A 56,794-nucleotide genomic window follows, 5' to 3' on the forward strand; every position below is an offset into this window, starting at 1 on the left:
AGAGCCTGGCGGCGGACAACCTGGTGACCCTGACGGCGACAGCGACCGACAAGGACGGCGACAGCGCCCACGCCACCCTCAACATCGGCCTGAACCTGAACTTCAAGGACGACGGTCCCAGCGTCAGCACAACCGGCACCGAGCCGACGCTGACAGTGGACGAGACCGTGCTGGCGACCAATGCAACGGCCAACTTCGCGGCCAACTTCAGCCCGGTCTTCGGCGCCGACGGTGCCGGTGCCAGCGGGCTGAGCTATGCACTGGGCGTGGTGGTGGGTGCCTCGGGGCTGGTGGACACGGCCACCAACGAGGCGGTGAACCTGTCGCTGGTGGGCGGCGTGGTCCAAGGCCGCACGGCGACGACCAACGTCCTGGTGTTCACGGTCAGCGTGGCGGCCAATGGTGATGTCACGCTCGACCAGATCCGGGCCGTGGTGCATCCCGATGCGACCAACCCCGATGATTCCAAGAGCCTGGCGGCGGACAACCTGGTGACCCTGACGGCGACAGCGACCGACAAGGACGGCGACAGCGCCCATGCCACCCTCAACATCGGCCTGAACCTGAACTTCAAGGACGATGGACCTTCTGTATCCACGAACCTGCTCGTCAAGCTGGACGATGACGCGCTCCCGGGCGGCAATGCCGGTGGCACGGGCGACGACGTCGATGCAGCCAACACCAGCGGCACGCTGAGTCACAGCTTCGGCGCCGACGGCGCTGGCTCGATCGCCTATCTGACCACGGGCGCGCCTTCGGGCTTCAGCTACGTGGCCGGCGCTGGCAGCAGCTTGCTGGTCAAGCAGGGCACCACGACCGTGCTGACGCTGACGCTCAACACCAGCACCGGCGCTTACGTTGTGACGCAAAACGCGCCCATCCAGCACGCCGCCGGACTCGATGAGAACAACCAGGCCTTCACGATCAACTACAAGGTCACCGACGGCGACGGCGACACAGCCAACGGCATACTGAACATCGGCGTGAACGACGACACGCCGACGATTCTCCAGAAGTCCGACCTCGTCTACGCCAATACCAGCAACCCGACACCCGGCGGAACCGGTCTCTTTGACTATTCAATTGGTGCGGATGCCCGACTCACGTTCAGTGCGTCGAACTCCGATTTCTCTGCCATCACACTCACCGGTACGGTTGGCTCCACGGCCATCGGCAGCCCCACCGTCACCTGGTTCTCGGAGAATGCGACCACTGCAGTCTTCAATATCCAGTTCAACTATCAACCAGATCCGGCGTCCGCCACCACCACGGCGGCAACGGGTACGCTCACCTTCGACAAGGTGCACGACTCCTACTCCGTCGCGCTGGCACAGCCCATCGCAGGTTTCAGTACCTTGACGACGAGCCAGGCCTTGGGTTTCACGGGCTATACCGCGGGGACCAGCACGGTGGACCACACGCAGCCCGATGTGTCGGTTGCCCAGCTGAGCAACGACTTCTTCGTGCAGTTCACGGGAGTCAGTGAGCCGGGCGGCGGAACAGGCGCCAACAACCTGCAGGCGGTCGGGGTAAATGCCGGCACCAGCTTTGCCAACGGTGAACTGTTCACCCAGGCAGCCACCTGGGTGAGCGTGTCGAATCTGGCCAATGGTGTGGCAGGCGATACCATTCAGCAAGGGGAGGTACTGGATCTGGACTTCTTCAAGACCAATCCGGCGGGCTTTACCAGCCTGCAACCTACCACGCAAGCCAGTGGCATGTTCCTCAAGTTCGACGGTATCGGTAGCGAGGATCTGGTGCTTGTTCTCAAGCTGGTGGATCCCGATGACCAGAGCAGAACCACCAAAGCCATCAACATCGACAACAGCGACATCATCAAGTCCGGCGGCACCATTCCCACGGGCTATCACATCACGCTCGACAACAACGATGGAGCGGTGATCATCGAAAGCAATGATTTCAATACCGGCACCCAGAACTACTTGATCGAGGGTGCGCAACTTCTGGTCTCGACGGAAGGCGTGACCGGAACTGCGATCAACCTCAATCCCGTCACGGGAGCATCAGGCGGGAGCAGCACGTTCCAGGAGTTTCAGGGAACGCCCGGAACAGCCAATCCCGAGGCAGCAACCAGCGATAACGACGTCATCAAGATCTCGGATATCGGGTTCGTCACGGGCAGTAGCGCCACGCTGAACACCAACCTGAACTTCAATGTTGCGGTGGTGGATGCGGACGGCGATGCGACCGGTAGCCAGACGCTGGGGGTTAACATCGTTGGCGGCGCAAGCCTGAACCCGACTTCGGGCGCCGACACGTTCACCTTTGCCAACGCGGATGCCAGCGGCTTGCTGGCGGCAGTGATGTACAACATCACCAGCGGCTTTGCGACCGGCACGGACAAGCTGGACTTTTCAACAGCAGGTTCCGTGACCAACTACGCTGAAAACCTGGTTGCTGCGGCCTCGGTATCCGCCCTTGTCACAGCCGCAGACACGGCTCTCAACGGGACGGTGCAGTACTACTTCGGCGTAGTGGGCTCCGACGGTTACCTGGCGACGGATACCGACGGAAACGGTGTTACCAGCATAGTCAAACTGGCAGGGGTCACTGACATGGCGTTCACTGACATTGTCTGAGTGTCATTTCCGACGAGTGCGCTGAGCGCATCTCAAAAGCAAGCCCCCCCCGCAAAGCAGCGCTTTGCGGGGGGGCTTTTTCCAGCAACCATCAGTCAGTGCCGCGCCGGCATTGAGATTGACACGGGCCTCGCACGCTGGGCTGCGACCGCCTTGGATGGCGGCAAGCCATGGGTTGAAAGCCCTCGACACATGTCGAGCGCGATGACCGGTCGCCGGCAGTGGCATGACAGAGTCGACGGTGACGGTGGTCATGACGGGCTCAGAGCGTTGCTGATGAGACATCTTGAGCGTGTGCCCAGTTCTCTGCACGCTGGCAACCAGGGGTCGATCAACGCGGCGTGCATGCCGGTCAGGTATTGGAAGTCGGCGGCGCAATCCACTTGCACCAGCGCGGTCAATCCCGTACGCTGGCTCGACATCCACACGCAACGCTTGTGCCCTTTCGGGCCGCCGGGCCGGTCTTACGGGCGCGCAAAGGAGTCCAGCCATGCCAAACCGATCGAGCGGCCTCGCGGCCGAAATGCAATCCGTGCGAACGCTGGCGCTCGTTGGCGCCGCGGCCGCGGGCAAGAGCTCGCTCGCCGAGGCCTTGTTGTACAAGGCGGGGGCCATCGGAGCGTGCGGCAGCATCGAGCGCGGCAGCACCGTCAGCGACCACGACCCGCTGGAGCGCCGCATGCAGCACTCGCTCAATGCATCGGTGATGCACCTCACGCATGCCGGCACGCGCATCCACTTGATCGACACGCCCGGCGGCCCCGACTTCCTCGGCCAGAGCATGCCGGCACTGGAGGCGGTCGAGACGGCAGCGGTGGTCATCAATGCCGCCACCGGCATCGAGCCGATGACGGTGCGCATGATGGCGTACGCCGCCTCGCGCCGCCTCGCCCGCATGATCATCGTCACCAAGACCGACGCGCAGGGCGTCTCGCTGACGGGCCTGTTGGCCGACATCCAGGCGACCTTCGGCCGCGAATGCCTGCCGCTGAACCTGCCCGACAGGGTCGGCAAGCGGGTCGTGGACTGCTTCTTCAACCGTTTCGGGCAGACTGACTTCGGCCCCGTCGAAGCGGCGCACCGCGCGCTGGTGGAGCAGGTAGTCGAGGTCGACGCGGCCTTCGTCGACCGCTACCTCGAAGACGGCGATATGGATCCGGCCGAGCTGCACGCGCCGCTCGAGCAGGCACTGCGCGAAGGTCACCTGATCCCGGTGTGCTTCGTCTCCTCGCGCAGCGGCGCCGGCGTGGCCGAGCTGCTGGATGTGATCGTCAAGCTCCTGCCCAATCCGACCGAGGCCAACCCGCCGAACTTCATCGTTGGCGAGGGCGCACAGGCCAAGCCCATGGAAGCCAAGCCTGACCCGACGCTGCATGTGCTGGCGCATGTGTTCAAGGTCACGATCGACCCCTATGTCGGCAAGATGGGCATCTTTCGCGTGCACCAGGGCACGGTCACACGCGACAGCCAGCTCTACATCGGCGACGGCCGCAAGCCCTTCAAGGTGGGGCATTTGTTCATGCTCCAGGGCAAGGACCATGTCGAGGTGTCGCACGCGGTGCCGGGCGACATCGTGGCGGTGGCCAAGGTCGACGAGATCCATTTCGATGCCGTGCTGCACGATGCGGAGGAAGACAGCCATGTGTATCTCGCGCCGCTGGCGTTTCCGGTACCGGTGTACGGCCTGGCCGTGGAGCCCAAGCGCCATGGCGACGAGCAGCGCGCCTGGGAGATCCTCGGCAAGCTCGCGGCCGAAGACCCGTGCTTGCGCCTCGAGCACGTGGCCGCGACCAATGAGACGGTTCTTTACGGGCTTGGCGAGCTGCACCTGCGCATCGTGCTCGAACGCCTGCACGAGGTGTACCGCTTCGAGGTCCAGACGCGGCCACCGCGCATCGCCTACCGCGAGACCGTGACCGCGCCGGCCAAGGGCCACCACCGCCACAAGAAGCAGAGCGGCGGCGCCGGCCAGTTCGCCGAAGTCTTCCTGCGCATCGAGCCGCTCGCGCGCGGCGCGGGCTTCGAGTTCGCCGACGAAGTCAGGGGCGGCACGATCCCGGGCCAGTTCATCCCCGCCATCGAGAAAGGCGTGCGCGAGGTGCTGGCGTGCGGCGCGATCGCCGGCTACCCCGTGGTCGATGTGCGCGTCGTGGTGTACGACGGCAAGCACCACAGCGTGGACAGCAAGGACATCGCCTTTGCGACCGCCGGCCGCAGGGCCTTCATGGCGGCGATTCGCGAGGCCCGGCCGGCCGTGCTCGAGCCTATCGTCCAGATCGAGATCGCCGTGCCCGAGCATTCCGTTGGCGACGTCACGAGTGACCTGTCGTTGCGGCGCGGGCTGGTCACCGGCACATCGGGCCTGGGGGCCGGCACGGTGGCCATCGGCGGGCAGGTGCCCGAGGCTGAGATGGCCAACTACCAGTCGCGGCTCAATGCGATGACCAGCGGCCAGGGCCGCTACACCATCGCGTTGTCGCACTACGAAGCCGTGCCGCCGGCCGTCCAGCAGACACTGACGGAGCAGTACCAGGTGCGCGAAGACGACTAGGAAAAGCGCAGCGCCATTCGACCTGTGTGCCCACGGCAGCTGGTTGCTGAGCGACCCCGCTGTTCTTTGCTTTCTCTCTCGCAGCGACCCGAAGATGAGGCCGACGCGATCTTGCTGGACAGGCTGGCCGCTCAGGCAAGCCTGTCGCTTTGCTTGCACACGCGCGACTTGGGCGTACCGTGAGATCAACGATTGCGATCACCCTGATTCTTGTGGTGAATGTTCGATGCGCAGCGGTAGACCAGGCCAGCAGGCCTGGCGTGCTGGGCTTGGGCGGGACGCAGCGCCGTATCAGAACTTGTATCCGAGCCGCACGACGTAATCGACGGGATTGAGCTTCAGGCGCGTGGTCGACGTGGTTCCGGTGCCAACGAAGGTAGCGTTAGTCTTCAGCGGAATGTAGGAAACCGAGGCGTTGATCGACAGCCGCTCGTTGATGTTATAGATCAGCCCGGCGTTGTACACCGGGGCCCAGGAGGAGCTGAGCGAAACGGATGTGCCGGCCAGCCGCCCGACCAGCGGATCCGACGGGTTGATTTTCACATCCCTGAAGCTCGCATGCGTGACGCCCAGGCCCAGGTAGGGGCGCACTGTGTCCCCCGGTGTGTAGAACAGGTACTTGGCCACCAGCGCCGGAGTCAGTTCCTTGACGCTGACCGCGCGGGGGTGGTTGCCGGAGCGCAACTGCACGTCGACGTCCAGCCGGGGCGGCACGCCCAGCGTCAGTTCGGCCGCGACATGGTCCGTGAACATATGCAGCACGCTCAGCGATACGGTCGCGACGGGATCAATGCTCGCCGTCGCACCCGCCGTCGCCGCATTGAATGCCGGCGCTGCGGGCCCAGTAGAGGTCACGGGCCCCAAGGACTCCCGCGGTGCAATCACTGCAACGCCAAGCCCCAGGATGGTGTCGCCGGCCTTCTGCGCGAATGCACCGGGCGAAGCCAGCAGCAGTGCACTGCAGGCCACAAGACTTCGGGTGAGTATCTGCATGATGTCTCTCCTTTTTTCAACTGCGAGTCGCAGCTGCCACATTGCCAAGCTGTGAACAGGCTCGGATCCGCTGAGGTGAGTTACGTCCGGAACTGCATCTCTGATGCGGGCCGCCGCGCAAGAACTATAAGCAGAAGTTCTGCGCGCCAACTCTAGCAGGCGCGAGCGTTTTTTACGAGTGCATTCGTTTCGCGCAGGCATGGGATGGCGCCAACTGCGGATCTTGCCGAAGATCTCTTGCTGATCTGGACGAGACTGTCGGCGCGTGAGCGCCCGGACATAGTAGAGCCTATTCAAGGTCTGCAATGCGGCGCTGGGCCGAACTGGCACTCCCGGCCAGGAGCAGCCGCCCAGCAGTAGCGCAGCAGCCATGGCGGTATCCGGGCCCGCGCACGACTGGCTCGCGCGGGAGACCCCGAAGGACAGTACGGGCAGGATGCAAGGATGGACGCCGCCCAGATAGGTGAGGCAAACAGCAACCTGGCTGTTTTTCCTGGCGACTCGCAGCTCAGGCTGGCTTCGGCGAGAAGCTTAACGACAGGCCGTTCATGCAGTAGCGCAGTCCTGTCGGAGGTGGCCCGTCTTCGAAGACGTGACCTAGGTGACCACCGCAGCGCCGACAGTGGGCTTCGGTACGCACCATGCCGTAGCTTCGGTCCTTGCGGGTAGCGACAGCATTGTCTAACGGTTTCCAGAAACTGGGCCAGCCGGTGCCGCTGTCGAACTTGGTGGTGGATGAGAACAACGGCAGCGCACAACCTGCGCAGGAGAAGGTCCCAGAGCGATGTTCCTTGTTAAGCGGGCTGCTGCCTGGAGGCTCCGTACCCTCCTGGCGCAGCACGACATATTGCTGCGGGCTGAGCCGCGCCCGCCACTGCGCGTCGGAATAGCTGACCTCGAAGGTCTCGGCCGCTGCTGCGGCTCGGCGGTGGAACATCCCAGCGGAGAGCGCGGCGGCGGAGCTTGCTGCGCACAGGATCAGGTGGCGTCGGGTTGTCATTGCATCGGCTTTCTTGATTCAGTGCCAATCAGCTTACGAAGTTGCGATCGCTAAGTCCTCACGGAAAGTTAAATGAGTTGTGATAACTCCTGGTTCTCAATTTGCGCACCAATTGAAATAATGACCGAGGTATTGAAATCGATGGTGTTCTAGAGAGTTCCGAGCAGGTCGAGGTCTAAGAGCTTGATGGCGGCCATGCGGGCATCGGCCAGCCAGCGGGCGGTCATCTCGCCGAAATTCTTGGCGGCGGCGAGCCGGCGTTTCTCGCACGCCATGGCAAGAAAAATGCCGACCGGGCCATAGCGGCCAATCGTGAGGGTTTAACGGCGGCCGTTGAGACGGTCGTCATATAGCGGGTCTGAATCGGGCTTCAGTTCCTACCGCCAAACCGCTGCGCTGGCCGGCGATAGGAACCGATAGTCCTCGCGACGTAAATCTTTTTAAATCAACGACTTACGACGATTTTTCAATAGCTGGCGATAGTCCCTGAAAGACCCGCTTTCACTCCCACTCGATCGTCGCTGGTGGCTTGGTCGACACATCGTAGGTCACGCGGTTGATGCCGCGGACTTCGTTGATGATCCGGCCGGACACCTTCTTCAGCAGCGCGTAGGGCAGCTCGGCCCAGTCGGCGGTCATGAAGTCGCTGGTCTGCACGGCACGCAAGGCCACGACGTAGTCGTAGGTGCGGCCGTCGCCCATCACGCCCACGCTCTTGACGGGCAGGAAGACGGTGAAGGCCTGGCTGGTCAGCTCGTACCAGTTCTTGCCCGTGGCGGGGTCGACGAAGTTGTAGAGCTCTTCGATGAAGATGGCATCGGCGCGACGCAGCAGGTCGGCGTATTCCTTCTTCACTTCACCCAGAATGCGCACGCCCAGGCCTGGGCCGGGGAAAGGATGGCGGTAGACCATGTTGCGCGGCAGGCCCAGGGCCACGCCCAGTTCGCGGACTTCGTCCTTGAACAGGTCGCGCAGGGGTTCGAGCAGCTTCAGACCCAGCTGTTCCGGCAGGCCGCCCACGTTGTGGTGGCTCTTGATGACCACGGCCTTCTTGCTCTTGGCGCCGCCCGACTCGATCACGTCGGGGTAGATGGTGCCCTGGGCCAGGAAAGTCGCGCCCTTGCTGCCGGCGTTCGCGGCCTTGAGCTTGCTGGCTTCGGCCTTGAACACGTCGACAAACAGGCGGCCGATGATCTTGCGCTTTTGCTCGGGCTCGGACACGCCGGCCAGCTCGCCCAGGAACAGATCGGAAGCCTGCACGCGCACCACCTTGGCGTGCAGCTTGCCTTCGAACATCTCCATGACCATGTCGCCCTCGTTCAGGCGCAGCAGACCGTGATCCACGAACACGCAGGTCAGCTGGTCGCCGATGGCGCGGTGGATCAGGGCCGCGGCCACAGACGAATCCACTCCGCCCGACAGACCCAGGATGACTTCTTCATCGCCGACCTGCTCGCGGATCTTGGCCACGGCTTCTTCGATGTAGTCGCCCATGATCCAGTCCGGCGCGGCGCCACAGATCTCGCGCACGAAGCGGTTGAGCATGGCCTGGCCCTGCACGGTGTGCGTGACTTCGGGGTGGAACTGCACGGCGTAGAAGCGGCGCACTTCGTCGGCCATGCCGGCGATGGGGCAGGACGGCGTGGAGCACATCACCTTGAAGCCTTCAGGCAGCTCGGTGACCTTGTCGCCATGGCTCATCCAGACCTTGAGCATGCCGTGGCCTTCGTCCGTGACGAAGTCTTCGATGCCCTTGAGCAGTTCGGTCTGGCCGTGGGCGCGGACTTCGGCGTAGCCGAATTCGCGGCTGTTCGAGCCTTCGACCTTGCCGCCCAGTTGGGTAGCCATGGTCTGCATGCCGTAGCAGATGCCCAGCACGGGGATGCCCAGTTCGAACACGGCGTCAGGCGCGCGGTCATCGACTTCGTAGACGCTGGCGTGGCTGCCCGAAAGAATCACACCCTTGAGCTTGCCGTCGGCGGCGAACTCACGCACCCAATCGCTGCTCACATCGCAAGGATGGACTTCGCAGTAGACATGGGCTTCGCGCACGCGGCGGGCAATCAGCTGGGTGACTTGGGAGCCGAAGTCGAGGATGAGGATCTTGTCGTGTTGCATGGTCTGGAAAATGGCAAGGCCCGACCAACCTGCTCGCGCAGCGGATCGGGCCATGGGATGGCGATGGACCGATTTTAGTCGGCGCGGTAGTTTGGCGCTTCCTTGGTGATTTGCACGTCATGGACGTGGCTTTCACGGATGCCGGCCGTTGTGATCTCGACGAATTCAGCCTGGTTGTTCATCTGCTCGATGCTGGAGCAACCGCAGTAGCCCATTGCAGCGCGCACGCCACCGGCCATCTGATAGACGATGGAGACCATGGAGCCCTTGTAGGGAACGCGGCCTTCGATGCCTTCAGGAACCAGCTTGTCGGCGTTCGGGTTGCCCGTCGACGATTCCTGGAAGTAGCGGTCGGCCGAGCCTTGCTGCATCGCGCCGATCGAGCCCATGCCGCGGTAGCTCTTGTACGAGCGGCCCTGGTACAGGATCACTTCGCCAGGTGCTTCTTCGGTGCCGGCGAACATGCCGCCCATCATGATGGTCGATGCGCCAGCGGCCAGCGCCTTGGCGATGTCGCCCGAGAAACGCACGCCGCCGTCGGCAATCAGTGGCACACCCGTGCCCAGCAGGGCCGTGGCCACGCTGTCGATGGCCATGATCTGGGGCACGCCCACACCAGCGACGATGCGCGTGGTGCAGATCGAACCTGGGCCGATACCGACCTTGACCGCATCGGCACCGGCTTCGACCAGGGCCAGCGCTGCCGCGCCCGTGGCGATGTTGCCGCCGACGACGTCGACTTGGGGGTAGTTCTGCTTGACCCAGCGCACGCGCTCGATCACGCCCTGGCTGTGGCCGTGGGCGGTGTCGACGATGATGGCGTCCACGCCGGCCTTGACCAGCAGTTCCACGCGCTCTTCAGTACCAGCACCCACGCCCACGGCAGCGCCCACGCGCAGTCGGCCGGCTGCATCGCGCGCGGCGTTGGGGAAGGTGGTCTGCTTGTTGATGTCCTTGACGGTGATCAGGCCCTTGAGCTCGAAATCATCGTTGACGACCAGAATGCGTTCGAGCTTGTGCTTGTTGAGCAGCGCCTTGGCTTCGGCGGGCGTGGTGCCGGCCTTTTCGTTGACGGTGATCAGCTTTTCGCGCGGCGTCATGATCTGGCTGACCTTGACGTCGTAGCGCGTTTCGAAACGCACATCGCGGCTGGTGACGATGCCGACAACCTTGCCGCCATCGCAGACCGGGAAACCGGAGATGCCGAGGTTTTCCGACAGCTGCAGCACTTGCAGCACCGTGTGTTCAGGGGTGATGACCACGGGGTCGATCACGACGCCGGATTCGTGGCGCTTGACCTTGTTCACTTCGGCAGCCTGTTCCTGGGCCGTCATGTTCTTGTGGATGATGCCGATACCACCCTCTTGCGCAATGGCGATCGCCAGGCGCGCTTCCGTCACGGTATCCATTGCGGCGGACACCAGGGGAATGTTCAGGGAGATGTTGCGAGAAAAACGTGTCGCAAGTGACGTGTCCTTGGGCAGGACCTGGGAGTAAGCGGGTACCAACAACACATCGTCGAAGGTCAGTGCTTTTCCAAGAAGGCGCATGTGAAAGCTCCAAAAAAACGATTGTACCTGCGCGCAGTATCCTTACAGGAATGGGCAGGTTTTTGCATCGGGGCGTCCCCAGGGCCAAAAACACCGCCACAGGCGACAACAAGCCTCGGAAAGTGGGCGATTTCCACCCTGACGCTCTTGGCAGGCCTGGCGGGAAGTGCGAAGATTCCCCAATGGGACGGAGTCAACCTGGCCTCTAGGACGCCCCCTCCCCCCTCGACTTCCATCGCCCTACTTTCATCTGCCGCCATGAATCTCCCAATGCTTGTCCTGCTGTGCGCCAGCAGTGTTTTCTCCGCCAGCGCCCATGCGCAATGGCAATGGGTGGATGAGCAAGGACGCAAGGTATTCAGCGATCGCCCACCGCCATCACAGGTGCCGGTGGAGCGTATTCAAAAGCGCCCGGCCGGTGCCCATGGCAAGACCACCGCCCTGCCCGCCACCCATCCGACTCCTGAGCTGGCCAGCAGCCAGCCCGCAGGTCGCAGCTCCGGCGTCGACAAGGACTTGCAGGCCAGGAAAACGGCCGAACAGGCGGAGCAGGCCCAACGCGAAAAAGCGAAAGAACAGGAGCAAGAGCGAAAACTGGCCCGTACGCGCCAGGACAACTGCGCCCGTGCACAGGCCGCGCAGACGGCGCTGAACGACGGCAGGCTGATGGCTCACACCAATACCGAAGGTGAACGCGGCTTCATGGATGACGCCACGCGTGAAGCCGAACGCCAGCGCGCCCAGGCGACCATCGCCAGCGATTGCGGACCGGCTAGCGCAACCACGCCTCGATAACCCGAGTCAGCCACCCATGGCGCTTGTACCGCCGCCCCAGCAAGGGGGCAGCGAGGAAGGGCCGCCCCGCACCAAGGCTGCCGTCCCCCTCCACCATAGGATGAGAGGGGGAAGCCGCGTCGGCGGCTCAGGGGGTGCTTCTTCTCAGTAACCGGCTTTTCCGCCAGGCCGCTGGCGTGCGAACAGGCCCGTGCCGCGCGCGCCCTGGCGCGCAAAGCGCTCGCGCCGCGCGACCTTGGGATCGACCAGCAAGGGACGGTACAACTCCACGCGGTCACCGTCGCGCAGCAGTTGGCTGCGTTCGGCACGCCGCCCCCAGATGCCCGCCGGCCAGGCGCTGGTCTCCAGCCCCACGGCCCGCAGCGCATCCAGCAGGCAAGCGCCTGGAGGCAGGCGCACAGCCCATTCCTGCGCCTGGCCCGCCTGGGCAGAGAACACCACCTCCACGCACAGCATGTCCGGGGTGGCCACGGTGGCCTCAACCATAGACCTGTTCCGCGCGCTTGATGAACGCATCGACCATGGAGCCCGCAATGCGGTCAAACACCGGACCGACCAGCGCTGCCAGCGCCACATTGTCAAACCCGTAGCTCAGCTGCAACTCCACCTTGCAGGCACGCTGCGAGCCGTCACCCACGGGATGGAAAAACCAGTCGCCTTCGAGCTTGGAGAACGGCCCCTTGACCAGGCGAATGGTCACGCGGCGGCCTTCTTCGTGGGTGTTGCGGGTGACAAAGGATTTGCGCAGACCGCCCAGCGACATGCCCACTTCAGCCGTCATCCCCTGAGCATCTCGCTCCAGCACCCGCGCCTGGTCGCACCAGGGCAGGAAATCGGGGTAATGATCCACATCCGTCACCAGGGCATACATTTCTTCGGGGCTGTACCAGATGAGGACGGATTTATTGACTGTTTTCATGAAAAAAGGGGCCTGAGTACCGGGTGCTGCTAAGGCCATCGCGGCAATGGCGGCCGGAGGAAACTAAAATTGCTGCAGCGAGACGACAATCCGTATTGTAGGGAGAGCTTTTATTTCCTGGATTGCACCGCATTTAACTCATACATGGCCAAACAAACTGACTCCCCCTCCCGCATTGCAGACAACAAGAAAGCGGCTTACAACTACTTCTTCGAGGAACGCCACGAGGCGGGCATGGTGCTGCACGGCTGGGAAGTCAAGGCCCTGCGCGCCGGCAAAGTACAACTGACCGACGGCTACGTCGTCATCAAGGACGGCGAGCTCTACCTGATCGGCTGTCAGATCAACCCGCTGCGCACCGCCTCAACCCACGTCAACCCCGATGCCGCCCGCACCAAGAAGCTGCTGCTGCACAAGGAAGAGATCAGGCGATTGATCGGCAAGGTCGAGCAAAAGGGCTACACCCTGGTGCCGCTGAACCTGCACTGGAAAAACGGGCTGGTGAAAGCCGAAATCGCCCTGGCCAAGGGCAAGGGCGAGCACGACAAGCGCGACACCATCAAGGACCGCGAAGGCAAGCGCGAAGTGGAACGCGCAATGAAGGGCCGCAACCGCTAAGCCCGTCACCTGCCGGGGCCGCCTGTGGCAGCCACCGGCAGTGATCGCTCAGTCCGCCAGTGTGCACAGAGGGTGGGCGTGCGCGGGCCAGGGGCTCACGAAGAACGCCTGCCACTGCGCGTCCTGCACTTCTTCAATGCGGGCCGGGTTCCAGCGGGGCGCATGGTCCTTGTCGACGGCCAGCGCGCGAATGCCTTCCAGCGTCTCGCTCTGGCCGGGGCGCAGATAAAAACAGTGGCGCACCATGTCACGCTCCATGCGCAGATCATCGGCCAGGCCCATGCCGCGCGCCTGACGCACCTGCTCCAGCACCACATGCAGCATCAGTGGCGAACGCTTGCGCAGCAGCGCGGCCGTGGCCTGCGCCCAGTCGCTGGCGCTCTCTTCCAGCGCAGCGACAATGGCCCGCACCGAAGGCAAGGCGAAGTACTGGTCGATCTCGGCCTGCTGCTTGGCGAAATGCGCCTCGGCCGTGCCCATCTGGCCATCAACCCACTTCTGCACAGCCGCACTGTCGGCAAAATTCTGGCTGCTCAACGCTTCCCACAACGACGCCAGCTGCGCTGACGGCACATAGCCGTCGGCCAGGCCCAGGGCGATGGCATCGCCCGCGCCAATGGTCTCGCCCGTCAAGGCCAGCCATTCGCCGGTACGGCCCGGGCAACGGCTCAGGAAGTGGCCGCCGCCCACGTCGGGGAACAGACCGATCGCCGTCTCGGGCATGGCCATCTTCGTGCGCTCGGTCACGATGCGCGCGCTCGCGCCCTGGCTGATGCCCATGCCGCCGCCCATGACGATGCCGTCCATGAAAGCGATATAGGGCTTGGGGTAATGGTGAATCAGGTGGTTGAGCGCGTACTCTTCGGTGAAGAAGTCCTCGAGCTGCGGGTTGCCCGTACTGCCAGCCTGGTGCAGGAAACGGATGTCACCGCCCGCGCACAGCGCGCCGAACACGCCCTCCTTGTTGCTGCCACGCAATGCCACCGCCAATACCTGGGGGTCGTTCTGCCACTGCAGCAGCGTGGCCATCAGATCACGCACCATCTCCAGCGACAGCGCATTGAGCGCGCGCGGACGGTTGAGGGTGATACAGCCTATGCGACCGCGAACTTCGGTCAGGACTAGCGCATTTGTCTCCGTCATGGTTTTTTCCTCTGGTCAACCGGATGATTCAGCGCAGCCATCAAACTGCGCAGCCAACTTTCAACCATAACCGAGACCGCCCGCCGCGCCCTGTCACAGACGCAAAAAAAAGCCCCCACGCTTGCTCGCTTCGCGTAGCAGCTGCCCCCCAAGGGGATGTTTTTCGCCTTGGGGCGGCCCGGCGGCAACAAAAAAAGCCGCACAAGGCGGCTTTTTTTGGGCAGCTGCAGTGCAATGCACCGCGGCCACGACGTCGATCTCAGCGGTTACGCTTGCGATCGCCTTCCTTCAGGAAGCGCTTGCGCACTCGCACGCTCTTGGGCGTGATTTCGACCAGCTCATCGTCCTCGATGAATTCCACAGCGTATTCCAGCGACAGGTCGATGGGAGGCGTGATCTTGATCGCGTCTTCCTTGCCGGACACACGGAAGTTGGTCAGCTGCTTGGTACGCGTGGCGTTGACCACCAGGTCGTTGTCACGGCTGTGAATGCCGATGATCATGCCTTCGTACACCGGATCGTTCGCCTTGACGAACATACGGCCGCGGTCATCGAGCTTGCCCAGGGCGTAGGTGAAGATTTCACCGTCGTCCATGGAGATCAGCACACCGTTCTTGCGGCCGCCGATGTCGCCACGATGGGGTTCATAGCTGTCGAAGATGTTGGCGATCAGGCCCGAACCACGTGTCAAGTTCAGGAATTCGTTGGTGAAGCCAATCAGGCCACGCGCAGGAATACGGTACTCCAGACGGACGCGACCGCGGCCATCGGATTCCATATTGACCAGGTCGCCCTTGCGCTCGCCCATGGCTTGCATCACGCCGCCCTGGTGGGTTTCTTCCACGTCGGCCGTCACCAGCTCGATAGGCTCGCACTTGACGCCGTCGATCTCGCGGAACACCACGCGTGGCTTGGACACTGCCAGCTCGTAGCCTTCGCGGCGCATTTCTTCGAGCAAGATGGTCAGGTGCAATTCACCACGACCCGAGACTTCGAAGATACCTTCTTCGTCCGTTTCCTTGACGCGCAGGGCCACGTTGGAACGCAGTTCCTTTTGCAGGCGGTCCCAGATCTGGCGGCTGGTCACGAACTTGCCTTCACGACCCGCCAGAGGCGAGTTGTTCACGCAGAAGTTCATGGTCAAGGTCGGTTCATCGATCTTGAGCATTGGCAGCGGGTTGGGGTTGATCGGGTCGGTGAGGGTTTCACCAATGCCCAGATTTTCCATACCGTTGACCAGCACGATGTCGCTGGGGCCGGCTTCGGTGACTTGCACGCGATCGATACCCTGGAACTTCTGGATCTGGTTGATACGGCCCTTGTAGCTCTTGCCATCGGGACCGGCCATGACCAGCACTTCCTGACCGGCCTTGACGGTACCGGCAGTGATGCGGCCCACGCCGATACGGCCCACGAAGGTCGAGTAGTCCAGCGCCGAGATCTGCATTTGCAGAGGAGCTGTTGCATCGCCTTGGATCGAGGGGACGTGGTTCAGGATGGTGTTGAACAGGGCCGACATGTCGGGACCCCACTGCTCACCAGGAACGCCTTCTTCCAGCGCCGACCAGCCGTTGATACCCGAGGCATACACCACGGGGAAGTCCAGCTGTTCATCGGTAGCGCCGAGCTTGTCGAACAGGTCGAAAGCGGCATTGACCACGTAGTCGGGACGCGCACCGGGCTTGTCCACCTTGTTGACCACGACGATGGGCTTGAGGCCCAGGGCCAAGGCCTTCTTGGTCACGAAACGCGTCTGGGGCATGGGGCCCTCTTGCGCGTCGATCAACAGCACCACGCCGTCGACCATCGACAGTGCGCGCTCGACTTCACCGCCGAAGTCGGCGTGACCGGGCGTGTCGAGAATGTTGATGTGGGTGCCTTCCCAGCTGACGGCACAGTTCTTGGCCAGGATGGTAATGCCGCGCTCGCGCTCGATGGCATTGTTGTCCATGACGGTGTCAACCACCTTCTCATGTTCGGCGAAAGTACCGGACTGGCGCAGCAGCTGATCGACCATGGTGGTTTTACCGTGGTCAACGTGCGCGATGATGGCGATGTTGCGGATTTGTGTACTCATAAAGTTTCCAAAATGCCGCGGTCTGTTGGGCGCGGCGTGCCTTCCAAAATTTGTTGAATTTCCAGGGGGCTCAGCAGGCGGTCGGGAATCAGCTCCCCGCCCAGCACATGGCCTACTCCCAATAATGCGTGCGGCTGCACGCCATAGACGGCCACTGCCGTCGCATCCGGCCAGTCGCCCCGCCGGCGCATTCCAGACAGAAAACGTCCGGCATCGTACTCGGTCAGCGTGACTGGCGTGTGTTCATGCAGCAACATTTGCGGTGGCTGCACATGCAGCAGACGCTGCTCTTCGTCCATGGCCTCCAGCGCCTCGAGAGTGACGCAGCCTTCCAGTCCCAAGCCGCCCGTATCGGTGCGACGCAGAAACCGGAGGTGGGCACCACAGCCCAGGGCTTCCCCGATATCCTCACCCAAGGTGCGGATATAAGTGCCTTTGCTGCAGGTGACCACCAGCTTGACGGCCGCGCAGCCATCCGCGTCTTCCGTCAGGCTGACGTCCAGCGCATGGATAGTGACCGCACGCGCAGGGCGTTCGATCTCAATGCCTTCGCGCGCATACTCGTACAGCGCTTTGCCGTCCTTTTTGAGCGCGCTATGCATGGGCGGCACCTGCAAGATAGGACCGCTGAACTGACGGGCCACGGCCTGCAGACGCTCGGGCGTCATCGCCGCCAGGTCGACCGGCCTTTCGCGCACCACTTCGCCTTCCGCATCCGCGGTCGTCGTGGTCGCGCCAAGCCGGGCAATGGCGATATAGGTCTTGGCCGCTTCCAGTTGCAGCTGACTGAACTTGGTGGCAGCACCAAAGCACAGCGGCAATACGCCGCTGGCCAAGGGATCCAGGGTACCGGTATGACCGGCTTTTTCCGCGCGCAACAACCACTTTACTTTCTGCAAAGCGTCATTGCTGGAAAACCCCAGCGGTTTATCGAGCAGCAACACCCCATGCACAGGGCGCCGCTGCACCCGTGTGCGTGGCGCGTTCATGTCAGTCTTCTTTCGCGCGCGAAGAAACAGCCTTGGCGATCAAGGCATTCATGTCCGATGCACGCTCGGTCGTGCGGTCGTAGACGAAGTGCAATGTCGGCACGGTGTGGATGTGCAGACGCTTGAACAGGCCGCTGCGCAGGAAGCCTGCAGCCTGGTTCAGGCCTTCCAGCGTCTGATCGGGATCGCCCGTCAGAATGCTGAAAAACACTTTGGCGTGGGCATAGTCCGGAGTCACCTCCACCCCTTGCAGGGTGATCATGCCCACCCGGGGGTCTTTCAACTCCCGGGCGATCAGCTCCGACAGATCGCGCTGGATCTGATCGGAGACTTTGAAACTGCGATTCGGCGCAGCGCGTTTTTTTCCAGCCATAAGTTACAGCGTCCGGGCGATTTCCTTGATCTCAAAGACTTCCAGCACGTCACCTTCCTTGATGTCGTTGTAGTTCTTGAGCTTGATACCGCACTCGAAGCCTTCCTTGACTTCCTTGACGTCGTCCTTCAGACGCTTGATCGATTCGATCTCGCCGGTGTAGATCACGATATTGTCGCGCAGCAGGCGGAAGCGTGCATTGCGGGTGACCTGACCGGACGTGATGTACGAACCGGCAATGGTGCCGATCTTCGTCGCCACGAACACGGTGCGGATCTCGGCCATACCGATGATCTCTTCCTTCTGCTCGGGTGCCAGCATGCCGGACATCGCCGCCTTGAGTTCGTCCACAGCATCATAGATGATGTTGTAGTAACGAATTTCAACGTCGTTGTTCTCGGCAGTCTTACGGGCATTCGCATCAGCGCGCACGTTGAAGCCGATCACGAGCGCCTTGGAAGCGATCGCCAGGTTGATGTCCGACTCGCTGATGCCGCCCACGCCGGCATACACCAGTTGCACGCGCACTTCGTCGGTCGACAGCTTGAGCAGCGACTGGCCCAGGGCTTCTTGCGAACCCTGCACGTCGGCCTTGATGATGATGGGCAGGGTTTGCACCTCGCCCGCTGTCATTTCGGCGAACATGTTTTCCAGCTTGGCGGCTTGTTGCTTGGCCAGCTTGGTGTGACGGAACTTGCCGGCACGGAAAGTGGCGATTTCACGGGCGCGGCGTTCGTCGCTCAGCACCATGAATTCATCACCAGCACGCGGCACATCCGACAGACCCTGGATTTCGACCGGAATCGAAGGACCAGCCGTCTTGGTGGACTTGCCGTTTTCGTCGACCATGGCACGCACGCGGCCATAGGTTTGACCAGCCAGAACCACGTCGCCCACCTTGAGCGTACCGGATTGAATCAGCACCGTCGCCACGGGACCACGTCCCTTGTCGAGCTGGGCTTCAATGACCAGACCCTTGGCAGCGGCATCGACCGGCGCCTTGAGTTCCAGCACTTCAGCCTGCAGCAGCACCTGTTCGAGCAGTGCGTCGATGCCCATGCCGGTCTTGGAAGACACGTGCACGAAAGGCGACTCACCGCCGTACTCTTCAGGCACGACTTCCTGCACCACCAGCTCTTGCTTGACGCGCTCGAAGTTGGCATCGGGCTTGTCCGACTTGGTGATGGCCACGACGATAGGAACACCAGCCGCCTTGGCGTGCTTGATGGCTTCCTTGGTCTGAGGCATCACGCCGTCGTCCGCAGCGACCACCAGAATCACGATGTCGGTTGCCTGGGCACCGCGGGCACGCATGGCCGTGAAGGCCTCGTGACCAGGGGTGTCGAGGAAGGACACCATGCCGCGATCGGTCTTCACATGGTAGGCACCAATGTGCTGGGTAATACCACCGGCTTCGCCGCCAGCGACCTTGGTGCGACGGATGTAATCCAGCAGCGAGGTCTTGCCGTGATCGACGTGACCCATCACGGTCACCACAGGTGCGCGTGGCAGGGCTTCTGCGTCCTGCTGCGAGGTTTCCTCGAAAGTGAATGCTTCCGGATCGTCCAGAGCAGCCACCTTGGCGGTGTGACCCATTTCCTCGACCACGATCATGGCCGTATCCTGGTCCAGAGGCTGATTGATGGTGACCATCTGGCCCATCTTCATCAGGATCTTGATCAGTTCGGACGCCTTGACCGACATCTTGTGTGCGAGCTCGGAAACCGTGATGGTTTCTGGCACGTGCACTTCGATCGCACGGAACTCCACCTGCGCATGCTGGTGGTGATCGTTGCGGTCGTTGCCGCCGCCACGACGGCTGCCGCCGCGCGGACCACCGCGCCAGTTGCTGCCACCGCCGCCACGGCTAGGGCCGCTGTCGCCACGGGTCTTGATTTCTTTCTTCTTGCCATCGCCAGCCCAGCTGGAGGACAGCTTGGCGGACTTGACTTCCTTGCCGGCGCCGGCCGCAGGGGCAGCAGCGCCCGTGCGAGCGGTGGTCGAACCCGTGGCAGGCTTGTGCAGCGTGCCCTTCTTGGCGTCGCCCGCAGGCTTGGCCACAACAGCGGGCTTGACCGGCTCTTCAGGCTTCTTGGCCACGAGCACGCGCTTAGGCGCTGCCATCATGGCGCGAATGGCTTCGGCTTCAGCCAAAGCCTTGCGGCGGCGTTCGTCCAGGTCCTTGGCACGGGCGGCTTCTTCAGCAGCGCGCGAGCGCGACTCTTCCTCGGCCTTTTCGCGCGCAGCGGTCTGGGCCGCATTGCGGGCAGCCGTTTCAGCCTTGTATTCGCGCGAGGCTTCAGCCTTCTGCGCGGTCGCCTGGGCAATCTTTGCGGCTTCCTGAGCAGCGTAGGCTACGGCCCGCTCCTCGGCTTCACGCTCCCGGCGTTCGCGCTCTTCGCGCTCACGGCGTTTTTCCACCAGTTCTTCCTCCTGCTGGCTAATCAGCTCCACCTGATGGCGAGCTGCCACTTCGCGCCGCACCAGTTCGTCGGATTCGCGCTCAGTGCCGGTCTGCTCTTCGCTGACCTGTGCTTCGCCTTCGGAACCGGCTTCGCCGCTTTCGTCACGCTTTACGAAAGTGCGCTTCTTGCGCACTTCCACTTGAATAGTGCGGGCCCTGCCAGTGGCATCAGCCTGCTTGATTTCGCTCGTCGACTTTTTCGTCAATGTGATTTTCTTGCGGTCAGCTCCGCCTGTGCCATGGCTGGCTTGCAGGTGCGAGAGCAGTTTCTGTTTATCGGACTCGGTCAACGCATCTGAAGCCGAGGCCTTGGCAACACCGGCAAAGCTCAGTTGTTGCAACAAGGTTTCGGGGGTTTTTTTGAGTTCAGCAGCAAACTCAGCAACAGTGTTACTCGACATATTTGGTTCGTACCTCCCTGACCTTACTCTTGCCCGGTGAACCAGTGTTCACGTGCCTTCATGATCAAAGCTTTCGCTTCGTCGGCAGACTGCCCGGTCAGATCGGTCAGTTCGTCAATGGCCAAATCGGCCAAGTCATCCCGTGTATGGACGCCACCGTCGGCCAGCTTGGCCACCAGCTCAGGCGTCAACCCCTCTAGGTCACGCAGATCTTGCGACACCTTGTCGACACTTTCCTCGCGTGCAATTTCCAACGTGAGCAAGGCATCCTTGGCTCGCGCCCGGAGCTCGTTCACGGTGTCTTCATCGAAGCTTTCGATTTCCAGCATTTCCTGCAGCGGCACATAGGCCACTTCTTCCAGGCTGCCGAAACCTTCTTCGATCAGGATGTCGGCGATTTCTTCGTCGACATCCAAATTCTCCATGAACAGGCGACGTGCGGTATCCGTCTCGTCGGCCTGTTTTTGCGCAGACTCGGCTGCGTCCATGATGTTGATTTTCCAACCCGTGAGGTCAGAGGCCAGACGCACGTTCTGGCCGCCACGACCGATGGCGATGGCGAGGTTTTCCTCGTCAACGACCACGTCCATGGCGTGCTTTTCTTCGTCCACCACGATGGACGACACGTTGGCCGGAGCCAGCGCACCGATCACGAACTGGGCCGGGTCTTCAGACCACAGCACAATGTCCACGCGCTCGCCGGCCAGTTCGTTGGTCACGGCGTTCACGCGGGTGCCTCGCACGCCCACGCAGGTTCCGATAGGATCCACGCGCTTGTCGTGCGAGATCACGGCGATTTTCGCACGGCTGCCTGGATCGCGTGCGCAGCTCTTGATTTCCAGCAAACCTTGCTCGATTTCAGGGACTTCGTTGCGGAACAGTTCCACCATGAACTCGGGCGCTGAGCGCGACAAGATGATGGGGGCGCCGCGCAGGGTCAAGTCCACTTCCATGATCATGGCGCGGACCCGGTCACCGTTGCGCAGGTTTTCCTTGGGGATCATTTCGCTGCGACGCAGGCGTCCTTCGACGCGGCCGCCTTCGACGATGATGTCGCCCTTGTCCATGCGCTTGACGGTGCCGGTGAAGATCTTTTCACCGCGCGCCATGAAGTCGTTGAGCAGCATTTCGCGCTCAGCATCACGGATCTTCTGCAAGATCACCTGCTTGGCAGCCATCGCGCCGATACGGCCGATAGGCACCGACTCGACTTCTTCCTCGATGTGCTCGCCGACTTCAATGTCTGGAACGCGGTCTTGCGCGTCCATCAGCATTTCTTCGGCTTCAGGGTTTTGCAGGCCAGCATCATCGGGCACGACCAACCAGCGACGGAAGGTGTCGTAGTCACCGCTATCACGATCGATGGCCACGCGGATATCCACTTCGCCCTGGTACAGCTTCTTCGTGGCCTGGGCCAAAGCCAATTCCACGGCACCAAAGACCACATCGCGCTCGACGTTCTTCTCGCGCGAAATGGCCTCTACCAACATCAACAATTCGCGATTCATGCGATGACTCTCCTATTTCAATCACTTCAAGGGGCACAGCCGCACCCGCTTTGTCTGAACTATTTGACCTGCAACGGTGCCGCTATGAAGCGGCCTTGTTGGCCCTGCCCTTGAAATCCACCAGAGGCGCAAGACGCGCTTCGCGCAACTCATCCAGCGAAAAACCCAATGCCTGCAAAGGCGCGGGCACACGTTTCTTGCTCACGCGCTGGCCCGGCTTGACCGGCGGCTCATCGCTCCAGACGATTTGCCAGCCACCGGCCTCCGTACGCTCGAGCGTGCCGCGAAATTTCTTGCGATTGGCACTCACCTGCCCTGCGGCCGCCACGCCGATCGGCTCCCTGAGCGTCACGTCGATGACGGCGCCTTCGAAGCGCACGAAATCCTGTTCATGACGCAAAAGCCTATCGATGCCCGGCGAAGAGACTTCCAGGCGCGAATATTCCGCGCCGTCCACCTCCAACGCGAACTGCAGCTGGCGGGTCACCTTTTCACAGTCTTCAACCGTGATGCGCTGCTCCGGCAAGGCCTGCGTTTCAGGCGTCGGTGCCTGCCAAGGCAAATCGATGGTGACGCGCAGCAGTCCACCTGCGGAGCGCTCTATCTCCACCAAGTCATAACCCAGACCTGCTACTGTTTGTTCAACGATTTGCTGTAGTGCCACGTGTATTCAATTCAATCCTGCAAATACAAAAAACCCGATAACCCCCGGAAAACTCATCCGACAGCTTCGAGCTCCAAATGCAACCGACCAAAAAAAACGGGCGGTGTGTACCCGCCCGTTTGGTCGTGAGTTGTGCATTGTAGCCGCAAACCGTTGTCGGGGCTTACAAACTGCACTCAAACGCCCCCCACAATACGCAGCGGACAGATGCTAGGCCAGGCCGGCCGCGAGGATGCGATCACGCAAGGCCTGCGCTGGCGCAGACACTGCCTCGGTCGCTGGCCCGGTCGTCTGCAACGATACCAGAAGGCGCGACAAAATAGGTAACTGCGGCAGCAGCGGGCCGAGAAAGCGCGCGTGCTGGCGGTCGGCAATCAGCAACGATGGAAAGGTCTCGACTTCGAGATCGCCGGCGACATCCTCGCGGTCCTCTACGTCCAGCCACAGAAACCGGGCTTGGGGGTGGCTGGCCGCCAGGGCTTCAAAACCATTTTGATACTGCTGGCATACGCCGCACCACTGCGCGCACAGGCAGACCACCAGCCACTGCCACTGCTCCACGCCCTGCTGGGGCTGCCCGTATTCCAGGGACTGACTTTCCATTCCGACTCCTTAACGCCCAGGCGCGCGCTTCTCGCGCACCCGATAAACCTCCATGGTACCGACTGCTGGCGCCCCATTGCCCCAGGATTGTCTGACAAAAGAACTCACCGCCGCTACCTGCGCGTCGCTGAGCACATGACTGAACGGCGGCATCCCATGGGGCCGCGGGTGGCCCGCCGTGGCCGGTGGATAGCCGCCCTGCAGCACCATCTGCACCACGTTCGTGCCGTCGTGCAAGTTCACCGCCCGGTTGCCGGCCAGCGGGGCAAATGCCCCGGCCCGGCCTTCGCCCTGCTCGCCATGGCATTGCGCGCAGTGCTGGGAGTACAGCTGGGCACCGAGCAGCGCATCGCCGGCCTTGGCCATGGACGCCTTCTGGACCGGCGGGGCCGGCAGCGTGCGCAGATACTGGGCCATGGCCTGCAAGTCCTGCGTCTGCAGGTGCTGGGTGCTGCGAAACACCACTTCCGCCATGGGACCGCTGACCGAAGCGGCGTCAGTCACTCCGGTCTGGAGCAGGCGCACGAATGCGTCCTCCCCTTCCGGCACGCCGCCCAGGGCCGGCGCATACCAGTTCTGCAGCGGAATCATGCCGCCCTGCAGCAGGGCTTCGTCAACGGACGCCCCCCAGATATTGCGCGCCGAATGGCAGGCGGCGCAGTGGCCCAGGCCTTGCACCAGATAGGCCCCGCGGTTCCACTGGGCCGACTCTCCGGCCTGCGGCGACCAGGCTTCGGGCCGGAAATACAACGCCCGCCACACCGCCAGCGCGGCCTGGGTATTGAACGGAAAGCGCAGCGCATGGGGCTTGTTGGGCGCGGCGACCGGGGCCAGGCTTTGCAGATAGGCAAACAGTGCGTCGCTGTCTTTGCGCAACACGCGCGTGTACTGCGGGTAAGGAAACGCCGGGTACAGCAGGCGCCCATCCTGCGACCGGCCGTGATGCAGGGCCCGCCAGAAGGCATCTGGTGTCCAGCGCCCCAAGCCAGTGGCCGCATCGGGCGTGAGATTGGGCGCGTAGACCACGCCGAAAGGCGTGTCCACCGGTCGCCCGCCCGCGTACTGCGCGCCGCCCTGTACCGTATGGCAACCCATGCAGTTGCCGGCCTGGGCCAGGTAGGCGCCTTTTTCCAGCAAGGCGGGCGAGGCAGGCGCCACGACGGCGCCGGGCGCGGCCAACAATTGCGGCGCGGGCGCTTCGCCACGCAGGTTCAGCCAGACCACCGCGGCCGCGCTGGCCAGCACCAGGCCGCCCACCGCCAGCAGCCCGTAAATCCATGGTTTATTGCGCATTACCGTCCCTCCCCGTGCGAAGTCTGCGCCATGCCGGCGCAGGTCAACGGCGCGGGCCGGGGCAATTGCGTTGCCGGCTGGCCGCCGTGCGGCACTGTCTGCGCGGCCAGCCAACCCGCCACCGCGGCCACCTCCGCCACGGAAAGCTTGCGCGCGATGTCGGCCATGCAGTCGGGTGCCTGCGCATGCCGCTGGCCGGTCTGCCAGGCGCCGAGCTGGCTATTGAGATAGTCGCGCGACAAGCCCAGCAGGCCAGGCACCGCCGGCAGCACGCCAGTCATCGCCGCGCCATGACAGGCCACGCAGGCCGGCAGGCCCCGGGCAGCATCCCCGTGCAACACCAGCGCCTGTCCCTGGGCCAGCTCCTGGGCCGAAACCCGGGTCCGGGCCGGCGGCGGGTAAGGCACCTGGCGCTGGGCAAAGTAGCCCGCCATCTCGCGCAGATAGTCATCGCTGAGATAGGCCAGCAAATGGGCCATTTGTGGATGGCTGCGCCGGCCATCGCGGAAGTTCTGCAATTGCTGGAACAGATAGCCCGCGGGCTTGCCGGCCAGCCGGGGGAAGTAGCCGTCAGCCGTTGCCCGCCCCTGGTCGCCGTGGCAGGCGCTGCAGGCCTTCACGCGCCAGGCCATGGAATCGACCGAGTCCCGCGCCCCGCCCTCTTGGGCCCCGCCCTCACGGGCCACGGCAGCCCCCATGGCCGCCACACCGACCAAGGCCAACGCCACCCACTGGCGGCAGGCACTGGCAAAACCGCTGCGCTGAACACCCCCGCTCGCCCCGCCCCACGTAAAACCGGCCATTGCACGCTCACCCTGTCTTGCTTAGAGAAGATCGAATCTACGGTCTGGTGACCCAACCGGGTAGAGGGACTTCGCCTATACCCGCGGGCCTGGGGCGAGCCATCTCAGGGAAAACATGCATGCCTTGCCCCTGTACCGCCGACAAGCCATGCCAGCAACCGCCTACAAGCACGTCCCCGGCCCCTGCGTACATTGGACTGGCCCCCCGCACCCGCCGCAAGCCCGCGGCAGCCCTCAGGGAGTCGTCCATGTTTGCTGCAGCCCTTCTTAGCATCGGTCCACTGCCGCGCAGTTGGCAATTGGCCTTGCGGCTGGTCGGCCTGGGTCTGGTGTGCAGCCTCAGCGCCTGCACCCACCCCATCCCCCAGCGCATACAGGTCATCCAGAACTTTGATGCCGCGCGCTATGCGGGCACCTGGTATGTGCTGGCCCGGATCGATCACCCGGCGGAGCTGGGGCTGATACAGACGGGCGTGCACTACCGCAGCAACTATGACGGCTCACTGTCCATGGTGCAGCGCGGCCTGGATCCCGCCAGCAAGCAATGGAGCAAGCACGAAAGCCTGGCCCTGCCCGCAGGTGCTCCCAGCCAGGGCGCGCTGAAAACAGCCCCCTTGGGTCCGTTCTCCAGCGCCTACAACGTGGTTGCGCTGGACGCCGACTACCGCTGGGCCCTGGTACTGGGTGCGAGCGCCGACCGCGCCTGGGTGCTGTCACGCACGGCCAGTCTGCCGGCGCAGGCCCGGGCCAGCTTGCTGCAACAGGCGCACCGCGCTGGCGTCAACATTGAACAGCTGCTGTGGGTGCCCCAGGAACGCCTGCCCTCGGCCCTGGCGGCGCTTTAACCGGCGCTGGCTCTATACTGGCACCAGCCCTTCAGTCATCGCCATACGCCCGCATCGGAGTGTCACCGCATGGATTACAAGGACTACTACAAAATCCTGGGCGTCGCCAAGGACGCGAGCGCACAGGACATCAAGAAGGCGTACCGGCGCCTGGCCCGCAAGCACCATCCGGATCTGAGCCAGGACAAGGATGCCGCCAAGCGCATGGCCGAGATCAACGAGGCCAATGCGGTGCTGTCCGACCCCGAGAAACGCGCCGCCTACGACCAACTCGGTGCGGCGCCGGCGGGGGGATTCGGCGGGCATGACGGCTTCGAGCCTCCGCCGCACTGGGACGAAGGCCATACTTTTCATGCCAGCCACAGCGGCGACAGCGAAGCCTTCAGCGATTTCTTCGACCAGCTGTTCGGCCAAAGCGCCCACGCCAGGCAGGCCCGCGCCAGCGGCCGGCCACAAGCCGACCGCAAGGGCCGCGACCAGCACGCCGTCATCGAACTGGACCTGCAGGACAGCTACCAGGGCGCGCAACGCTCCCTGCACCTGCGCAGCACTTCACTCGATGCCCACGGCCATCCGGTGGAAAAAACCCGGGAGTTGCATGTCACCATTCCCAAAGGCGTCAAGGAAGGCCAGCTGATACGCCTGGCAGGCCACGGCGGACCGGGAGAAGGGCATGGCCCGGCCGGCGACCTGCTGCTGGAAGTACGTTTCAACCCCGACCCGAGCTGGCATGCCGAAGACAAGGATGTCTATCAGCATGTGGCCATCGCACCCTGGGAAGCCGCGCTGGGCGGACCGATACAGGTGCAGACCCTCGCGGGAACGCTGGAAGTCAACGTGCCTGCGGGCTGGAAGAAAGGCCGCAAGCTGCGTCTGCGTGGCAAAGGCCTTCCGGCCAAATCGCCGGGCGACATGTATCTGCTGCTCGATATTGCCCTGCCGCCCGCTCCCGATGAGGCCAGCCGCAAGGCCTACCAGGCCTTTGCCGAGGCATTCCCCCACTTCGATGCGCGTCACGCCGGAACCTGAGTCAAGGACGATTAAATGACTGCAGCCCCCTCCCCTTTTCTTGCCCCCTGCGAAGTGCTGGATACCGCGGCACTGGACCTGAATCAGCTGGCCCACGCCTGTCAGCAGGACCCTGTCTGGGTCGTGCAGCATGTGCGGGACGAAGTCCTGCGCATCGATGACGGCGACGGAGATGTACGCGCCCAATGGCGCTTCAGCAGCCAGACCCTGGTGCGCGCCAAGCGCATTGCCCACCTGGAAGCAGCTTTCGATGCCGACCCGCAGCTCGCCGCCCTGGCCGCGGACCTGATGGAGGAAGTCATCGCCTTGCGCAAGCAATTGCAGTTTCGCGACGCTGGCTGATCCGTACGGGCGCAAAAAAAGCCCTCGCAAGGGCTTTTTCAAGGGAGCAGCCGCAGCTTAGCCTTGGTGAGGACGCTTGCCGGCGTTCTTCTTCGAACGCGTAGCGACGCCGCGCTCTTGGCTCGAACGCTGACCACGACCGGGCGTAGGCAGGCTGTAGCCATTGGGCAGGGGTGGCTGGGGCGTGAACTTGCGGTCGGCTTCGGTAACGATCTTATTGCCCATGGGACATCCTTCAATGAAAAAAGCGAGTTGAAGCCGCTATTAGGCCACAGCCAGAGGCGTCCAGTCATCTCCCCCAGCCTCCGCGGGTTTCAGAACAGGGCTCCATGCTCCTGCAATAAGCCTCTGTCCGACAGCCGTGTCCCACAAGTCAGGGCATAAGAGGAGCCTATGCACATTCTCTGGACCTATTTGCGTCCCCACGCCAAGCTGGCCTGGCTGGCCCTGCTGCTGGCCGCCATCAGCCAGGTGCTGGCCCTGGTCGACCCCATCATCTTCGGCAAGATCATCGACGGCTACGCCGTCCACCCCGGAGACAAAACCGATGCCGAGCTGATTTCCGGCGTATTGCGCCTGCTGGGCCTGGCCGTGGTGGTGGCCATTGGCTCGCGCCTGGCGCGCGCGCTGCAGGAATATGTGACCCGCCTGGTGGTGCAAAAACTCGGCACGCAGCTGTTCAACGACGGCCTGCGCCAGGTGATGCGCCTGAAATACCAGGAGTTCGCCGAGATGCGCACGGGTGAGACGCTGTCGCTGCTGCAAAAAACCCGCGCCGACAGCGAACGCTTCATCAACACCTTCATCAACACCGTGTTCGCCTCCGTCGTGGGCATCAGCTTTCTGGTCTGGTATTCGGTCACGCGGCACTGGGCACTGGTGCCGGTGTTCCTGATCGGCGTGCTGGTGCTGGGCGGGCTCACCGGCCTGCTGAGCCGCGAAATTCGCCACCAGCAGCGCTCCATCGTGCGCGAAACCAACCGCAATTCAGGCTTCATCACCGAATCCCTGCGCAACATCGAGCTGATCAAGAGCCTGGGGCTGACCTTTCCCGAAGTGCGCCGGCTGCAGGCCCAGACCGAGAAAATCTTTGCGCTGGAAATGCTCAAGGTCAAGCGCATCCGGCTGCTGTCGTTCCTGCAGGGATCGACGCTGAGCCTGCTCAAGCTGGGCATTCTGTTTGCGCTGCTGTGGCTGATTTTTCGCGATGTGCTGAGCACCGGCGAGCTGATCGCCATGCAATTCATTTCGGTGGCCATTTTTGCGCCGCTGCAGGAGCTGGGCAACATCATCCTGGCCTGGCGCGAAGCCGAAGCGTCGCTGCTGAACTTCGACGCCTTGATGAAAAAGCCCGTGGAAAAACGCCCGGCCCACCCCCAGCGCGTCGGGCTGCTGCACGACCTGAGCTTTCGCAACGTGAGCTTTCAGCACCAGGGCGCGAGCGACAAGGCGCTGGACGGTGTGTCGTTCTCGGCAAAACTCGGCGACACCATTGCCTTTGTCGGGCCTTCGGGCTCGGGCAAGTCGACGCTGGTCAAGATGCTGGTCGGGCTCTACACCCCGGAAGAAGGCACCATCCTGTTCAACGGCATTTCGACCCAGCAACTGCGCTACAACGAAGTCCGGCGCCAGATCGGCTTCGTGACCCAGGAAACGCATTTGTTCGCCGGCACGCTGCGCGAGAACATGCTGTTCGTCAAACCCGATGCGACCGACCAGGACATCATGACCGCGCTGGAGCAGGCCTCCTGCCTGCATTTGCTGGAGCGCTCACCGCTGGGCCTGGACACGCCCATAGGCGAGTCGGGCGTGCGCCTGTCGGGCGGAGAAAAGCAGCGCCTGTCGATTGCGCGGGCCCTGGTGCGCAACCCACGCCTGCTGATTTTCGACGAAGCCACGTCGGCCCTGGATTCGCTGACCGAAGAGCAGATCACCGATACCGTGCGCCGCGTGTCGCGGCAATCCCACCGCATCACGCTCTTGATCGCCCACCGGCTGTCGACCATTTTGCATGCGCAGACCATCATGGTGCTGGAGCGCGGCCGCATCGTCGAATCCGGCAGCCATGCCGAACTGCTGGAACACAAAGGCCTGTACTACGCCATGTGGCGCCAGCAGATCGGCGAACGCCCGCCCGGCCGGCCGCTCGGCGGCAGGCCCCGGCCGGATCCAGCGGACACGGATTGACCCACGCATTGCGGCACATGCCAGCAAATACCTACACACGTCCCAGGCAACTGAGGTTAGATTGACGGCAGCGCTCCCTTTGTCTTGCTGTCCAAGGATATGTCTATGCACCGCGACGCCCCCTGCCACCCACGCGACCCACAAGACCTGCGCCGCCGCCTGGACCTCGACAGGCCCGCGGCGTCCGGTCGCAGCACCGGCTCCGCCCTCGCCCTTGGGCTGGGCGTCGGGGCCGCAGCCTATCTGGCCTGGATGGCCTTGCGCACGCCGCCCCGGCCAGCCGGCGTGCAACCGGTGGGCCACTTCGATATCTCGCGCTATCTGGGCCGCTGGTATGAGGTGGCACGCATAGACCAGCATTTCGAAAAAGGCCTGGTGCGCACCCGCGCCGAATACAGTCTTGCGCCCAATGGCCGCTTGCAAGTCACCAACCGGGGCTTCGACCCGCGCCACAACCGCTGGAAAGAAGCGCGCGGCAAGGCGCAGTTTGTCGGCCGCCCCGATGTGGGCGCGCTCAAGGTGTCCTTTTTCGGGCCTTTTTACGCCGGCTACCACGTGGTGGCGCTGGACGAGCAGTACCGCTGGGCCATGGTCATTGGCTCCAGCCTCGACTACTTCTGGATCCTGTCGCGCAGCCCGGTGCTGCCCGACGGCGTGCGCCAGCATCTGCTGGCCCAAGCCAGCCAGATCGGCGTCGACCTGGACCGCATTCTCTGGGTCATGCAGGACGGCGCGAACCCAACAGGTAGCTGAGCGTTTCTTTTCAGCGCTCGCCCCTTCTTCAGCCTTGAAAACTGGCGTGCCGCAGCAAGGTGACGCCGAGCAAGGACCGCCCCGCAGCGATGGTGTCGTCCCTTAGTCGGGCACCCCCCTCCACCGCAGGTTGAGAGGGGGAAGCCGGGGCGGCCCAAGCCGCGTAGCGGCTCAGGGGGAGTCAGGACAGTCTCGCGCGAACTGTCGCCGCCACGTCGCGCACCCAGGGCTGGCGCTGCCAGTGCTGCTGGGCAAATTCCGCGATCTGCGGCGCATACGCCATGGAGGCGCCAATCCAGTCCTGGCCTTGCAGGAACATGCGCTGGTGCCGTGGCGACAGTGTGAATGCCGCGCTGTGGCCGGCCGTGCTCACCTGTTGCCGGGCGACGTCGATGTCCATCGCCAGCGCATCTCCGGTCGCTTCCAGCGCGCGGGCCTCTTTCTGGAAGATCTGCGCATCTTCGGGCGACACCATGGCCAGCAGCAGCCGGTTGTTCATGGCGTTGGAGTAGAAAATCTCGCCGAAGCTCGATGCCACCACGGCCTTGAAGCCGAACTGCTGCATGCCCCAGACGGCGTGCTCGCGGCTGGAGCCGCAGCCGAAATTGGCGCCGGCCAGCAGCAGGTCCACGCCCGCGAAGCCCGGGCGATTGAGCACAAAGTCCGGACGCAACCGCCCCTGGCCGTCAAAGCGCAGGTCGTAGAGCACGCCCTTGTCCAGGCCCGCCTTGTCGATGCCGCGCAGAAACTGCTTGGGCATGATCTGGTCGGTGTCGAGGTTGGCAATGTCCAGGCGCGCGGCACGGCCGCGAATGAGGGAGTGGTTCATTGGGATTCCTTCCATTGGCGCACGTCGGTGATGTGACCCGTGAGCGCCGCTGCCGCGGCCATGGCCGGGCTCATCAAATGCGTGATCGCGCCGCGTCCCTGGCGACCTTCGAAGTTGCGGTTGGTCGTGGACGCGCAGCGCTGGCCGGGCGCCAGCACGTCGTCGTTCATGGCCAGGCACATGGAGCAGCCAGGCTGGCGCCACTCGAAGCCGGCCGCCACGAGGCGCGCCGCAATGCCTTCGGCTTCGGCCTGGGCCTTGACCGCGCCCGAGCCGGGCACCACCATGGCGCGCACGCCGGCCGCCACCCGCCCCTGGCCCACGATGCGGTCCACTTCGCGCAGGTCCTCGATGCGCGCATTGGTGCACGAGCCGATGAACACATGGTCCACGGCCACGCCTTGCAGCGGCTGGCCGGCCGCGAGCGCGGTGTAGCGCAAGGCCTGCTGGGCGCTGGTGCGCTGCACGCCTTCGGGCAGGGATTGCGGATCGGGCACGCAGCCGTCGACGGCCACGGCCTGGTCGGGGCTGGTGCCCCAGGTCACGAACGGCGCGACCTGGCTGGCATCGAAGCAGTGCTCGACGTCAAAGCGCGCACCGGCATCGCTGTGCAGGCCGGCCCAGTGGGCCAAGGCGGCTGCGCGCATCTCGCCCGTGATGTCGGGCGCATGCTCCAGCACATAGGCCACGGCCTTGTCGTCGGGAGCGATCAGCGCGCCGCGCGCGCCCGCTTCCACGGCCATATTGCACAGCGTGAAGCGGGCTTCGACCGACAGATCGTCAATGGCCGAGCCGCAGAACTCCACGGCGAAACCGCGCGCGCCCTGGGCGCCGATGCGGCTGATGACCATCAGGATCAAGTCCTTGGCCGTGGTGCCCACGGGCAGATGGCCGTCGACGCGGATGCGCATGTCCTGCGCCAGCCGGTAGACCAGGGTTTGCGTGGCCAGCACATGCTCGACTTCCGAAGTGCCGATGCCGAAACCCAGGGCGCCGAGCGCGCCGTAGGTCGTGGTGTGGCTGTCGCCGCAGATCACCACCATGCCGGGACGGATCATGCCGTGCTCGGGCGCGACCACATGCTCTATGCCCTGCCAGCGGTCGTTGGTGTCGAACAGCGCGATCTGGTGGCGCTCGCAGTTGGCGCGCAGATTGGTCGCCTGCAGGGCCGACGCCGTGTCCTGGATGATGCGGTGCTTGACCGGATGGGTGGGAATGATGTGGCTCACCACCGCCACGTTCTGGCCCGGCATGGCCACGCCGCGGCCGGCCGCGTGCAGCCCGGCAAACGCCTGCGGGCTGGTGTATTCGTTCATCAGATGCAGGTCGCAGAACAGCAGCACGTTCTGCTCGTCGAGCACGGCCACGGTGTGGGAGTCGACCAGCTTGCGGTACAGCGTCTGGGCGCTGCGATTAGGCACATCGGTCATGCGCTCTTTCCTTGTAAAAACGGCAGGGCGACGTCCAGCAAAGCTTGCGGCGCCTCCTCTGCGATGTAGTGCCCACAGGGCAGGGGCTGGCCGCGCACGTCATCGGCGAGGCGTTGCCACTCCTGCAGGGGTTGAAAACAACGGTGAACCACGCCCTGCTCGCCCCACAGCACCAGCAGCGGCATGGCCATGCGCCGGCCCTGGTCGCGGTCTTGCCGCTCGTGCTCCAGGTCGATGCCGGCCGAAGCGCGGTAGTCCTCGCACATGCCGTGGGCCGCGCCCGGCAGTGCCAGGCAGCGCGTGTATTCCTCCAGCGCGCGCGGATCGAAAGGCGCCAGCCCCGCGCTGCGTCCGCCCATCACGTCGCGCACATAGGCGGCGGCATCGGCTTCGATCAGGCGCTCGGGCAGCGGCGCGGGCTGGATCAGGAAGAACCAGTGCCAGTAGGCGCGCGCAAAGTCCTGGTTGGTCTGCTCGTACATGGACAGCGTGGGTGCGATGTCGAGCAGCACCAGGCGCTGCACGGCCTGGCCGTGGTCCATGGCCAGGCGGTGGGCGACGCGCGCGCCGCGGTCATGGGCCAGCACCGAAAAGCGTTCGTGGCCCAGTTGCTGCATCAGGCGCAGCAGGTCGCGCGCCATGCGGCGCTTGCTATAGTTGGCATGGTCGGCATCGCCCGCCGGCTTGCACGAATCGCCATAGCCGCGCAGGTCGGGCACGACCAGGGTGAAATGCCGGGCCAGCGTGGGCACGAGCCTGTGCCAGATCACGCTGGTTTGTGGATGGCCATGCACCAGCAGCAGCGCCGGGCCCTGCCCCCCCACCCAGGCGTGGAGTTCCACGCCGTCGTCGACGCTGACGCGATGCGGACTCAGGCCTGCCATCAACTCTGCTGCATTCATCTACTCACTCCTTGCGGCGCACGGCCGGTTGGCGGATTATTCCGCGGTGATGCCGCGGCTCTTGATCAGCTGCGCCCACTGGCCCAATTCCTTTTGCAGCCGCAGTTTCGCATCGACCGCCGTGGAAGGCGTGGGGTCGTAACCTTCGCGGCCCATGCGCTCTTGCAGCGGCGCCAGGGACAAGGCCTTGTTCAGCGAAGCGTTGAGCTTGTCCAGCACCGGCTGAGGCGTTCCCGCAGGCGCGAAGACCATGAACCAGGTCTCGAACTGGTAGCCCGGCACGCCGGCTTCGGCAATCGTCGGCACGTCGGGCATCAGGGCCGAGCGCTGCGCGCCGGTCACGCCCAGGGCGCGCAGCTTGCCGCTTTGCACATGGGGCTTGGCAGCGGCGAGCACGGGAAAGCTCAGCGCGACCTGGCCCGCCATGGTGTCCATCAGGGCCGGGCCGCCGCCGCGATAGGGGATGTGGGTCATGGGTGCATCGGCCACGGCCTTGAACAGTTCGGCCGACATGTGGAAAGTGCTGCCGGCGCCCGCCGAGCCGTAGGAATACTTGCCGGGATCGGCCTTGAGCAGGGCCACCAGTTCCTTGACGTTCTTGGCGGGAACATGGTTGCCGACCACCAGTACATGCTGGGAGCTGGCCACCATGCCCACAGGCGCGATGTCCTTGAGCGTGTCGTAAGGCATGCGCGCCGTCAGCGCCGGATTGATGGCCAGCGACACCGACTGGATGCCCACGGTGTAGCCGTCGGCCGCCGACTTGGCCACCTGGTCCACACCGATGTTGCCGCCCGCGCCACCCTTGTTTTCGATGTACATCGTGGTGCCCAAGGCCTTGGCCCACTCTTCCGAGACCAGCCGGGCCGCGATGTCCACGCTGCCGCCGGGCGCATAAGGCACGACCAGCTTGACGGGCTTGCTGGGATAGGCGGCCTGGGCATGGGCGGCAAAGCCCACCAGCGACAGGGCGGCGACCAGCGCGGCGCGCTTGGTCAGTGACAGGGCTTGGGTGAAGCGGTGGCCGGTGGGGCGCATGGTATGTCTCCTTGTTCAAATAGTGCCGCCCATCATAGGGATAAGTAAATTTGTATAAATGACGCTAGAGTTATTTCATTCTTCAGTTAAATTCACGAATCAACAGGGCGCCTGCGATGGACGGTTTTTCGGATCTGCGCTTTTTCTCGCTGCTGCTGCGCGAAGGCAGCCTGGCGGCGGCGGCCCAGCAAATGGGCTTGACGCCGCCCGCCGTCAGCCGGCGCCTGGCCTTGCTGGAAAAGCGCCTGGGTGTGCGCCTGCTCAACCGCACGACGCGGCGCATTCACCTGACGCCTGAAGGCGAGACCTATCTGCTCGACGGCGAGCGCATCCTGGCCGAACTCGATGCGCTGGAGCGCGCGGTGTCGGGCGCGCGTTCGCTGCCGCGCGGCCCGCTCAAACTGGCCTGCACGCTGGGCTTCGGCCGCACGCGGCTGGCGCCGGCGCTGTCGGCGTTTGCACGCGCCTATCCCGAAGTGCAGGTGCAACTGCACCTGACCGAGCGGCCGGTGAATCTGGTGGAGCAAGGCTTTGATGCCGTGGTGCGCTTTGGCGAGCTGCCCGATTCGCAGCTGACGGCGCGGCGGCTGCTGCACAACCGCCGTGTGCTGTGCGCTTCACCGCGCTATCTGGCGCAGTCGCCCGAGCCGCGCCTGCCGGCCGATCTGCTGGCCCACCGCTGCATCGTGATCCGCGAAAGCGACGAAACCTACGGCACCTGGCATCTGCGGCAAGGCCAGCGGCAGGAGACCATCAAGGTCAACGCCGCTTTAAGCACCAACGACGGCGGCGCGGCGCTGGCCTGGGCCCTGGACGACCAGGGGATATTGCAGCGCTCGCTATGGGACATCGCGCCCCTGCTGGCCTCGGGCGAGCTGCGCGAAGTGCTACCCGGCTGGAAGCTGCCGCCCGCCGACATCTATCTGGTGCACGCCACCAAGAGCGAGCTGTCGGCCAAGATACGCGCGCTGTCGGAGTTCATGCGCCAGTGGTTCGACAGCGAGGCGCAGGCGGCCTAGGCCAGCATGGACGCGGCCACCAGCCGCTGGGTATAGGGGTGGCGCGGCGCATCCAGCACCTGGGCGACCGAGCCTGCCTCCAGCACTTCGCCTTCCTTCATCACCAGCACGTCGTGGGCCATGGCGCGGATCACGTCCACGTCGTGGGTGATCAGCAGATAGCTCAGGCCGCGCTCCTTTTGCAGCCGCTGCAGCAGCGCCAGCACCTGCTGCTGTATGGTCACATCCAGGGCGCTGGTGGGCTCGTCGAGCACCAGCACCTGCGGCTGCACGATCAGCGCGCGCGCAATCGCCAGGCGCTGGCGCTGGCCGCCGGAAAACTCATGCGGGTAGCGCTGCAGCAGGCCGGGGTATTGCAGCTCGGTCAGGCCCACGTCGGCCAGCGCCTGCAGCACGCGCTGGCGGCGCTCGGGCGGCGAACTTTCGGGCGCGTGCACGCGCAAGCCTTCACCGACGATTTCCTCGACCGTGAGACGCGGCGACAGCGAGGAGAACGGGTCCTGGAACACGACTTGCACGCTGCGGCGCAGCGCCTGGTTGGCCGGGCTGTTGCGCGTCGCCGGCGCCTGCCAGGCCTGGCCGTTGATGCGCAAGCCGCCATCCGACGGCAGCAGGCCCAGAATGGCCTGCGCCAGCGTGGACTTACCCGAGCCGGATTCGCCCACGATGCCCAGCGTGTGGTGCGGCAGCAGGCGCAGATCCGCGCCCTTGACGGCGACGAACTCGCCTTTGCGAAACCAGCCGCGCAGGCCCGGCAAAGGCGTGGCGTAGCGCACGTTCAACTGCTGCACTTCGACCAGCACCTGCGCCGCGCGCACCGGCGCCTCGACCACATCGCGCCGCGGCACGCTGGCGATCAGGCGGCGGGTATAGGCATGCTGCGGGCTCGCGAACACATCGTGCACGGCGCCCTGCTCCACCAGCAGGCCCTGCTCCATGACCGCAGCGCGGTCGGCAAAGCGGCGCACCAGGTTCAGGTCGTGGGTGATCAGCAGCAAGGCCATGCCGGTCTGGCGCTGCAGGTCACCGAGCAGCTCGAGAATCTGCACGCGCAGCGTCACATCCAGCGCCGTGGTGGGCTCGTCGGCCAGCAGCAATTTGGGCGACGAGGCCAGGGCCATGGCAATCATGGCGCGCTGGCGCTGACCGCCGCTGAGCTGATGGGCGAAGGCGCGCGCACGCCGCGCGGGATCGGGAATGCCGGTGGTGGCCAGCAGCTCCACCGCCTGCTGCTGCGCCTGGGCCAGCGTCAGCGCCTGCTTGAGCTGCAGCACTTCGGCCACCTGATCGCCCACGGACATCAGCGGGTTCAGCGCCGTCATCGGCTCCTGGAAGATCATGGCCACGTCACCGCCGCGCACGCCGCGCATTTCACGCTCGGACAGGGTCAGCAGATCGCGGCCGTTCAGCAGCACCTGGCCGCCGAGCTGGGCGTCGCCGGCCAGGCGCAGCATGGCCAGCGCCGTGACCGTCTTGCCCGAGCCCGACTCACCGACCAGCGCCAGCTTTTCACCCGCGTGCAGCGCGAAATTCACGCCATTCACCACCTGCTTGTCGCCAAAGCGCACCCGCAGGTCGCGCACCTCCAGCAACGGGGTCGAGGAAGATTCTTGCATCGTCATACCTTGTCCGAGACCTGGGCCTTGCGCGGGTCCAGCGCATCCCGCAGCGCATCGCCCATGAAAGTCAGCAGCAGCAAGGTGCTCACCAGCACGGCAAACGTGCTCAGCGAAATCCACCAGGCATCGATGCTGTTCTTGCCCTGGCTCAGCAGCTCGCCCAGGCTCGGAGTGCCCGGCGGCACGCCCAGGCCCAGGAAGTCCAGCGAAGTCAGCGCCAGGATGGCGGCGCTCATGCGAAACGGCAGGAAAGTGACGACGGGCGTCAGGCTGTTGGGCAGGATGTGGCGCCAGATGATGGGCCCATTGCCCACGCCCAAGGCGCGCGCGGCCTTGACGTAGTCGAGCTGGCGGTTGCGCAGGAACTCGGCGCGCACATAGTCCGACAGCCCCATCCAGCCGAACAGGCTCAGCAGCACCAGCAGCAGTGCGATGCTGGGCGAAAACAGCGCGCTGAAAATGATCAGCAGGTACAGCTCGGGCATGGAGCCCCAGATTTCGATGAAACGCTGGAACGCCAGGTCGGTCTTGCCGCCGAAGAATCCCTGGATGGCACCGGTGAGCACGCCCAGCGCCACGCCCGTCACCGTCAGCGCCAGCGCGAACAGCACGCTGACGCGAAAGCCGTAGATCAGCTGGGCCAGCAGGTCGCGACCGCGGTCGTCCGTGCCCAGCCAGTTGGCCGCACTGGGCGGGGCCGGATTGGGCAGCTGGGCAAAGTAGTTGATCGACTGCGCGCCGTAGCGGTTGGGCGTGTAGATCGCCCAGTTGCCCGGGGCCGCAAGGCGCTCGCGGATGAAAGGATCGAGGTAGTCGGTGGACGCGTCGAAATCGCCGCCAAACGTGGTTTCCGGGTAGTCGTTCCACAGCGGCCAATAGGTCTGGCCCTGGTACTGCACGACGATGGGCCGGTCGTTGCTCAGCAGCTCCGCGCCCAGGCTCAGCAGCACCATGGCGCAGAACACGACCAGGCTCCAGTAGCCCAGTCGATTGCGCTTGAAACGCTGCCAGGCGCGGCGCGCGGGCGACAGCGAAGCTTGCAGCGGGAGTGCCGGCTCGGCAGATGCGGCCGCCGGTCGGGCCTTGAGGGAATCAGTCGAACTTGACACGCGGATCCACCCAGACATAGCAAAGATCGCTCACCAGCTTGGTCACCAGGCCGATGAGCGTGAACAGGTACAAAGTGCCCAGCACCACGGGGTAGTCGCGTCGGATCACGCTTTCATAGCTCAGCAGGCCCAGGCCGTCGAGCGAGAACAGGGTTTCGATCAACAGCGAGCCGGCGAAGAACGCGCCGATGAAGGCCGCGGGAAAGCCGGTGATGATGGGAATCAGCGCATTGCGAAACACATGCTTCCACAGCACCTGGCGCTCGCTCAAGCCCTTGGCCCGGGCCGTGAGCACGTACTGCTTGCGGATCTCCTCGAGGAAAGCGTTCTTGGTCAGCATGGCCGTGACGGCGAAGCTGCCCGCGACCATGGCCGTGACCGGCAAGGTGATGTGCCACAGGTAGTCGACGATGCGCGCGCCCCAGCCCAGCTCCTCCCAGTTGGCCGACGTCAGGCCGCGCAGCGGAAACCATTGCAGCTGGCCGCCGAACACCACCAGCAGCGCCACGCCCAGCACAAAGCCCGGGATGGCATAACCCACGAGGATGAGCAGCGTCGTCGCCAGGTCGAAACGCGTGCCCGCGCGCACCGCCTTGGCCACGCCCAGCGGCACGGCCACCAGATAGCTGATGAAAAACGTCCACAGTCCCAGGCTGATCGAGACCGGCATTTTCTCCACCACCAGGTCCCAGACATCCTTGTTCTGGAAGAAGCTGCGGCCCAGATCGAAGCGCGCGAACTGGCCCAGCATCTGGAAAAAGCGTTCATGCGCGGGCTTGTCGAAACCGTACAGCGCCTTGATCTGTTCGAGCCGCTTGGGGTCCACACCCTGGGCGCCGCGGTAGGCCATGCCGCCGCCTTCCCTGGCGCCGCCCAGCGCGCCGGACTTGGCCTCGGCCAGGTATTGCTCCACCGGCCCGCCGGGTACGAACTGGATCACGACAAAAGTCAGCAGCAGCACGCCCAGCAGCGTGGGCACCATCAGCAGCAGTCGCTTGAGTATGTAGACAAACATGGGGCTCTTTTCTAGGGATGGGCGGCACCGGCCGGCTTCTTTGCCCACCAGGTGTCCATCACCCACGACTCGCCGCTGCTATAGGGAGGGATCACCGTGGGATGCGCCAGGCGCCAGGCATCGTAGACCATGCGGTGCGTGCTCTGGCTCCACTGCGGGATCAGGTAATGGCTGGACGCGATCACCCGCTCCAGTGCATGGCAGGCCGGCAGTAAGTCGGCCTCGGTCTTGGCCGCGGTCATGGCCTTGATCAAGGCGTCGACGGCGGGGCTTTTCACGCCCGCGAAATTGCCCGAATCCTCGGTGTCGGCCGCCTTGCTGCCGAACAGGTCGGCGAATTCCTGGCCGGGATTGTTCGTACCCTGGTAGGCAATGGTCATGATGTCGAAGTCGAACTTCTGCAGCCGCTGCTGGTACAGCGCAAAGTCCACGGCCCGGTAATTGATGCGTATGCCCAGCTTCTCCAGGTTGCGCTGCCAGGGCGCCACGGTCCGGATTCCGCCTTCGCCGCTGTCCAGGTATTCCAGCTCCAGGGCCTGGCCGGCCCGGTTGCGCAGCACGCCGGCCTGCACGCTCCAGCCGGCATCGCGCAGCAGTTGCTGGGCGCGGCGCAGGTTGCCACGCAGGGAGTTGGGCGGATCGGTGCGCGGTGGGCTGTACATCTCGCCAAAAGCCGCGGCCGGGATCTGCGCGCGCCAGGGCTCCATCAGCGCCAGCTCGGCGGCGCTGGGCAGGCCGTGGGTTTCGCAGGCCGTGTTGCCGAACAGGCCGGACACGCGCTGGTAGGCGCCGTAGAACATCTGCCGGTTCATCCACTCATAGTCCAGCGCCAGGCCCAGCGCTTCGCGCACGCGCGGATCCTGCAGCAGGGGCCGGCGGGAATTGAGCACATAGCTCTGAAAGCCCTTCGGCAGCTTGTGCTTGAACTCGCCCTTGACCAGTTCGCCCGTGTCAAAGCGCTTGCCGTACAGGCGCCGTGCCCAGTCGCCGGCGCTGAAAAAGCGCATCAGGTCGAACTCGCCGGCCTTGAGGGCTTCGAGCCGGGCCGTGTTGTCCTTGTAGATCTTGACGTTCACGCGTTCGAAATTGGCCGTGCCCACTCGCACGCCCAGGTCCTTGGCCCAGTAATTCGGATCGCGCACATAGGTGATGTCCTTGCCGAAACGCACCGGCCCCACGCGGTAAGGGCCGCTGCCGATGGGAATGTCCATCACCACCTGATCGAAAGGCTTGGCCTTGCCGTCAGCGCCCCGGCCCCAGGCCGGGCTGAAGATGGGCAGGCCGCCCACGGTCAAGGGCAGCTCGCGATTGGGCTGGCGAAAGCGAAAGCGCAGCGTGCGCTCGTCGAGCACATCCACGCCCAGCACGTCGATCAGCAGCGTCTTGTAGGCCGGCGAAGTGAACGGACCGATCAAGGTCTCGTAGCTGTATGCCACGTCCTTGGCCCGCACCGGCTGGCCGTCGTGAAAGCGCGCTTCGGGGCGCAGGCGGAACGTGGCCGACAGGCCGTCGGGCGCGACCGTCACATCCTCGGCCAGCAGGCCATAGCCGGTGGCGGTTTCGTCGAGCGAGCCGGTGAGCAGCGTGTCGAACATCAGGTTGGACAGATAGGCCGGCGCGTTGCCCTTGATCGTGAAGGGGTTGTACTTGTCGAAGGTCGACATCCGCAGATTGCTCACCAGGCGCAGCTCGCCGCCCTTGGGTGCCTGGGGATTGACGTAGTCGAAATGCGCAAAGCCCGCGGGGTAGCGTGGCTGCCCCCATAGCGCATACGCATGTGCGCTCCATGCAGGAGAGGCACCCATCAACAGCAGAGAAAACATCCAGTAGCGCATGAGACAATTCTGCCCTAGGCTAGAACCAATGGCGGCAATCGCCTGATTGCCGCACCCCACAGACTTTTGCGCTCGACGCATTTCCACCTACTTTCTGGAGAAAAACAATGGGTTTCCTCACCGGCAAAAAACTCCTGATCACGGGCGTTCTGTCCAACCGCTCCATCGCCTACGGCGTCGCCAAGGCCTGCCACGAACAAGGCGCCGAACTGGCGTTCAGCTATGTCGGCGAGCGCTTCAAGGACCGCATCACCGAGTTTGCCGCCGATTTCGACTCCAAGTTGATTTTTGACTGCGATGTCGGCGACGACGCGCAAATCGAAAAACTGTTTGCCGACCTGGGCCAGACCTGGGGCAAGTTTGACGGCTTCCTGCACTCCATCGGCTTTGCACCGCGCGAAGCGATTGCCGGCAACTTCCTCGACGGCCTGACCCGCGAGAACTTCCGCATCGCCCACGACATCAGCGCCTACAGCTTCCCGGCCATGGCCAAGGCAGCCCTGCCCTACCTCAACGACAAGTCGTCGCTGCTGACACTGTCCTACCTGGGCGCGCTGCGCACCATCCCCAACTACAACACCATGGGCCTGGCCAAGGCATCGCTCGAAGCTTCGGTGCGCTACCTGGCGGAAGCCGTGGGCCGCACCGAAGACGGTCGCAGCATCCGCGCCAACGGCATTTCGGCCGGCCCGATCAAGACCCTGGCCGCCAGCGGCATCAAGGACTTCGGCAAGCTGCTGGGCCGCGTGGCCGATGCCTCGCCGCTGCGCCGCAACGTGACCACCGAAGACGTGGGCAATGTCGCCGCCTTCATGTTCTCCAACCTGGCATCGGGCGTGACCGCGGAAATCACTTACGTGGACTGCGGCTTCAGCCAGACGGCGGGCCTGAGCCCCGATCAAGTCTAAAAGCACCCCCTGAGCCGCTTACGCGGCTTGGGCCGCCCCGGCTTCCCCCTCTCAACCTTCGGTGGAGGGGGACGACACCATCGCTGCGGGGCGGCCCTTGCTCGGTGTCCCCTTGCTGGGGCGCGCCAGTTTCAGAGGCTGCGGCGCGCCGCTGTCAGAATCAAGGCCATGGGCGGCAACGCCCATGGCTTTTTTCATGTCTTGCCTGGACTTTGCCCATGCCCTCTGCCGACCATCGCCCGCATGACGACCATGACCATGACCATGACGACGACCATGCCGGTCACAGTCACGGTCCTGGCGGGCACGTGCCTTCCGTGACGGCCGCCAACGCGCGGCGCATTCAGTTTGTGTTTGTGATGACGCTGGTCTATGCGGCGGTGCAGGCCGTCGGTGGCTGGCTGTCGGGGTCGCTGGCCTTGATCGCCGATGCCGGTCACATGCTGTCCGATGCGGCTGCGCTGCTGCTGGCCTTGATCGCCTACCGCATCGCAGCGCGCGCACCCGACAAGCTGCGCACCTATGGCTTTCACCGCGTGCGGGTGCTGGCGGCGCTGGCCAACGGGGCTTCGCTGCTGTTGCTCGTGGCCTGGATTGTCTGGGAGGCGGTGGCGCGCTTTCGCAGCCCGACCGAAGTCATGGCCGGGCCCATGCTCACCGTGGCCGTCATCGGCCTGCTGGTGAATATGGCCGGCGCCTGGGTGCTGATGCGCGGCCACCAGGGCGACGGCAACCTGCGCGGCGCGCTGCTGCATGTGATCGGCGACCTGCTCGGCTCGGTGGGGGCGATCGCCGCGGCCATAGGCATTCTGCTCACGGGCTGGACCGTGCTCGATCCCATTCTGTCCGTGCTGGTCGCGGTGCTGGTCGTGCGCTCGGCCTGGAGCCTGGTCTCGGACTCGCTACTGATCCTGCTGCAGGCCGTGCCGCGCGGCATGGATGTCGAAGCCGCGCAGTCCGGCATCGCCGCCCTGCCCGAAGTCGCCGAAGTCGGCCATTTCCATGCCTGGACGCTGACCGACGAACGGGTGATCGCCACCGTCCACGTGACGCCCGCGCCGGGCACCGACCCGCTCACGCTGCCGCAGAAAGTGGCCCGGCAACTGCGCGAGCACCACGCCATCGAGCACGTGACCGTGCAGGTCGACCCGCCAGGCAGCCTGCAGGGCCCGCATTGAGGACTTGGGGTTATTTCCCCGAGCGCTCGCATCGCTCGCGGCCGATGAAACTGGCGCGCCCCAGCATGGGGACACCGAGCAAGGGCCGCCCCGCAGCGATGGTGTCGCCCCCCTCCTCCGCAGGTTGAGAGGGGGGAGCGGGGGACGGCCCCTGCCGCGAAGTCGCTCAGGGGGTGCTTCCCCTCAACGCCGCATTGAGCTGATCAACCACTTCGGCCCATTCCGCATCTTCCTGCAACTCTTCACGCAGCAGGCTGGCCTGGGCCGGCGTCCAGAAAGGCGCGTCTTCCAGCCGCACGGCCGGGTCCAGCGGCGCGTGGGCGCGAATGAACTCGGCGATGCCCGCGGGGTCATCGGCCAGGCCCAGCTGGGAAAAAAGCGCCGTAAATCGGGGGGTTGTCGTGTCCATGGCCCAAATCCTTTTCTTGCTAGCAGTGGATGACTGCGCATCGGAAATGCGCAGTCCTGGGACCATTGTGCAGGAAAGCCCCGGTCACTCCGGCTGAATGCCGGCCGCCTGAATGACCTTGCCCCACTTGGCCGTCTCCTGGGCTTGAAACTTGGCCAGCTCATCGGGCGTGCCATGCCAGCGGCTGGTCCCCGACTGGGCATAAAAGCCCGCGGCCTGTTTGCTCTCCACGGCCTTGCCCAGCAGATTGCTCAGCTGGCTGACCAGTTGCGGCGGCGTCGCCGCGGGCAGATAGGCCGCGAACCAGTAACCCATGTTGTAGCCCTTGATGCCGGCCTGCTCGATGGTCGGCACATCGGGCAGCATGGGGCTGCGCTCCTGCGTGGAAAAGCCCAGGGCCTTGAGTTTGCCGGCCTGCACCTGCGGCACGCCGGTGGAAACGTCGGTGATCATCAGATCGATCTGGCCGCCCAGCAGGTCGGTGAGCGCCAGCGGATTGCTCTTGTAGGGCACATGCAGAATGTCCACGCCCGCGAGCTGCTTGAGCATTTCACCGGCCATGCGGCTCGAAGAGCTGCCGCTGCCGAACGACAGCTTGCCGGGGTTGGCCTTGGCGTAATCCACCAGTTCCTTGACGCTCTTGTAGGGTGCGGCGGCGTTCACCACCAGCAGCTGACCGCCCTTGCCCAGGCCCGTGACCGGCGCGAAATCCTTGACCGGGTCGTAGGGCAGCTTCTTGTACAAATGCTCGTTGGCCGCGTGGGTGGTGTTGGTCGTGATCAGCACCGTATAGCCGTCGGCCGGCGCGCGCGCCACGCTCTGGGCGGCCAGCATGCCGCTCGCGCCGCCCTTGTTTTCCACCACCACGGCCTGGCCCGTTTCCTGGGTCAAGGCCTGGCCCAGGGCGCGGGCGATCTGGTCGGTGGCGCTGCCGGCCGCGAACGGCACGACAAACGTGAGCGTCTTGCCGGGGTACTTGGTCGCATTCTGGGCAAAGGCCGCAGGCGCGGCCACGGCCAGGACGGCGGCCATGCCGGCGCCAAGGGCCCAGCGACGCGCGGAATTCGGGTGGATGGGGGTGCTCATGTCTTGTCTCCTTTTATGTAATGTCGTCAGGTGCACAGGGGAAATCGGACTCAGAACGGCTGCGGACCCTGGCAATGGACCAGCAGCTCGCGCGGCAAGGCGATGGGCATCTGCAGCAGATCGAAAGCCAGGGCCTTGCCGTGGCTGTCGAGGTTGAGCGCGCTGTTGACGCCGCCATCGAGCACATCGTCGATGACGAAATTCAAGGCCTGCAGCAGCGGCAAGGCATAACGCTGCACCTGGCTGGGCCGGCGCGCGGCAAAGTGCGCGGCCACGCGTTCGGGCGTGACCTGGGCCTCGATCACGGGCCACAGCGCCGGGTGGTAGGCAATCACGCTGATGTTGCTGCGGTTGCCTTTGTCGCCGGTGCGGCCGTGGGCCACGCGGTACAAGGGCACGCCAAGGGGTTCGGACGAATTCATGGGCTCTCCGGGGCAAAGGCCGGCATGGCGGGATTCCACCAGCGCCAGCCGCAGTGGACAAGATCGCGTGGCAACAGGCAGGAGACGGTGGACAGGCGCGAGCGCAGCTGGGTGCGCACGCCCCCGCCGCCGCCCGGCCCGCAGGTGTAGAGCGCATTGACTTCGCGCAGCAGCTGCTGCGCCTGCTGCGCCGTGGGCTGCTCCCAGGCCCAGCGCACGCGCACATCGCGCGGCGCATTCAAGGCTTCGGCCAGCCCGCTGCCGGCGGCCGGCAATTGCGCCAGCCACTGGCTCTGGTCGTCGCCGAGCACGCTGGTCACGCCTATGAAGTCGCAGCGGATGGCGCCCAGCCCCGCAAGGCGCGTGGCAATCACCTGCTGGGCCAGCTGGGCCCGCGCCATCGCATGGGCGCCGGCATAGGAGATCTCGGCTTCCGCCAGCCAGCCGCCTTCGCTGCAGACGTTGACCTTGAGATGGCTGGGCCGCGCATGGCCGCGCACGCCTGCCAGCCGCACCTGGTTGGGACCGACTTCGGTGACGTGCGCCAGGCTGATGTCCGCGACCACATCCGGCGTCAGATAGCCGGCCGGGTCGTGCACTTCGTAAAGCAACTGCTCCTTGACGGTCCGGGCGTTGATCAGGCCTCCGGTGTGGTCCGGCTTGCTGATGGTGCATTCGCCGTCGGCCTCGATACGGGCGATGGGAAAGCCCACATGGGCCAGATCGGGCACGTCCTTGTAGCCCGGATCGGCAAAGTAGCCGCCGCAGACCTGGGCGCCGCATTCGAGCAGATGGCCGGCCATGGTGCCGCGCGCCAGCCGGTCCCAATCGTCCCAGGCCCAGCCATGCCAGGCCACGGCCGGCCCCAGCACCAGGGCCGGGTCGGCCACGCGCCCCGCAATCACGATTTCCGCGCCGGCCTGCAAGGCCTCGGCGATGGGCTGGGCACCGATATAGGCATTGGCGCTGACCACCCGGGCCGCGGGCCAGTCGGCGCCGCAGGCCTGCTGCAAGGCCTGCGCATGCTCCGCGCCCATGAGGTCGTCGCCATGGACCAGGGCCATGCGCGGCACGCGAATGCCCAACTCCTGCGCCAGTGCCGCGATGCAGGCCGCGGCGCCCGCGGGGTTGGCCGCGCCGAAATTGCTGACGATGCGTATGCCATGGGCCAGGCAATCGGCCAGCACCGGCCGCAGCAGGTCGGCGAGCAGCGGCTCGTAGCCCGCCAGCGGGTTGCGCTCGCGCGCCAGTTGGGCCAGCGCCAGCGTGCGCTCGGCCAGGGTTTCAAAAATCAGCACCGCCGGCTGCCCCGACGCCATCAAGGCATCGACCACGGGCCGGGCGGCGTCGGTTCGGTCGCCGGAAAATCCCGCGCCGCAGCCCACCAGCAGCGCGCCGCGGGGCGTGGAGCCATGGGCTGGCGCGCAAGGCCAGGAAGTCAGCAGGGGGTTGGGGGTTGTCGTCGCCATGGGGGAAATATAGACAAGGCTTTTTATGCTGTAAATTCGATGATTTGGATTAATTGATCCGTAAAACCTATGAACCTCACCACCCGGCAGCTCCAGGCCTTCGAGGCCTTGCACCAGCACCTGAGCTTCACGCGTGCCGCGCAACAGTGCTGCCTGTCCCAGCCCGCGTTCAGCGCGCTGATACAGGGCCTGGAGCAAGGGCTGGGGTCACAGCTGTTCGAGCGCAGCACCCGGCATGTGGAGCTGACGCCTGCCGGCCAGGATTTCCTGCCCCACGCCCAGCGGCTGCTCGCCTCCATCGATCAGGCCGTGCAATCCCTGCAAGGGGCCGCGCAGCTGCGCGCGACCCGCGTGACGGTGGCGCTGCTGCCGTCGCTGGCGGCCCACTGGCTGCCGTCCGTGCTGACGCAGTTTGCGCAGGTCCACCCCCGGATCAGCGTGCAGGTGCGCGATGCCTTGAACACGCCCTGCCTGGAAAGCGTCCAGCAAGGCCAGGCGGACTGGGCGCTGTGCACGGCCCCGTCGCGGCATCCCGACCTGCACGCGGCGGCCGTGGCCGAAGAAGCTTTTTACCTGGTGTGCCCGCGCACGCATGCCTTGGCGCAGTCGCAGGCCCCGGTCACGCCGCAGGCACTGCAGGGCGTGCCCTTCATTCACATGGCAGCCCATACCAGCGTGCGCGCCGGCGTGGAGCAGTGGCAGGCACGGGTCTTCCAGCAGCCGCTGCTGCAAACCTGCATGGAAGTCGAGCAGTTGGCCACGGTGATGGGCATGGTGCGCGCCGGCCTGGGCGTGAGCCTGGTGCCCGCGCTGTCGCTGGCGTATTTCCAGGACCCGGACATCGCCATCCGCCGGCTCGACGGCCCAGCGCCTTCGCGCACGATTTACTGGGTGCGCCACCGCCACCAGAGCCTGGGTCCGGCCGCGCAGACGTTCTATGACAGCGCCCACCAGTCCTTGCAAGCCTTGCTGCAGCGCCCACTGGAGCTGCGGACCGAAGCGCCTGCAGCCCGCCGCCGCCGTACCAAGCGCTGACAAACCCTCGCTGGCAACGCAAAGTGGGGGCGTCTGGCTATGATGGCTTCAGCTAGCCACCCCAGACGCCGGACGGAAGTGCCCATGATGACCACACCGCCCCTTTTCCCCATCCGCACCGAATGCCCGCCCGGGGCCTGCACCTGCGGGCGCGATGCGCTGCTGCAGGACCCGCTGGGCGATCTGCGCATCATGCGCCTGACGCGCGAAGACGAAAAACGCCTGGTGCTGCGACTGGAAAACATCAGCAGCCTCGCCGACCTGCACCACATGCAAGACCTCATGGAGCAGCAGATCGGCCTGCGCCTGCAGATCAGCACCAGCGGGCGCGAAGTGCGCAGCCTGCGCGGCATCACCATCCTGGTCGAGGAGCAGCCCGGCCTGTGCCGCAAGACGCGCCAGTCCATTCCGGCAGCGATCAAGCGCAGCCTGGAGCTGCACCCTGAAATCGCCTACGAGATGCTCGACGCCGGGGGCCTGTTCGGGCCTGTCGACCTCAAGCCAGCTGGGCCGTGAAGAAAGCGACCGTGCGCTCCCAGGCCTGCTTCGCGGCCGCTGCGTCATAACGCGGCGTCGTGTCGTTGTTGAAGCCGTGCTGGGTGCCAGGATAGTGGTGCACCTTGAACTTCGCCCCGGCCTTCTTGAGCGCGGTTTCGTAGTCCGGCCAGGCGGCATTGATGCGCTCGTCGACGCCGGCCAGATGCACCAGCAAAGGCGCTTTGACCTGGGCCGCCAATGCGGCCTCGGGCGTGTTGCCATAGAAGGGCACGGCGGCCCGCAAATCGGGCATGCGGGTCGCCAGCCAATGCGCCATGCCGCCGCCATAGCAAAAGCCCACCACGCCCAGCTTGCCGTTGCCGTCCGGGCGTGCGGCCAGCCAATGCGCCGCGGCGAGAAAGTCCTCGCGCGTCTTGGCCTGCTCGAGCTGACCGAAGAGGGCCCGCGCCATTTCCTCATCGCCGGGATAGCCGCCTTCCGGCGTCAACGCATCGGGCGCAAGCGCCATGAATCCATCCAGGGCCAGCCGGCGGGTGATGTCTTCGATGTGCGGATTGAGGCCCCGGTTTTCATGCACCACCAGCACCACGGGCAGGCGCGCAGTCCCCGCGGACGCCGGGCGCGCCAGATAGGCGTTGATGTGGCCGTGGCCCAGGGGCGAAGGCACCGACACTTTCTGCGTTGTGATGCGGCTGTCGTTGGCCGGAACCTGCTGGCCCGCGGCGAAGTTGGGGCTCAGCGCCGCCAGCAGGCCCGCGGCCGTGACGCCGGCCTTGGCATAGCGCTGCGCCTGGCCGAGAAAACTGCGCCGGTCCATGTCGCCATGCACGTAAGCATCAAAAAGAATCAACAGTTCCTGGTCGAAATCCGAGGCCGTGAGACGAGAGGACATGGCAGCTCCTGAAAAGGATGAAAACAGGGGGAAGGTATTTGCGCGACGAACTTTCCGACCTGCATTAAACCAAGCAAATGCGCGCGCGCAATAAACCGTTGAGACAGACCGCCCCAGCGCCCTGCGGCGAGCGGGCCTGCCGCCAACAAAAATCCTCCCCCGTCTTGCGACCGGGGAGGATTCTCAACGCACTCGCTCGACGCTCAGGCCGCCATCGCTTCGCCGAAGCGTTGCAGGTGGTAGTCGCTGTCTCCCAACAGCGGGTCGATCATGGTCAGGCGCTTGAAGTAATCGCCCACCGTCAGCTCGTCCGTCATGCCCATGCCGCCATGCAATTGCACGGCTTGCTGGCCCACGAAGCGGCCCGCCTTGGCCACCGTCACCTTGGCGGCGGCCAGCATGCGGCGGCGTTGCGCCGGGTCGGTTTCATCCAGGGCCTGGGCGGCCACGTAGGCCATGGACAGCGCCAGCTCCTTTTGCAGCAGCATCTCGGCAATGCGGTGCTGCAGCGACTGGAACGTGGCCAGCGGCTTGCCGAACTGCTGGCGCGCGCCCAGGTAATCCGCGGTGATGTCGATCAGCTTTTCCATGGCGCCGGAGGCTTCGGCGCACAGCGCGGCAATGCCATGGTCCAGGCCGTGCTCCAGCGCGGCCAGACCGTCGGCCGCCTGTCCGACCATGGCCTCGGCGCCCAACACGACGTTCTCCAGCACGAGATCGGCGGCGCGCAGGCCGTCCATGGTGGGGTAGCCGCGGCAGGCAAGGCCCGCGGCGTCGCGCGGCACCAGGAACAGCGCCACATCCTTGCTGCCGCCCACGCGGGCGGTCACCAGAAAGGCGTCGGCGACTTCCCCATGCCAGACCAGGCATTTGCTGCCGTTGAGCACGTAGCCCTCGCCTTGGCGCTCGGCGCTGGCGCGCGCGCTCTCGGGACGGTAGCGCGTGGTGGGCTCCAGGTAGGCCAGGGTCACGATGCGCTCGCCGCTGGCGATGGCAGGCAGCCATTGGTCTTTCTGGGCCGCGCTGGCGTGAGCGCTCAGCACGGCGGCGGCCATCACGGCGCTGGGGGTGACCGGCTCGAGCACCAGGCCGCGACCGAGTTCACGCTGCACGACCAGCTGGCTGGCGGCGCCTTCGCCGAAGCCGCCGTATGCGCTGGAGATGCCCAGGCCGAGCACGCCCATCTCGGCCAGCGACGACCAGATCGCACGGTCGAAACTGTTGCCGCCACGGGCGCTGCGCCGGCGCTTTTCAAAGGTGTATTCGGTATCGATGAAGCGGCGCAGGCTGTCCGCCAGCATCTGCTGCTCTTCGCTATAGGTGAAGTCCATGCTGCCTCCTCAAGAACCAAGAACCATCTTGCCAATGATATTTTTCTGCACTTCGGTGGTGCCGCCATAGATGGTGGTCTTGCGCATGTCGAAGTACGTCGATACGGCAGGCGCCGCCCAGTCCGGGCCGCTCACCGGCTGGGTCGCGCCAGGCTCCAGCCACTGCGGGGAATAAGGCCAGGCGTTGGGGCCGGCCACTTCCATTTGCAGCATGGCAATGTCCTGCTGCAGCTCCGAGCCCCGGATCTTGATCATGGAGGCCTCCGGCCCGGGGCCGCGCCCGGCGGCTTGCGCGGCCACGCGCAGCAGCAGCATCTCCAGCGCCATCAAATCCATCTCGACGCGGGCGATCTTGTCGCGCATGCGGACGTCTTCCAGCAGCGGCCGGCCGGCGCCGTCGGTGGTCTGCGCCGCATAGTGCTTGAGCTGTCGCAGCTCACGGTGGCAGTGGCCTATGCCGGCAATGCCGGTGCGCTCATGGCCCAGCAGGTACTTGGCGTAGGTCCAGCCGCGGTTTTCCTCGCCCAGCAGATTGCCCACCGGCACTTCCACGTCCTCGAACCACACTTCGTTGACGTCGTGGCCGCCGTCGAGCGTGTGGATGGGTCGCACCGTCACACCCGGCGTCTTCATGTCGATCAGCAGCATGGAAATGCCTTCCTGCGGCTTGGCTTCGCTGTCGGTGCGCACCAGGCAGAAGATCCAGTCGGCGAAGTGCGCCATGGTGGTCCAGGTCTTCTGGCCGTTGACGATGTAGCTGTCGCCGCGCCGGACCGCGCGCGTCTTGAGCGATGCCAGATCCGAGCCAGAGCCCGGTTCGGAATAGCCTTGGCACCAGAAATCCTCGATGGTCGGAATGCGCGGCAGAAAGCGCTGCTGGTGCTCGGGGCTGCCGTATTTCATCAGCACCGGGCCGATCATGGTGAGCCCGAAAGGCAGCAGGCGTGGCGCGCCCGCATGGAAAGTCTCGATTTCGAAGATCAGGCGCTCCAGCGCATTCCAGCCGGTTCCACCGAACTCCTTGGGCCAGGTGGGCGCGCCCCAGCCTTGCGCATGCAGGATGCGGTGCCAGCGGATGTAGTCTTCCTTCTCCAGGCGCTGGTGGCCGAGTACCTTGGCGCGGATATCGGCAGGCAGCTTGGCCTGCGCGAAGGCGCGAACTTCCTCGCGGAAAGCCTGCTCTGCGCCCGTAAAGTGCAAATCCATGATCTTGTCCCCTGTATGAATGGACGGGCCGGATGAAGCGCAAGCCCGCCACGATGTGTGGGACCCATTTTGGCGGGAAGGCCCGTGTTTGCCGCTTTCTAAATGGCTAAGGCGGGCTTACGCAAACCCAATCGGCAGGCGCCTGCCGCCTCAGCCCTGGGCCGCGAAGCGCTCCAGGATGATGGCCTTGAGCCGCTCGGCCGCGGGCGGCAGGGGATGGTGGCGCGGCCAGATGATGTTCAGGTGCGTGCGCAAGGCCGGATCGTCCAGCGGCACCAGACGCGGCAGTCCCTGCATGCCCAATTGGGAAAAACTGTCCGGCGCAAAGGCCACGCCCAGGCCTTTTTGCACCATCAACAGCATGGGCAGCGTTTCCACGCCCCAGTACACCACGTCGGGCGTGAATCCCGCGTCCTGGCAGGCGCGCAGCAGCATGTCGGAAATGCCAGAACCCAGCAAGGAGCTGTGCAGCAGGAAACGCTCATCGCGCAGCTCGCCGATATGCACCTGGGCGCGGTCATGCAGCCGATGGCCTGGCGGCAGGGCCAGCCGCAAGGGCTCGTCCATGATCACCTGGTTTTCCAGTTCGGGCGCCGTGTACTGGCTGCGGCAGATGATCAGGTCCAGGCTGCGCTCGCGCAGGCGCTGCAGCATGTAGCCCGTCTCGCCTTCATGCACATGGACCGTGATCTTCAAACCGCTGGCCGCGATGTGCTCCATGACGCCGGGCATGATGAACAGGCTCGCCGCCGTGGCGCAGCCTATGTGCACCGTGCCGCGCGAGCCCTGTTCGGCTTCGAGCAACTCGCGGCGCATGGCCTGCAGGCTGGCTTGCAAGGCCTTGGCACGCAGATAGAACAGCTCTCCCGTCGCCGTGGGCACCAGGCGGTGCCCGCTGCGGTCGAACAGGCCCACGCCCAGCTCGTCTTCCAGCTTGCGCAGCAGGATGCTCAGGGGCGGCTGGGTCATGTGCAGCCGCTGTGCAGCCGCGGAAACGCTGCCCTGCTCGTAGACCGCGATAAAACATTTCAACCGGTGCTCATCCATACATTAACTATATATAAACATACTCAATATATATTAGACGATATTGATCTGCATTTCTATACTCCGCCCGGTAGCCTCCTCAAGGAGGCCAATACCTATCCACAGGAGACAAAAATGCAGCACATCCGCCGTCGGGTTCTGGGCCTGGCCATCACCACCTGTCTGACTCCCATGATGGGCCTGAACATGGCCCATGCCGAGGCGGATTGGCCGCGCCGCCCGATCAAGATCGTCGTGCCCTACCCGCCAGGCGGCACCGCGGACATCATGGGCCGCCTGGTGGCCAACAAGCTGAGCAAGGCCTTCCCCAAGGTCAGCGTGGTGGTGGAAAACATCACCGGCGGCGCCACCGTGCCCGGAACCATGGCCGTGCTGCGCGATCCGGCCGACGGCCACACCCTGTTCATGGCCAGCGACAACACGCTCAACATCAACCGCTGGCTGCTCAAGGATGTGCGCTATGACGGCGACCGTGATTTCACGCCGGTCTCGGTCTTCGTGACCTACCCGCACTGGCTGATCGTCAACGGCCAGGGCCCCTACAAGAGCTTTGACGATCTGGTCAAAGCCATTCGGGCCAGGCCCGGCAAGATATCGATCAGCGTGAACACCGTGGGCGGAGCGGCCTACCTGGCGCTGGACAACTGGCGCCGGGAAAACGGCCTGAACTTCGAGATCGTGCCTTACCGCGGCTCGCCACCGGCCGTCGCCGACCTGATCGGCGGCCACATCGATGCGCACCTGGACGTGGTGGGCTCGTCCATGACCCATGCGCGCAGCGGCCGCGTGCTGCCGGTGACCGTGTTGCAGAACGCGCCGCTCAAGGAATTCCCGCAGGCCATCCCGCAAAACGACCGCAACCCCAAGGCCTTGACGGCGCGCGTCAACCTGTCCGTGGTCGTGCGCAGCGGCACGCCGGAACCCATCGTGGACGCGCTCTACGCGGCCTTGAAGACCGGCGTCAAGGACGAGGATTTCGTCAAGACGGTGGACATGATGGGCCTGGGCACGGTGATGTACGAGCCCCGCAAATCCAAGGCCTTCCTGCAGCAGGAAACCCAGCGCTACCGCGTGCTGATCGAGAAGTCCGGCCTGGAAAAGCAATAAGAAAAGAAAGTCACGCCATGAAGTTTGTTGTTGCGCTGATTCGCCACGAAACCAATACCTTTTCGCCCGTCAGTACGCAACTGACCGACTTCCGGCGCGGCACCGGCGGCACCGGCCCGGCCTATGGCGATGCAGCCCGCAAGGCCTGCGAAGGCACGAACAGCGCCGCCGCCGCCTACCTGGACCTGGCCCGCGAGATGGGTGCCGAAGTCGATTTTTCTATCTGCGCCAATGCCGTGCCCAGCGGCCTGGTGACGCGCGCAGCCTTCGAAAGCCTGTGCGACACGGTGGTGCGCAGCGCCAGCCAGGGCTGCGATGCCGTGCTGCTGGATCTGCACGGCGCCATGGTGGTCGACGGCTTTCCCGATGCCGAAGGCGAGCTGCTGCGCCGCATCCGCGCCAGCACGCCCGCCGGCCTGCCGATAGGCGTAGCGCTGGATTTCCACGCCAACTTCAGCGCGGAACTGATACGCCACGCGACGGCGATCGCCGGCTACTGCACCTACCCGCACATCGACATCTACGAGACCGGCGTGCGCGTGGGCCGCAGCATACGCGCGCTGCTGGAACAACGCAGCCAGCCGGTGATGCTGTGGCGCCGCCTGCCCATGCTCACGCACATGCTGCGCCAGACCCCCTCCATGCAGCCCATGAAGGACATCATGGACCGCGCCATGCAGGCCGAGCGCGATGGCGAAGTCTGCAATGCCTCGGTGTTCGGCGGCTTCCCGCTGGCCGACATCGCCTGTGCCGGTCTGTCCGTGGTCATCGTGGCCGAGCGCGACCAGATCGAAGCCGGCAACCGCCTGCTCGATGAGCTGTGCGATCTGGCCTGGGCGCGCCGTGCCGATTTCGTCTTCCCGGCCGAGCCAGTGACGCAATCCGTGGCCTATGCCAAGACGCTGGAGCAAGGCCCGGTGATTCTGGTGGACCATGGCGACAACTGCGGCGCCGGCGGCACCACGGACATCATGGCGGTGCTCGAGGAAGTGCTGCGCCAAGGCCTGGAAGACGTGGTCGCCGGCCCCTTCTGCGACCCCGAAACCGTGGCCACCCTGTTCGCGCAAGGCGTGGACGCCGAAGTGACGGTGGATCTGGGCGGCAAGATCGACATGCCGGCCCTGGGCCTGATCGGCCAGCCGCTGCGCCTGACGGGCGTGGTCGAGCGCCTCACCGATGGCGAATACACCGTCACCGGCCCGATGTTCACCGGCATGCGCCTGAGCCTGGGACGCACGGCCGTGCTGCGCGTGGGCAGCGTGCGCATCTTCATTTCCGAACGGCCGCAGGAGCCCAACGACACCGGCGTCTTCACCCATGCGGGCATAGATCCGACGCAGTCCAAGTACGTGCTGCTCAAGTCGCGCCAGCATTTCCGCGCAGGGTTCGAACCGTTCGCGCGCCACATCGTGCTGATCAGCGGTCCGGGCGTGTGCAGCTCGGACTACGGCCTGTTCCCGTTCCAGCACCTGAGCCGCCCGATCTACCCGCTGGACGACGACGCCAGCCTGGCCCATGCACAAAGCTGGGTTCACAGCGCAGGCTGACGCGCCATAGCGCACTGCGACGGCGGAAAAACAGCCTTGTTCACAGACCGTGACAAGGCATTTCCACCGGCGCCAATCCATATACAAACTGTATATAGACCATATCAAACATATATTAGACGCGCGTCTAAATGCATTCCTATACTGCGGACAGTCGCACCCAACAAGAGGTCGACGCCTATCCATAGGAGACAAAAATGCACCATATCCGCCGTCAGGTTCTGGGCCTGGCCATCACCACCTGTCTGACTCCCATGCTGGGCCTGAACATGGCCCACGCCGAGGCGGATTGGCCGCGTCGACCCATCAAGGTGGTGGTGCCCTACCCGCCAGGCGGCACGGTGGACATCATGGGTCGCCTGGTCGCCAACAAGCTGAGCAAGGCCTTCCCCAAGGTGAGTGTGATCGTGGAAAACATCTCGGGCGGTGCCACCGTGCCCGGGGCCATGGCCGTGCTGCGCGATCCGGCCGACGGCCACACCCTGTTCATGGCCAGCGACGGCACGCTCAACATCAACCGCTGGCTGCTCAAGGATGTGCGCTATGACGGCGACCGTGATTTCACCCCGATCACCGTACTGCATACCTTCCCGCACTGGCTGATCGTCAGCGCCCAGGGGCCTTACAAGAGCTTTGACGATCTGACGCGGGCCATTCGCGCCAAGCCCGGCAAGGTATCGATCAGCGTGAACGTCATCGGCGGATCCGCCTACCTGGCGCTGGACAGCTGGCGCCGGGAAAACGGCCTGAAATTCGAGATCGTTCCCTACCGCGGCTCGCCACCGGCCGTGGCCGACCTGATTGGCGGCCACACGGACGCACACCTGGATGTGGTGGGGTCTTCAATATCCTATGCGCGCGGCGGGCGCGTGCTGCCGGTGACCGTGCTGCAGAACACGGCGCTCAAGGAATTCCCCCAAGCGGTCCCGCAAAACGACAGCAATCCCAAGGCCTTGACCGTACAGGCCAATCTGTCCGTAGTCGTGCGCAGCGGCACGCCGCAAGCCATCGTGGACAAGCTGTATGCCGCCTTGAAGACGGGCACCCAGGATGCGGACTTCATCAAGACCATGGACTTGTTGAGCCTGGACACGGTCATGCTCGAACCCGAGAAGACCAAAACCTTCCTGCAGCAGGAAACCCAGCGCTACCGCGTATTGGTCGAAAAGTCCGGCCTGGAAAAGCAGTGAGAGAAGAACCCGCCATGAAATTTGTAGTCGCGCTGATCCGCCATGAGACCAATAC

At 64.6% G+C, this 56,794-nt stretch carries 52 protein-coding genes (1 of these 52 cut by a window edge); 18 read left to right on the plus strand and 34 right to left on the minus strand.

The genetic code is table 11. The features are described 5' to 3' along the window. Together N0K08_RS02765 and fusA are read left to right on the plus strand one after the other, a co-directional pair. A partial coding sequence (locus N0K08_RS02765; protein WP_261498481.1) for a DUF5801 repeats-in-toxin domain-containing protein occupies window positions 1-2,600 on the plus strand: 2,600 nt, incomplete at its 5' end. Window positions 2,601-3,090: 490 nt separating this feature from the next. Continuing rightward, window positions 3,091-5,151 (plus strand): elongation factor G, encoded by a 2,061-nt coding sequence (fusA, locus tag N0K08_RS02770; protein ID WP_261498482.1) that lies wholly within the window; start codon window positions 3,091-3,093, stop codon window positions 5,149-5,151. Window positions 5,152-5,442: 291 nt separating this feature from the next. Here the strand turns inward: fusA and N0K08_RS02775 are convergent, their stop codons facing one another. From N0K08_RS02775 to guaB, 5 genes are all read right to left on the minus strand, one after another. Next, the gene (locus tag N0K08_RS02775; protein WP_261498483.1) at window positions 5,443-6,144 is read right to left on the minus strand and encodes an OmpW/AlkL family protein; all 702 of its coding nucleotides are present in this window, start codon (window positions 6,142-6,144) and stop codon (window positions 5,443-5,445) included. A 508-nt stretch (window positions 6,145-6,652) separates the two neighbouring features. Continuing rightward, a complete protein-coding gene (msrB, locus tag N0K08_RS02780) occupies window positions 6,653-7,144 on the minus strand; it encodes a peptide-methionine (R)-S-oxide reductase MsrB (RefSeq protein ID WP_261498484.1) in 492 nt (163 codons plus the stop codon). A 149-nt stretch (window positions 7,145-7,293) separates the two neighbouring features. After that, window positions 7,294-7,419 carry a hypothetical protein gene (locus N0K08_RS23340; protein WP_261498485.1) on the minus strand — a complete coding sequence of 42 codons (126 nt, stop codon included), beginning with the start codon at window positions 7,417-7,419 and terminating at the stop codon, window positions 7,294-7,296. Between the two features lie 226 nt (window positions 7,420-7,645). Continuing rightward, window positions 7,646-9,262, minus strand: coding sequence for a glutamine-hydrolyzing GMP synthase (gene guaA, locus N0K08_RS02790; RefSeq protein WP_261498486.1), 1,617 nt, complete (start codon window positions 9,260-9,262; stop codon window positions 7,646-7,648). Between the two features lie 74 nt (window positions 9,263-9,336). Next, window positions 9,337-10,812 carry an IMP dehydrogenase gene (gene guaB / locus N0K08_RS02795; RefSeq protein ID WP_261498487.1) on the minus strand — a complete coding sequence of 492 codons (1,476 nt, stop codon included), beginning with the start codon at window positions 10,810-10,812 and terminating at the stop codon, window positions 9,337-9,339. A 270-nt stretch (window positions 10,813-11,082) separates the two neighbouring features. Here guaB and N0K08_RS02800 point away from each other — a divergent pair, with 270 nt between their 5' ends. After that, window positions 11,083-11,607, plus strand: a complete 525-nt coding sequence (locus N0K08_RS02800) for a DUF4124 domain-containing protein (protein WP_261498488.1) — start codon at window positions 11,083-11,085, stop codon at window positions 11,605-11,607. Between the two features lie 144 nt (window positions 11,608-11,751). Here N0K08_RS02800 and N0K08_RS02805 read toward each other — a convergent pair whose 3' ends face one another. Beyond that, complete coding sequence (locus N0K08_RS02805) at window positions 11,752-12,093, minus strand: RnfH family protein (protein ID WP_408642893.1); 342 nt, start codon at window positions 12,091-12,093, stop codon at window positions 11,752-11,754. Beyond that, window positions 12,086-12,526: a type II toxin-antitoxin system RatA family toxin gene (locus N0K08_RS02810; RefSeq protein ID WP_261498489.1), complete on the minus strand. Its 441-nt coding sequence runs from the start codon at window positions 12,524-12,526 to the stop codon at window positions 12,086-12,088. Before N0K08_RS02810 ends, N0K08_RS02805 begins: the two co-directional genes overlap by 8 nt. 144 nt (window positions 12,527-12,670) lie before the next feature. Here N0K08_RS02810 and smpB point away from each other — a divergent pair, with 144 nt between their 5' ends. Continuing rightward, on the plus strand, window positions 12,671-13,144 hold the full coding sequence (smpB, locus tag N0K08_RS02815) for an SsrA-binding protein SmpB (RefSeq protein ID WP_261498490.1): 474 nt from the start codon (window positions 12,671-12,673) through the stop codon (window positions 13,142-13,144). A 48-nt stretch (window positions 13,145-13,192) separates the two neighbouring features. Here smpB and N0K08_RS02820 read toward each other — a convergent pair whose 3' ends face one another. The 10 genes from N0K08_RS02820 to N0K08_RS02865 form a co-directional block, all read right to left on the minus strand. Beyond that, on the minus strand, window positions 13,193-14,287 hold the full coding sequence (locus N0K08_RS02820; RefSeq protein WP_261498491.1) for an enoyl-CoA hydratase/isomerase family protein: 1,095 nt from the start codon (window positions 14,285-14,287) through the stop codon (window positions 13,193-13,195). Window positions 14,288-14,546: 259 nt separating this feature from the next. Continuing rightward, complete coding sequence (gene typA, locus N0K08_RS02825) at window positions 14,547-16,364, minus strand: translational GTPase TypA (protein WP_261498492.1); 1,818 nt, start codon at window positions 16,362-16,364, stop codon at window positions 14,547-14,549. Beyond that, complete coding sequence (gene truB / locus N0K08_RS02830) at window positions 16,361-17,353, minus strand: tRNA pseudouridine(55) synthase TruB (protein WP_261498493.1); 993 nt, start codon at window positions 17,351-17,353, stop codon at window positions 16,361-16,363. Before truB ends, typA begins: the two co-directional genes overlap by 4 nt. A 1-nt stretch (window position 17,354) precedes the next feature. After that, on the minus strand, window positions 17,355-17,726 hold the full coding sequence (gene rbfA, locus N0K08_RS02835) for a 30S ribosome-binding factor RbfA (RefSeq protein WP_261498494.1): 372 nt from the start codon (window positions 17,724-17,726) through the stop codon (window positions 17,355-17,357). A gap of 3 nt (window positions 17,727-17,729) precedes the next feature. Next, a complete protein-coding gene (gene infB, locus N0K08_RS02840) occupies window positions 17,730-20,591 on the minus strand; it encodes a translation initiation factor IF-2 (protein ID WP_261498495.1) in 2,862 nt (953 codons plus the stop codon). 23 nt (window positions 20,592-20,614) lie between these two features. Further along, window positions 20,615-22,099 (minus strand): transcription termination factor NusA, encoded by a 1,485-nt coding sequence (nusA, locus tag N0K08_RS02845; RefSeq protein WP_261498496.1) that lies wholly within the window; start codon window positions 22,097-22,099, stop codon window positions 20,615-20,617. An 82-nt stretch (window positions 22,100-22,181) separates the two neighbouring features. Next, entirely contained in the window at window positions 22,182-22,763 is a 582-nt protein-coding gene (gene rimP / locus N0K08_RS02850; protein ID WP_261498497.1) for a ribosome maturation factor RimP, read from the minus strand. Window positions 22,764-22,973: 210 nt separating this feature from the next. After that, the gene (locus tag N0K08_RS02855; protein ID WP_261498498.1) at window positions 22,974-23,366 is read right to left on the minus strand and encodes a thioredoxin family protein; all 393 of its coding nucleotides are present in this window, start codon (window positions 23,364-23,366) and stop codon (window positions 22,974-22,976) included. 9 nt (window positions 23,367-23,375) lie between these two features. Continuing rightward, complete coding sequence (locus N0K08_RS02860) at window positions 23,376-24,659, minus strand: cytochrome c (RefSeq protein ID WP_261498499.1); 1,284 nt, start codon at window positions 24,657-24,659, stop codon at window positions 23,376-23,378. Then, window positions 24,659-25,357, minus strand: a complete 699-nt coding sequence (locus N0K08_RS02865) for a c-type cytochrome (RefSeq protein ID WP_261498653.1) — start codon at window positions 25,355-25,357, stop codon at window positions 24,659-24,661. The genes N0K08_RS02860 and N0K08_RS02865 overlap by 1 nt, the downstream gene beginning before the upstream one ends. A gap of 353 nt (window positions 25,358-25,710) precedes the next feature. On the opposite strand from N0K08_RS02865, the gene N0K08_RS02870 reads away from it, so the two are divergent. From N0K08_RS02870 to N0K08_RS02880, 3 genes are all read left to right on the plus strand, one after another. After that, the gene (locus tag N0K08_RS02870; protein ID WP_261498500.1) at window positions 25,711-26,307 is read left to right on the plus strand and encodes a lipocalin family protein; all 597 of its coding nucleotides are present in this window, start codon (window positions 25,711-25,713) and stop codon (window positions 26,305-26,307) included. Window positions 26,308-26,376: 69 nt separating this feature from the next. Further along, complete coding sequence (locus N0K08_RS02875; RefSeq protein WP_261498501.1) at window positions 26,377-27,336, plus strand: DnaJ C-terminal domain-containing protein; 960 nt, start codon at window positions 26,377-26,379, stop codon at window positions 27,334-27,336. Window positions 27,337-27,351: 15 nt separating this feature from the next. Then, the gene (locus N0K08_RS02880; RefSeq protein WP_261498502.1) at window positions 27,352-27,678 is read left to right on the plus strand and encodes a chaperone modulator CbpM; all 327 of its coding nucleotides are present in this window, start codon (window positions 27,352-27,354) and stop codon (window positions 27,676-27,678) included. A 57-nt stretch (window positions 27,679-27,735) separates the two neighbouring features. Here the strand turns inward: N0K08_RS02880 and N0K08_RS02885 are convergent, their stop codons facing one another. Continuing rightward, a complete protein-coding gene (locus N0K08_RS02885) occupies window positions 27,736-27,903 on the minus strand; it encodes a hypothetical protein (protein WP_261498503.1) in 168 nt (55 codons plus the stop codon). A 168-nt stretch (window positions 27,904-28,071) separates the two neighbouring features. On the opposite strand from N0K08_RS02885, the gene N0K08_RS02890 reads away from it, so the two are divergent. Continuing rightward, window positions 28,072-29,865: an ABC transporter ATP-binding protein gene (locus N0K08_RS02890; protein WP_261498504.1), complete on the plus strand. Its 1,794-nt coding sequence runs from the start codon at window positions 28,072-28,074 to the stop codon at window positions 29,863-29,865. Between the two features lie 105 nt (window positions 29,866-29,970). Further along, entirely contained in the window at window positions 29,971-30,618 is a 648-nt protein-coding gene (locus tag N0K08_RS02895; protein ID WP_261498505.1) for a lipocalin family protein, read from the plus strand. Window positions 30,619-30,799: 181 nt separating this feature from the next. Here the strand turns inward: N0K08_RS02895 and leuD are convergent, their stop codons facing one another. Genes leuD through N0K08_RS02915 form a run of 4 tightly spaced genes read right to left on the minus strand, consistent with a single transcriptional unit; the run spans window position 30,800 to window position 34,817 of the window. Continuing rightward, window positions 30,800-31,447 carry a 3-isopropylmalate dehydratase small subunit gene (gene leuD / locus N0K08_RS02900; RefSeq protein WP_261498506.1) on the minus strand — a complete coding sequence of 216 codons (648 nt, stop codon included), beginning with the start codon at window positions 31,445-31,447 and terminating at the stop codon, window positions 30,800-30,802. Continuing rightward, window positions 31,444-32,877, minus strand: a complete 1,434-nt coding sequence (leuC, locus tag N0K08_RS02905) for a 3-isopropylmalate dehydratase large subunit (protein ID WP_261498507.1) — start codon at window positions 32,875-32,877, stop codon at window positions 31,444-31,446. Before leuC ends, leuD begins: the two co-directional genes overlap by 4 nt. Beyond that, window positions 32,874-33,779, minus strand: coding sequence for an alpha/beta fold hydrolase (locus N0K08_RS02910; RefSeq protein ID WP_261498508.1), 906 nt, complete (start codon window positions 33,777-33,779; stop codon window positions 32,874-32,876). Before N0K08_RS02910 ends, leuC begins: the two co-directional genes overlap by 4 nt. A 36-nt stretch (window positions 33,780-33,815) precedes the next feature. Then, on the minus strand, window positions 33,816-34,817 hold the full coding sequence (locus N0K08_RS02915) for a tripartite tricarboxylate transporter substrate binding protein (protein ID WP_261498509.1): 1,002 nt from the start codon (window positions 34,815-34,817) through the stop codon (window positions 33,816-33,818). A gap of 116 nt (window positions 34,818-34,933) precedes the next feature. Here N0K08_RS02915 and N0K08_RS02920 point away from each other — a divergent pair, with 116 nt between their 5' ends. Beyond that, on the plus strand, window positions 34,934-35,836 hold the full coding sequence (locus N0K08_RS02920; RefSeq protein WP_261498510.1) for a LysR substrate-binding domain-containing protein: 903 nt from the start codon (window positions 34,934-34,936) through the stop codon (window positions 35,834-35,836). On the opposite strand, the gene N0K08_RS02925 is transcribed toward N0K08_RS02920, so the two are convergent. From N0K08_RS02925 to N0K08_RS02940, 4 genes are read right to left on the minus strand one after another with little or no spacing between them, the layout of a single operon-like run. Further along, entirely contained in the window at window positions 35,833-37,458 is a 1,626-nt protein-coding gene (locus N0K08_RS02925; RefSeq protein ID WP_261498511.1) for an ABC transporter ATP-binding protein, read from the minus strand. The genes N0K08_RS02920 and N0K08_RS02925 overlap by 4 nt on opposite strands. After that, window positions 37,455-38,564 (minus strand): ABC transporter permease, encoded by a 1,110-nt coding sequence (locus N0K08_RS02930; protein ID WP_261498512.1) that lies wholly within the window; start codon window positions 38,562-38,564, stop codon window positions 37,455-37,457. The genes N0K08_RS02925 and N0K08_RS02930 overlap by 4 nt, the downstream gene beginning before the upstream one ends. Continuing rightward, entirely contained in the window at window positions 38,548-39,579 is a 1,032-nt protein-coding gene (locus tag N0K08_RS02935) for a microcin C ABC transporter permease YejB (protein ID WP_261498513.1), read from the minus strand. Before N0K08_RS02935 ends, N0K08_RS02930 begins: the two co-directional genes overlap by 17 nt. Window positions 39,580-39,590: 11 nt before the next feature. Beyond that, complete coding sequence (locus N0K08_RS02940) at window positions 39,591-41,414, minus strand: extracellular solute-binding protein (RefSeq protein ID WP_261498514.1); 1,824 nt, start codon at window positions 41,412-41,414, stop codon at window positions 39,591-39,593. Between the two features lie 107 nt (window positions 41,415-41,521). On the opposite strand from N0K08_RS02940, the gene fabI reads away from it, so the two are divergent. After that, window positions 41,522-42,322 (plus strand): enoyl-ACP reductase FabI, encoded by an 801-nt coding sequence (fabI, locus tag N0K08_RS02945; RefSeq protein ID WP_261498515.1) that lies wholly within the window; start codon window positions 41,522-41,524, stop codon window positions 42,320-42,322. A 218-nt stretch (window positions 42,323-42,540) separates the two neighbouring features. After that, on the plus strand, window positions 42,541-43,500 hold the full coding sequence (locus N0K08_RS02950; RefSeq protein ID WP_261498516.1) for a cation diffusion facilitator family transporter: 960 nt from the start codon (window positions 42,541-42,543) through the stop codon (window positions 43,498-43,500). A gap of 166 nt (window positions 43,501-43,666) precedes the next feature. On the opposite strand, the gene N0K08_RS02955 is transcribed toward N0K08_RS02950, so the two are convergent. The 4 genes from N0K08_RS02955 to N0K08_RS02970 form a co-directional block, all read right to left on the minus strand. Continuing rightward, on the minus strand, window positions 43,667-43,909 hold the full coding sequence (locus N0K08_RS02955; RefSeq protein ID WP_261498517.1) for a DUF2789 domain-containing protein: 243 nt from the start codon (window positions 43,907-43,909) through the stop codon (window positions 43,667-43,669). Between the two features lie 84 nt (window positions 43,910-43,993). Next, on the minus strand, window positions 43,994-44,995 hold the full coding sequence (locus N0K08_RS02960; protein WP_408642894.1) for a Bug family tripartite tricarboxylate transporter substrate binding protein: 1,002 nt from the start codon (window positions 44,993-44,995) through the stop codon (window positions 43,994-43,996). Window positions 44,996-45,045: 50 nt separating this feature from the next. Then, complete coding sequence (locus tag N0K08_RS02965; RefSeq protein WP_261498518.1) at window positions 45,046-45,417, minus strand: AtuA-related protein; 372 nt, start codon at window positions 45,415-45,417, stop codon at window positions 45,046-45,048. Then, window positions 45,414-46,886 carry an acyclic terpene utilization AtuA family protein gene (locus N0K08_RS02970; RefSeq protein WP_261498519.1) on the minus strand — a complete coding sequence of 491 codons (1,473 nt, stop codon included), beginning with the start codon at window positions 46,884-46,886 and terminating at the stop codon, window positions 45,414-45,416. The genes N0K08_RS02965 and N0K08_RS02970 overlap by 4 nt, the downstream gene beginning before the upstream one ends. Before the next feature lie 69 nt (window positions 46,887-46,955). Between N0K08_RS02970 and N0K08_RS02975 the strand changes: the two genes are divergently transcribed. Next, window positions 46,956-47,921, plus strand: a complete 966-nt coding sequence (locus N0K08_RS02975) for a LysR family transcriptional regulator (protein WP_261498520.1) — start codon at window positions 46,956-46,958, stop codon at window positions 47,919-47,921. Between the two features lie 87 nt (window positions 47,922-48,008). Beyond that, on the plus strand, window positions 48,009-48,437 hold the full coding sequence (locus N0K08_RS02980; protein WP_261498521.1) for a hypothetical protein: 429 nt from the start codon (window positions 48,009-48,011) through the stop codon (window positions 48,435-48,437). Here the strand turns inward: N0K08_RS02980 and N0K08_RS02985 are convergent. The 4 genes from N0K08_RS02985 to N0K08_RS03000 form a co-directional block, all read right to left on the minus strand. After that, window positions 48,418-49,311 carry a dienelactone hydrolase family protein gene (locus N0K08_RS02985; protein WP_261498522.1) on the minus strand — a complete coding sequence of 298 codons (894 nt, stop codon included), beginning with the start codon at window positions 49,309-49,311 and terminating at the stop codon, window positions 48,418-48,420. The two genes, N0K08_RS02980 and N0K08_RS02985, sit on opposite strands and share 20 nt — an antisense overlap. A gap of 203 nt (window positions 49,312-49,514) precedes the next feature. Further along, complete coding sequence (locus N0K08_RS02990; protein WP_261498523.1) at window positions 49,515-50,642, minus strand: acyl-CoA dehydrogenase family protein; 1,128 nt, start codon at window positions 50,640-50,642, stop codon at window positions 49,515-49,517. A 9-nt stretch (window positions 50,643-50,651) separates the two neighbouring features. Continuing rightward, a complete protein-coding gene (locus N0K08_RS02995; RefSeq protein WP_261498524.1) occupies window positions 50,652-51,848 on the minus strand; it encodes an acyl-CoA dehydrogenase family protein in 1,197 nt (398 codons plus the stop codon). 150 nt (window positions 51,849-51,998) lie between these two features. Further along, entirely contained in the window at window positions 51,999-52,880 is an 882-nt protein-coding gene (locus tag N0K08_RS03000) for a LysR family transcriptional regulator (RefSeq protein WP_261498525.1), read from the minus strand. 129 nt (window positions 52,881-53,009) lie between these two features. On the opposite strand from N0K08_RS03000, the gene N0K08_RS03005 reads away from it, so the two are divergent. From N0K08_RS03005 to N0K08_RS03020, 4 genes are all read left to right on the plus strand, one after another. Then, window positions 53,010-54,002, plus strand: coding sequence for a Bug family tripartite tricarboxylate transporter substrate binding protein (locus tag N0K08_RS03005; RefSeq protein WP_261498526.1), 993 nt, complete (start codon window positions 53,010-53,012; stop codon window positions 54,000-54,002). Between the two features lie 17 nt (window positions 54,003-54,019). Further along, entirely contained in the window at window positions 54,020-55,549 is a 1,530-nt protein-coding gene (locus tag N0K08_RS03010) for a M81 family metallopeptidase (protein WP_261498527.1), read from the plus strand. A 197-nt stretch (window positions 55,550-55,746) separates the two neighbouring features. Then, on the plus strand, window positions 55,747-56,739 hold the full coding sequence (locus N0K08_RS03015; protein WP_261498528.1) for a Bug family tripartite tricarboxylate transporter substrate binding protein: 993 nt from the start codon (window positions 55,747-55,749) through the stop codon (window positions 56,737-56,739). Between the two features lie 14 nt (window positions 56,740-56,753). Further along, window positions 56,754-56,794, plus strand: the 5' portion of a protein-coding gene (locus N0K08_RS03020; protein ID WP_261498529.1) for a M81 family metallopeptidase. Its footprint extends 1,489 nt past the window's final position; only the first 41 of its 1,530 coding nucleotides appear in the window; it begins with the start codon at window positions 56,754-56,756; its stop codon lies off the right edge, out of view.

Source organism: Acidovorax bellezanensis (genome assembly GCF_025421555.1).
In the GTDB taxonomy this organism is placed as follows: domain Bacteria; phylum Pseudomonadota; class Gammaproteobacteria; order Burkholderiales; family Burkholderiaceae_C; genus Comamonas; species Comamonas bellezanensis.

Bases quoted from the DNA above. Each gene is read 5' to 3' on its own strand.
- fusA (WP_261498482.1), top strand. From the start codon at position 3,091: ATGCCAAACCGATCGAGCGGCCTCGCGGCCGAAATGCAATCCGTGCGA.
- N0K08_RS02775 (WP_261498483.1), bottom strand. From the start codon at position 6,144: ATGCAGATACTCACCCGAAGTCTTGTGGCCTGCAGTGCACTGCTGCTG.
- msrB (WP_261498484.1), bottom strand. From the start codon at position 7,144: ATGACAACCCGACGCCACCTGATCCTGTGCGCAGCAAGCTCCGCCGCC.
- N0K08_RS23340 (WP_261498485.1), bottom strand. From the start codon at position 7,419: ATGGCGTGCGAGAAACGCCGGCTCGCCGCCGCCAAGAATTTCGGCGAG.
- guaA (WP_261498486.1), bottom strand. From the start codon at position 9,262: ATGCAACACGACAAGATCCTCATCCTCGACTTCGGCTCCCAAGTCACC.
- guaB (WP_261498487.1), bottom strand. From the start codon at position 10,812: ATGCGCCTTCTTGGAAAAGCACTGACCTTCGACGATGTGTTGTTGGTA.
- N0K08_RS02800 (WP_261498488.1), top strand. From the start codon at position 11,083: ATGCTTGTCCTGCTGTGCGCCAGCAGTGTTTTCTCCGCCAGCGCCCAT.
- N0K08_RS02805 (WP_408642893.1), bottom strand. From the start codon at position 12,093: ATGGTTGAGGCCACCGTGGCCACCCCGGACATGCTGTGCGTGGAGGTG.
- N0K08_RS02810 (WP_261498489.1), bottom strand. From the start codon at position 12,526: ATGAAAACAGTCAATAAATCCGTCCTCATCTGGTACAGCCCCGAAGAA.
- smpB (WP_261498490.1), top strand. From the start codon at position 12,671: ATGGCCAAACAAACTGACTCCCCCTCCCGCATTGCAGACAACAAGAAA.
- N0K08_RS02820 (WP_261498491.1), bottom strand. From the start codon at position 14,287: ATGACGGAGACAAATGCGCTAGTCCTGACCGAAGTTCGCGGTCGCATA.
- typA (WP_261498492.1), bottom strand. From the start codon at position 16,364: ATGAGTACACAAATCCGCAACATCGCCATCATCGCGCACGTTGACCAC.
- truB (WP_261498493.1), bottom strand. From the start codon at position 17,353: ATGAACGCGCCACGCACACGGGTGCAGCGGCGCCCTGTGCATGGGGTG.
- rbfA (WP_261498494.1), bottom strand. From the start codon at position 17,726: ATGGCTGGAAAAAAACGCGCTGCGCCGAATCGCAGTTTCAAAGTCTCC.
- infB (WP_261498495.1), bottom strand. From the start codon at position 20,591: ATGTCGAGTAACACTGTTGCTGAGTTTGCTGCTGAACTCAAAAAAACC.
- nusA (WP_261498496.1), bottom strand. From the start codon at position 22,099: ATGAATCGCGAATTGTTGATGTTGGTAGAGGCCATTTCGCGCGAGAAG.
- N0K08_RS02855 (WP_261498498.1), bottom strand. From the start codon at position 23,366: ATGGAAAGTCAGTCCCTGGAATACGGGCAGCCCCAGCAGGGCGTGGAG.
- N0K08_RS02860 (WP_261498499.1), bottom strand. From the start codon at position 24,659: ATGCGCAATAAACCATGGATTTACGGGCTGCTGGCGGTGGGCGGCCTG.
- N0K08_RS02865 (WP_261498653.1), bottom strand. From the start codon at position 25,357: ATGGGGGCTGCCGTGGCCCGTGAGGGCGGGGCCCAAGAGGGCGGGGCG.
- N0K08_RS02870 (WP_261498500.1), top strand. From the start codon at position 25,711: ATGTTTGCTGCAGCCCTTCTTAGCATCGGTCCACTGCCGCGCAGTTGG.
- N0K08_RS02875 (WP_261498501.1), top strand. From the start codon at position 26,377: ATGGATTACAAGGACTACTACAAAATCCTGGGCGTCGCCAAGGACGCG.
- N0K08_RS02880 (WP_261498502.1), top strand. From the start codon at position 27,352: ATGACTGCAGCCCCCTCCCCTTTTCTTGCCCCCTGCGAAGTGCTGGAT.
- N0K08_RS02885 (WP_261498503.1), bottom strand. From the start codon at position 27,903: ATGGGCAATAAGATCGTTACCGAAGCCGACCGCAAGTTCACGCCCCAG.
- N0K08_RS02890 (WP_261498504.1), top strand. From the start codon at position 28,072: ATGCACATTCTCTGGACCTATTTGCGTCCCCACGCCAAGCTGGCCTGG.
- N0K08_RS02895 (WP_261498505.1), top strand. From the start codon at position 29,971: ATGCACCGCGACGCCCCCTGCCACCCACGCGACCCACAAGACCTGCGC.
- leuD (WP_261498506.1), bottom strand. From the start codon at position 31,447: ATGAACCACTCCCTCATTCGCGGCCGTGCCGCGCGCCTGGACATTGCC.
- leuC (WP_261498507.1), bottom strand. From the start codon at position 32,877: ATGACCGATGTGCCTAATCGCAGCGCCCAGACGCTGTACCGCAAGCTG.
- N0K08_RS02910 (WP_261498508.1), bottom strand. From the start codon at position 33,779: ATGAATGCAGCAGAGTTGATGGCAGGCCTGAGTCCGCATCGCGTCAGC.
- N0K08_RS02915 (WP_261498509.1), bottom strand. From the start codon at position 34,817: ATGCGCCCCACCGGCCACCGCTTCACCCAAGCCCTGTCACTGACCAAG.
- N0K08_RS02920 (WP_261498510.1), top strand. From the start codon at position 34,934: ATGGACGGTTTTTCGGATCTGCGCTTTTTCTCGCTGCTGCTGCGCGAA.
- N0K08_RS02925 (WP_261498511.1), bottom strand. From the start codon at position 37,458: ATGACGATGCAAGAATCTTCCTCGACCCCGTTGCTGGAGGTGCGCGAC.
- N0K08_RS02935 (WP_261498513.1), bottom strand. From the start codon at position 39,579: ATGTTTGTCTACATACTCAAGCGACTGCTGCTGATGGTGCCCACGCTG.
- N0K08_RS02940 (WP_261498514.1), bottom strand. From the start codon at position 41,414: ATGCGCTACTGGATGTTTTCTCTGCTGTTGATGGGTGCCTCTCCTGCA.
- fabI (WP_261498515.1), top strand. From the start codon at position 41,522: ATGGGTTTCCTCACCGGCAAAAAACTCCTGATCACGGGCGTTCTGTCC.
- N0K08_RS02950 (WP_261498516.1), top strand. From the start codon at position 42,541: ATGCCCTCTGCCGACCATCGCCCGCATGACGACCATGACCATGACCAT.
- N0K08_RS02955 (WP_261498517.1), bottom strand. From the start codon at position 43,909: ATGGACACGACAACCCCCCGATTTACGGCGCTTTTTTCCCAGCTGGGC.
- N0K08_RS02960 (WP_408642894.1), bottom strand. From the start codon at position 44,995: ATGAGCACCCCCATCCACCCGAATTCCGCGCGTCGCTGGGCCCTTGGC.
- N0K08_RS02965 (WP_261498518.1), bottom strand. From the start codon at position 45,417: ATGAATTCGTCCGAACCCCTTGGCGTGCCCTTGTACCGCGTGGCCCAC.
- N0K08_RS02970 (WP_261498519.1), bottom strand. From the start codon at position 46,886: ATGGCGACGACAACCCCCAACCCCCTGCTGACTTCCTGGCCTTGCGCG.
- N0K08_RS02975 (WP_261498520.1), top strand. From the start codon at position 46,956: ATGAACCTCACCACCCGGCAGCTCCAGGCCTTCGAGGCCTTGCACCAG.
- N0K08_RS02980 (WP_261498521.1), top strand. From the start codon at position 48,009: ATGACCACACCGCCCCTTTTCCCCATCCGCACCGAATGCCCGCCCGGG.
- N0K08_RS02985 (WP_261498522.1), bottom strand. From the start codon at position 49,311: ATGTCCTCTCGTCTCACGGCCTCGGATTTCGACCAGGAACTGTTGATT.
- N0K08_RS02990 (WP_261498523.1), bottom strand. From the start codon at position 50,642: ATGGACTTCACCTATAGCGAAGAGCAGCAGATGCTGGCGGACAGCCTG.
- N0K08_RS02995 (WP_261498524.1), bottom strand. From the start codon at position 51,848: ATGGATTTGCACTTTACGGGCGCAGAGCAGGCTTTCCGCGAGGAAGTT.
- N0K08_RS03005 (WP_261498526.1), top strand. From the start codon at position 53,010: ATGCAGCACATCCGCCGTCGGGTTCTGGGCCTGGCCATCACCACCTGT.
- N0K08_RS03010 (WP_261498527.1), top strand. From the start codon at position 54,020: ATGAAGTTTGTTGTTGCGCTGATTCGCCACGAAACCAATACCTTTTCG.
- N0K08_RS03015 (WP_261498528.1), top strand. From the start codon at position 55,747: ATGCACCATATCCGCCGTCAGGTTCTGGGCCTGGCCATCACCACCTGT.